Origin of the sequence: Cylindrospermopsis curvispora GIHE-G1 (assembly GCF_014489415.1) — a bacterium.
Taxonomy (GTDB): domain Bacteria; phylum Cyanobacteriota; class Cyanobacteriia; order Cyanobacteriales; family Nostocaceae; genus Raphidiopsis; species Raphidiopsis curvispora_A.
Window position 1 is genome coordinate 2,945,586 of sequence record NZ_CP060822.1, and the last position, 57,671, is coordinate 3,003,256.

General features: G+C 39.4%; 46 protein-coding genes, 4 pseudogenes and 1 CRISPR repeat array (2 of these 51 cut by a window edge). Of the genes and pseudogenes, 30 read left to right on the forward strand and 20 right to left on the reverse strand.

The annotated features are described in order from the left end of the window. The 4 genes in view from IAR63_RS13110 to IAR63_RS13125 are tightly spaced (at most 43 nt apart) and all read left to right on the forward strand, a layout consistent with a single transcriptional unit that may run on beyond the window. Nucleotides 1-68 carry the final stretch of a DUF1788 domain-containing protein gene (locus IAR63_RS13110; protein ID WP_006277879.1) on the forward strand. The gene continues 544 nt to the left of window position 1, outside the view, so 68 of the gene's 612 nt are visible here — the last part of the coding sequence; the start codon falls outside the window, past its left edge; its stop codon occupies nt 66-68. Between the two features lie 9 nt (nt 69-77). Further along, entirely contained in the window at nt 78-3,578 is a 3,501-nt protein-coding gene (gene brxC / locus IAR63_RS13115; protein ID WP_187705577.1) for a BREX system P-loop protein BrxC, read from the forward strand. Nucleotides 3,579-3,621: 43 nt separating this feature from the next. Then, nucleotides 3,622-3,996 (forward strand): DUF433 domain-containing protein, encoded by a 375-nt coding sequence (locus IAR63_RS13120; protein WP_006277877.1) that lies wholly within the window; start codon nt 3,622-3,624, stop codon nt 3,994-3,996. Then, nucleotides 3,993-4,388 carry an ACP S-malonyltransferase gene (locus tag IAR63_RS13125; protein ID WP_096546037.1) on the forward strand — a complete coding sequence of 132 codons (396 nt, stop codon included), beginning with the start codon at nt 3,993-3,995 and terminating at the stop codon, nt 4,386-4,388. Before IAR63_RS13120 ends, IAR63_RS13125 begins: the two co-directional genes overlap by 4 nt. Nucleotides 4,389-4,437: 49 nt before the next feature. Here IAR63_RS13125 and IAR63_RS18800 read toward each other — a convergent pair. Then, nucleotides 4,438-4,531: pseudogene (locus tag IAR63_RS18800) on the reverse strand (IS200/IS605 family transposase); the annotation flags it as partial. A gap of 274 nt (nt 4,532-4,805) precedes the next feature. Here IAR63_RS18800 and IAR63_RS13130 point away from each other — a divergent pair. Genes IAR63_RS13130 through brxL form a run of 6 tightly spaced genes read left to right on the forward strand, consistent with a single transcriptional unit; the run spans nt 4,806 to nt 14,967 of the window. Then, the gene (locus tag IAR63_RS13130; RefSeq protein WP_096546035.1) at nt 4,806-5,888 is read left to right on the forward strand and encodes an AAA family ATPase; all 1,083 of its coding nucleotides are present in this window, start codon (nt 4,806-4,808) and stop codon (nt 5,886-5,888) included. A gap of 17 nt (nt 5,889-5,905) precedes the next feature. Further along, entirely contained in the window at nt 5,906-6,421 is a 516-nt protein-coding gene (locus tag IAR63_RS13135; RefSeq protein ID WP_218140785.1) for a hypothetical protein, read from the forward strand. Between the two features lie 5 nt (nt 6,422-6,426). Continuing rightward, entirely contained in the window at nt 6,427-9,969 is a 3,543-nt protein-coding gene (gene pglX / locus IAR63_RS13140; RefSeq protein ID WP_187705578.1) for a BREX-1 system adenine-specific DNA-methyltransferase PglX, read from the forward strand. Continuing rightward, nucleotides 9,969-10,415, forward strand: a complete 447-nt coding sequence (locus IAR63_RS13145; protein ID WP_187705579.1) for a DUF1016 N-terminal domain-containing protein — start codon at nt 9,969-9,971, stop codon at nt 10,413-10,415. Before pglX ends, IAR63_RS13145 begins: the two co-directional genes overlap by 1 nt. Next, nucleotides 10,408-12,930, forward strand: coding sequence for a BREX-1 system phosphatase PglZ type A (gene pglZ, locus IAR63_RS13150; protein WP_187705580.1), 2,523 nt, complete (start codon nt 10,408-10,410; stop codon nt 12,928-12,930). Before IAR63_RS13145 ends, pglZ begins: the two co-directional genes overlap by 8 nt. 15 nt (nt 12,931-12,945) lie before the next feature. Then, a complete protein-coding gene (gene brxL, locus IAR63_RS13155) occupies nt 12,946-14,967 on the forward strand; it encodes a BREX system Lon protease-like protein BrxL (RefSeq protein ID WP_096547722.1) in 2,022 nt (673 codons plus the stop codon). A gap of 124 nt (nt 14,968-15,091) precedes the next feature. Here brxL and IAR63_RS13160 read toward each other — a convergent pair whose 3' ends face one another. Continuing rightward, nucleotides 15,092-15,352 (reverse strand): hypothetical protein, encoded by a 261-nt coding sequence (locus IAR63_RS13160; RefSeq protein ID WP_115538496.1) that lies wholly within the window; start codon nt 15,350-15,352, stop codon nt 15,092-15,094. Nucleotides 15,353-15,463: 111 nt separating this feature from the next. On the opposite strand from IAR63_RS13160, the gene IAR63_RS13165 reads away from it, so the two are divergent. Continuing rightward, nucleotides 15,464-15,571 carry a DUF29 domain-containing protein gene (locus IAR63_RS13165; protein ID WP_235678265.1) on the forward strand — a complete coding sequence of 36 codons (108 nt, stop codon included), beginning with the start codon at nt 15,464-15,466 and terminating at the stop codon, nt 15,569-15,571. A 186-nt stretch (nt 15,572-15,757) separates the two neighbouring features. On the opposite strand, the gene IAR63_RS13170 is transcribed toward IAR63_RS13165, so the two are convergent. The 3 genes and pseudogenes from IAR63_RS13170 to IAR63_RS13180 form a co-directional block, all read right to left on the reverse strand. After that, complete coding sequence (locus tag IAR63_RS13170) at nt 15,758-16,468, reverse strand: DarT1-associated NADAR antitoxin family protein (RefSeq protein ID WP_187705581.1); 711 nt, start codon at nt 16,466-16,468, stop codon at nt 15,758-15,760. A 34-nt stretch (nt 16,469-16,502) separates the two neighbouring features. Continuing rightward, complete coding sequence (locus IAR63_RS13175; protein WP_187705582.1) at nt 16,503-17,591, reverse strand: DarT ssDNA thymidine ADP-ribosyltransferase family protein; 1,089 nt, start codon at nt 17,589-17,591, stop codon at nt 16,503-16,505. A 346-nt stretch (nt 17,592-17,937) separates the two neighbouring features. Next, nucleotides 17,938-18,955 (reverse strand): annotated as a pseudogene (locus IAR63_RS13180) (IS4 family transposase). 157 nt (nt 18,956-19,112) lie between these two features. On the opposite strand from IAR63_RS13180, the gene IAR63_RS13185 reads away from it, so the two are divergent. The 4 genes from IAR63_RS13185 (at nt 19,113) to IAR63_RS13200 (ending at nt 24,042) form a co-directional block, all read left to right on the forward strand. Continuing rightward, on the forward strand, nt 19,113-19,997 hold the full coding sequence (locus IAR63_RS13185; RefSeq protein ID WP_187705583.1) for a cupin-like domain-containing protein: 885 nt from the start codon (nt 19,113-19,115) through the stop codon (nt 19,995-19,997). Nucleotides 19,998-20,039: 42 nt separating this feature from the next. Then, nucleotides 20,040-21,371: a citrate/2-methylcitrate synthase gene (locus IAR63_RS13190; RefSeq protein ID WP_187705584.1), complete on the forward strand. Its 1,332-nt coding sequence runs from the start codon at nt 20,040-20,042 to the stop codon at nt 21,369-21,371. 32 nt (nt 21,372-21,403) lie between these two features. Next, a complete protein-coding gene (locus IAR63_RS13195) occupies nt 21,404-22,885 on the forward strand; it encodes an MFS transporter (RefSeq protein ID WP_235678266.1) in 1,482 nt (493 codons plus the stop codon). Nucleotides 22,886-22,977: 92 nt separating this feature from the next. Next, nucleotides 22,978-24,042 carry an acyltransferase family protein gene (locus IAR63_RS13200; protein WP_187705585.1) on the forward strand — a complete coding sequence of 355 codons (1,065 nt, stop codon included), beginning with the start codon at nt 22,978-22,980 and terminating at the stop codon, nt 24,040-24,042. Between the two features lie 65 nt (nt 24,043-24,107). On the opposite strand, the gene IAR63_RS13205 is transcribed toward IAR63_RS13200, so the two are convergent. Next, entirely contained in the window at nt 24,108-24,362 is a 255-nt protein-coding gene (locus IAR63_RS13205) for a pentapeptide repeat-containing protein (protein WP_187705586.1), read from the reverse strand. A 507-nt stretch (nt 24,363-24,869) separates the two neighbouring features. Between IAR63_RS13205 and IAR63_RS13210 the strand changes: the two genes are divergently transcribed. The 9 genes from IAR63_RS13210 (at nt 24,870) to IAR63_RS13255 (ending at nt 32,044) form a co-directional block, all read left to right on the forward strand. Then, the gene (locus tag IAR63_RS13210; RefSeq protein WP_141302940.1) at nt 24,870-25,658 is read left to right on the forward strand and encodes a Uma2 family endonuclease; all 789 of its coding nucleotides are present in this window, start codon (nt 24,870-24,872) and stop codon (nt 25,656-25,658) included. 173 nt (nt 25,659-25,831) lie between these two features. Then, nucleotides 25,832-26,599 (forward strand): Uma2 family endonuclease, encoded by a 768-nt coding sequence (locus IAR63_RS13215; RefSeq protein WP_187707465.1) that lies wholly within the window; start codon nt 25,832-25,834, stop codon nt 26,597-26,599. Nucleotides 26,600-26,772: 173 nt separating this feature from the next. Then, the gene (locus tag IAR63_RS13220; RefSeq protein ID WP_141302940.1) at nt 26,773-27,561 is read left to right on the forward strand and encodes a Uma2 family endonuclease; all 789 of its coding nucleotides are present in this window, start codon (nt 26,773-26,775) and stop codon (nt 27,559-27,561) included. A gap of 173 nt (nt 27,562-27,734) precedes the next feature. After that, a complete protein-coding gene (locus tag IAR63_RS13225) occupies nt 27,735-28,502 on the forward strand; it encodes a Uma2 family endonuclease (protein WP_187707466.1) in 768 nt (255 codons plus the stop codon). A gap of 173 nt (nt 28,503-28,675) precedes the next feature. Continuing rightward, nucleotides 28,676-29,443, forward strand: a complete 768-nt coding sequence (locus IAR63_RS13230) for a Uma2 family endonuclease (RefSeq protein WP_187707467.1) — start codon at nt 28,676-28,678, stop codon at nt 29,441-29,443. Between the two features lie 173 nt (nt 29,444-29,616). Next, the gene (locus IAR63_RS13235; RefSeq protein WP_187707468.1) at nt 29,617-30,342 is read left to right on the forward strand and encodes a Uma2 family endonuclease; all 726 of its coding nucleotides are present in this window, start codon (nt 29,617-29,619) and stop codon (nt 30,340-30,342) included. 157 nt (nt 30,343-30,499) lie between these two features. Then, nucleotides 30,500-30,772, forward strand: a complete 273-nt coding sequence (locus tag IAR63_RS18485; protein ID WP_235678267.1) for a hypothetical protein — start codon at nt 30,500-30,502, stop codon at nt 30,770-30,772. A 14-nt stretch (nt 30,773-30,786) separates the two neighbouring features. Beyond that, on the forward strand, nt 30,787-31,863 hold the full coding sequence (locus tag IAR63_RS13250) for a hypothetical protein (protein WP_187705587.1): 1,077 nt from the start codon (nt 30,787-30,789) through the stop codon (nt 31,861-31,863). Continuing rightward, entirely contained in the window at nt 31,850-32,044 is a 195-nt protein-coding gene (locus IAR63_RS13255; RefSeq protein WP_187705588.1) for a WD40 repeat domain-containing protein, read from the forward strand. Before IAR63_RS13250 ends, IAR63_RS13255 begins: the two co-directional genes overlap by 14 nt. A gap of 18 nt (nt 32,045-32,062) precedes the next feature. Here IAR63_RS13255 and IAR63_RS18250 read toward each other — a convergent pair whose 3' ends face one another. Then, nucleotides 32,063-32,269, reverse strand: coding sequence for a D-Ala-D-Ala carboxypeptidase family metallohydrolase (locus tag IAR63_RS18250; RefSeq protein ID WP_235678268.1), 207 nt, complete (start codon nt 32,267-32,269; stop codon nt 32,063-32,065). A 152-nt stretch (nt 32,270-32,421) separates the two neighbouring features. Between IAR63_RS18250 and IAR63_RS13265 the strand changes: the two genes are divergently transcribed. Both IAR63_RS13265 and IAR63_RS18490 read left to right on the forward strand, forming a co-directional pair. After that, nucleotides 32,422-33,000, forward strand: coding sequence for a Uma2 family endonuclease (locus IAR63_RS13265; RefSeq protein ID WP_187705589.1), 579 nt, complete (start codon nt 32,422-32,424; stop codon nt 32,998-33,000). A gap of 241 nt (nt 33,001-33,241) precedes the next feature. After that, entirely contained in the window at nt 33,242-33,562 is a 321-nt protein-coding gene (locus IAR63_RS18490; RefSeq protein WP_082604668.1) for a DUF29 domain-containing protein, read from the forward strand. A 155-nt stretch (nt 33,563-33,717) separates the two neighbouring features. Here the strand turns inward: IAR63_RS18490 and IAR63_RS13275 are convergent, their stop codons facing one another. The 4 genes and pseudogenes from IAR63_RS13275 to IAR63_RS13285 form a co-directional block, all read right to left on the reverse strand. Then, nucleotides 33,718-34,440, reverse strand: a complete 723-nt coding sequence (locus IAR63_RS13275; RefSeq protein ID WP_187705590.1) for a DarT1-associated NADAR antitoxin family protein — start codon at nt 34,438-34,440, stop codon at nt 33,718-33,720. Between the two features lie 34 nt (nt 34,441-34,474). Next, nucleotides 34,475-35,281: a DarT ssDNA thymidine ADP-ribosyltransferase family protein gene (locus tag IAR63_RS13280; RefSeq protein ID WP_187705591.1), complete on the reverse strand. Its 807-nt coding sequence runs from the start codon at nt 35,279-35,281 to the stop codon at nt 34,475-34,477. A gap of 158 nt (nt 35,282-35,439) precedes the next feature. Continuing rightward, nucleotides 35,440-35,562, reverse strand: coding sequence for a hypothetical protein (locus IAR63_RS18655; RefSeq protein WP_268905661.1), 123 nt, complete (start codon nt 35,560-35,562; stop codon nt 35,440-35,442). Nucleotides 35,563-35,908: 346 nt separating this feature from the next. After that, nucleotides 35,909-36,184: pseudogene (locus tag IAR63_RS13285) on the reverse strand (transposase); the annotation flags it as partial. Between the two features lie 196 nt (nt 36,185-36,380). On the opposite strand from IAR63_RS13285, the gene IAR63_RS13290 reads away from it, so the two are divergent. The 4 genes and pseudogenes from IAR63_RS13290 (at nt 36,381) to IAR63_RS18495 (ending at nt 39,814) form a co-directional block, all read left to right on the forward strand. After that, nucleotides 36,381-36,716: an ATP-binding protein gene (locus IAR63_RS13290; protein WP_187705592.1), complete on the forward strand. Its 336-nt coding sequence runs from the start codon at nt 36,381-36,383 to the stop codon at nt 36,714-36,716. Next, nucleotides 36,628-37,134 (forward strand): DUF4435 domain-containing protein, encoded by a 507-nt coding sequence (locus IAR63_RS13295; protein ID WP_187705593.1) that lies wholly within the window; start codon nt 36,628-36,630, stop codon nt 37,132-37,134. Before IAR63_RS13290 ends, IAR63_RS13295 begins: the two co-directional genes overlap by 89 nt. 276 nt (nt 37,135-37,410) lie before the next feature. Then, on the forward strand, nt 37,411-38,493 hold the full coding sequence (psbA, locus tag IAR63_RS13300; RefSeq protein WP_006277031.1) for a photosystem II q(b) protein: 1,083 nt from the start codon (nt 37,411-37,413) through the stop codon (nt 38,491-38,493). A 6-nt stretch (nt 38,494-38,499) separates the two neighbouring features. After that, nucleotides 38,500-39,814: pseudogene (locus IAR63_RS18495) on the forward strand (ATP-binding protein). A 2,052-nt stretch (nt 39,815-41,866) separates the two neighbouring features. Here IAR63_RS18495 and IAR63_RS13310 read toward each other — a convergent pair. From IAR63_RS13310 to IAR63_RS13350, 9 genes are all read right to left on the reverse strand, one after another. Continuing rightward, nucleotides 41,867-42,769: a restriction endonuclease gene (locus IAR63_RS13310; protein ID WP_187705594.1), complete on the reverse strand. Its 903-nt coding sequence runs from the start codon at nt 42,767-42,769 to the stop codon at nt 41,867-41,869. 758 nt (nt 42,770-43,527) lie between these two features. Then, nucleotides 43,528-45,038: a CRISPR direct-repeat array (repeat unit 36 nt; unit sequence GTTTCCATTAATTCCACTTCCCAGAGGGAAGCGCAC). A 4-nt stretch (nt 45,039-45,042) separates the two neighbouring features. Further along, entirely contained in the window at nt 45,043-45,234 is a 192-nt protein-coding gene (locus tag IAR63_RS13315) for a hypothetical protein (protein ID WP_187705595.1), read from the reverse strand. A gap of 383 nt (nt 45,235-45,617) precedes the next feature. Continuing rightward, nucleotides 45,618-45,779, reverse strand: a complete 162-nt coding sequence (locus IAR63_RS13320; RefSeq protein ID WP_187705596.1) for a hypothetical protein — start codon at nt 45,777-45,779, stop codon at nt 45,618-45,620. A 140-nt stretch (nt 45,780-45,919) separates the two neighbouring features. Further along, nucleotides 45,920-46,171, reverse strand: a complete 252-nt coding sequence (locus IAR63_RS13325) for a hypothetical protein (RefSeq protein WP_057177701.1) — start codon at nt 46,169-46,171, stop codon at nt 45,920-45,922. A 262-nt stretch (nt 46,172-46,433) separates the two neighbouring features. After that, on the reverse strand, nt 46,434-46,862 hold the full coding sequence (locus IAR63_RS13330; RefSeq protein ID WP_057176928.1) for a DUF7680 family protein: 429 nt from the start codon (nt 46,860-46,862) through the stop codon (nt 46,434-46,436). A gap of 10 nt (nt 46,863-46,872) precedes the next feature. Beyond that, nucleotides 46,873-50,151: an ATP-binding protein gene (locus IAR63_RS13335; RefSeq protein WP_187705597.1), complete on the reverse strand. Its 3,279-nt coding sequence runs from the start codon at nt 50,149-50,151 to the stop codon at nt 46,873-46,875. A gap of 109 nt (nt 50,152-50,260) precedes the next feature. Next, nucleotides 50,261-53,449, reverse strand: a complete 3,189-nt coding sequence (locus IAR63_RS13340) for a helicase-related protein (RefSeq protein WP_187705598.1) — start codon at nt 53,447-53,449, stop codon at nt 50,261-50,263. A gap of 190 nt (nt 53,450-53,639) precedes the next feature. Then, the gene (locus tag IAR63_RS13345; RefSeq protein ID WP_187705599.1) at nt 53,640-56,513 is read right to left on the reverse strand and encodes a DUF1156 domain-containing protein; all 2,874 of its coding nucleotides are present in this window, start codon (nt 56,511-56,513) and stop codon (nt 53,640-53,642) included. A gap of 855 nt (nt 56,514-57,368) precedes the next feature. Then, nucleotides 57,369-57,671, reverse strand: partial view of a Tab2/Atab2 family RNA-binding protein gene (locus tag IAR63_RS13350; protein WP_187705600.1) — the end only. It continues 567 nt past the right edge of the window; the window shows 303 of its 870 coding nt (coding positions 568-870); its start codon lies off the right edge, out of view — the gene reads right to left on this strand; its stop codon occupies nt 57,369-57,371.

Consider the following 57,671-nt stretch of genomic DNA (forward strand, 5'->3'; position numbering starts at 1 on the left):
ATCTCTTTGGGCGATTGCGGGATGACAAATACTACCGAGCATTTAATATCTTTCATTACGAACCATAGGACCACACCATGACCTTAAAGACTATTTTTCAGAAGCCAATTGACCGCCCCATTGAAGGAGTCATCAAAGCAGATGACGAAGCAAGCCTACGGATTGAAATTGAAGAATATGTACTCACTAACGAGATAGAGAAGCGACTGGAGGAATTTCTTCATGCTTACAACAATTACCAGGGTGCCAATGGGGTGTGGGTGTCAGGTTTCTTTGGTTCTGGTAAATCTCACCTGCTCAAGATGTTAGCACTGCTACTGGAAAATAGATCTGTGGATGGGATACCGGTACTACATTCCTTCCTACCCAAGTGCGGTGAAAATGAAATGCTCCGGGGTGACCTCAAAAAGGCTGTCTCCATCCCATCAAAAAGTATTCTCTTTAACATTGACCAAAAGGCTGATGTAATTAGCAAGACTGAAATAGATGCCCTCCTAGCTGTCTTTGTCAAAGTATTTGACGAGATGTGCGGCTATTATGGTAAACATGGCTACATTGCCCAATTTGAGCGGGACTTAGATAGCCGTGGTCAATATGAAAGCTTTAAATCAGCATACAAAGAAGTGGCCCATCGACCCTGGGAAGAAGGTCGGGAGCAGGCCCTGTTAGAGTCCAAAAACATTGCCATCGCCTATGGCCAAACCGTAGGTGGCGATGCGATCGCAGGTCAAGGAATTCTCGACAAGTATCGCAGTCAATACAAGGTTTCTATTGAGGACTTTGCTAAAGCGGTTTTTGACTATGTGGAGCAACAAGGGAAAAACTTCCGCTTAAACTTCTTCGTAGATGAGGTAGGGCAATACATCGCCGACAATGTAAAATTAATGACCAACCTGCAAACCGTTGCAGAAAGCCTGGCTACCAAGTGTAGGGGACGCGCTTGGGTTATGGTTACCGCCCAAGAAGATATGGACTCAGTATTAGGAGAAGATAGTCGTCAACAAACCAACGATTTTTCCAAGATTCAAGCTCGGTTTGCCAACCGGATGAAACTTACCAGCCAAGATGTTGCTGAAGTCATTCAAAAGCGACTGCTCATGAAAAATGAAGTTGGCAAGAATGTGCTCTCAAAATTATATGATGACCAAGCGAATAACTTTAAGACCCTTTTTGATTTCGTTGATGGATCCCAGACCTACCGTAATTTTCAGGATCGGGATCACTTTATCCAGAGCTATCCTTTTATACCTTACCAGTTTCCCCTTTTCCAAGCTGCCATTCAAAATCTATCAGCTCACAATGCGTTTGAAGGCAAGCACAGCTCTGTTGGAGAGCGTTCCATGTTAGGTGTTTTTCAGCAAGTTGCTATACAGATTAGTGAATATGAGGAAGGTCAACTTGCCACCTTCGACCTCATGTTTGAAGGTATCCGTTCAGCACTAAAATCCAGCATCCAGCAAGCCATTTTACAGGCGGAGCGACACCTGCGTAACACTTTTGCTATCCAGCTGTTAAAAGCCCTGTTCCTGGTCAAATATGTAAGAGAATTTAAGGCAACACAGCGCAACCTCTGTGTGTTGATGTTTGATCGGTTCAATTGCCATATCACGGACTTGCGTAAGAGAGTAGAGGAAGGACTAAACCTATTAGAGCAAGAAACCTACATCCAGCGCCACGGGGAACTCTACGAGTATCTAACGGATGAAGAAAAAGACGTGGAACAGGAGATTAAGAATACGGAGGTAGACAAAAGAGCTGTTGCTGAAGAGTTAGAAAAGCTAGTCTTCGATCACACCCTCAAGCTGAAAAAGATTCGCTCCAACTCACAGGATTATCCCTTTTGTAAAAAGATAGATGATCGTCTCTATAGTCGGGAATGTGAATTGACAATACACATCATCTCCCCGTTCAATGAAAATGCTGAGAATGAAGATAACCTGCGCGCCCAGTCCATGGGACGTGATGAACTGGTAGTGATTATACCACCAGAGGAAAGACTCATGCGCGACCTTATCATGTACAAACAGACAGATAAATATATCAGCCAGAATGTGTCCATTACCCAAAAGGATTCAGTTAAAAGCATACTCACCGATAAGAATTCCCAGAATAGGCAACGCTACACAGATCTCCAGCAACGGGTACACACATTATTGAGTAAATCAAAACTCATCCTTAATGGCAGCTATATTGAAGTAGGGGGAGATGACCCCCAGAATCGCATCCTCAAGGGATTTGAGGATCTGATCCTCAAAACCTATCCCAATTTACAAATGCTGCGCGGTATGGTTTATACGGAAAAAGATCTGTCCGAGGCACTAAACAAACCTGAACAGCTTCGTGAAGACACCGAACCAGAGCAGGAGGTGCTTGCTTCCATTCAGCACAATAAAGATCTTGGAGTAAGGACAACCCTAAAAACGCTAATAGACAAATTTGAACGTAAACCTTATGGCTGGCATCATGCAGCCCTATTGCACAATGTAGCGAGTCTTTGTGCCCGAGGTAAGCTGGAAGTACGCTGGGACAGCAATCTATTGGATGGTAATGAGCTACTCAAAGCACTAACCAACACCCGTGACCACATGAACATCATTCTTGAACCGCAAATAGATTTCACTGCTTCCCAGGTACGGGCATTAAAGAAACTATATACTGACTTTTTTAACGAACCAGCTCCCAGCGGAGATGCCAAACTACTGGGACAAAAAACCGCAACCGCCATTTCCGACTTAATTGATAGGCTTGAAGCCCTTTCTACTTCACACTATCCCTTTAAAGAAAAACTTAGTAGTGCGATCGCCAGACTGAGAACCATAAATGGCAAACCTTATGCCTGGTATCTTACAGACCTTATCAAACAAGAAGATGAACTGCTTGACCTGAAAGAACAAACCATTGATCCGATTTGTACATTTATGAACGGTTTACAGCGAAAGATATTCGATTGTGCCCAGGCGTTTGTTAAAGAGCAGGAAGCGAACTTCTGGAGAGTGAATGCTCCTCAAGAGAAAAAGGTGCAGGAAATACTCGCCGATCCCGACTGTTTCCGAGGCGATCGCATGCAGCAGTTAAAGGAATTGGTGACTAAACTGAGGGAAGAGATTACTACTCGGTTAAATAGAGAAATTGAGGATGCTGTAGCTATAATAGAATCACTACGAAGCAAACTGTTTGCTACGGCTGAGTTTCATGTCCTTAGCTCTGGTCAGCAAACTGAGATTGCTAGCTCATTTGATGAATATATAAAGGTTATCAAGAACCAGAAGCTCATCGCTGTAATCCGTGACAGAAAGAGCTACTTTGAGCAAGAGGAATACGAAAGGTTACGGCAAATAGTTTTTTGTACCCAGCCTGGTGTGGTAGCAGAGAAGGCGAATCAATACCATACTAATCAAGAAAAAAGATTAGTGGGGAATTGGCAAGAGACACAAAGTCTGTATGTAAGTCATCGTTCCATCCAGTTTAGTTTCGACAAAGAGTGGCTGGCAGATGAAACGGATGTAGAGCAGTATGTAGCTGTTATGCGGGAGGCATTATTGGCAGAAGTTCGCAGTGGGAGAAGAGTACAACTATGATAAAATACAAGTTAGTAAACACACATATTAAGAGGCTTTGACCATGACCCCAGCATCTAATAGAAAAACTGATATCATTCGTACAGAGCGAGGATTAACGATCGCAGGTACTCGCATTACCCTGTACGATGTGATGGATTACGTAACGGAAAACTATCCACCAAAGTTTATCCGTGCTATGCTCGATCTTACCCATGGACAGGTAAATGCTGCACTATCTTATATTGAAACATACCGTGAAGAAGTTGATGCAGAGTATCAGCTTGTCCTGAAGGAAGGCGAAGAACTGAGACAGTATTACGAAGAACAAAATCGTGAGCGAGTTGCCCGTATTGCGGCTAAGCCCCCAAAACCAGGTACAGAAGCCATTCGGGCAAAACTCCAAGCAGAAAAAGCCAAGTTTGCATCACGAGTATGAATTTTTTAGTTGATCATAACCTACGAGGGCATTCTGTTTTCCTCGCTGGGAGCTTTACTGCGAGTGGTTGGCTTGACTTGATATCGATTCGTTTTATTCTCTTTGAAGAAGTCGGTTTAGCTGTCACGAGCGATGATCGCGTTGTTTGGCGGTATGCTCAAGCCAATCAGATGATCCTGATCACCGGTAACCGAAGCATGAAAGGCAAAGATTCCCTGGAGCAAGTGATGTGGGAGGAAAATACCCCCACATCATTACCCGTCGTTACAATCGGTAATATTGATCGACTACTTTCCGAGCCAGATTATCGCAATCGCTGCGTTAATCGTTTGGTTGATATTGTAGTTGATATTGAAGAGTATCAAGGCGCAAGACGCATTTTCATCCCGTAATGCGCCGAATGCTAGAGCAATCCATTATAACGCTATAAGACAAGCACAACTAATGTTCAAGGGAATCTTGATTCTCTACATATTTTTTAAGTTGGTCTGACACCTCCACAACTAGCTACAAAATAAGCCCCGGTCCATAATACTAGTCTTTCCAATAAATCTTTCCTAGCATTTCATAATCTTTTTTGGGCTGAGGTATTGACAAGAAGTACCAATTCTCCATTTAATTACTTATAGACAACAGTAAAAGGGACTATACACAGTTTCATAGCCTACACAATAAGGCTGAATCTGGAACCATCGAACTAGATAGTGTAGACAAATACATAAGTGTATTCCAAGTGGTACATCACATGCCTAAATCAAAGCACTGAGTCGAGAAAAAACTAAGAGATATGGGTACAAAATAACATAAATATGATAACACATTTAGAACTGAAAAACTTCATGGCCTTCACCGAAGTGAAAATTGATTTTTCTCCTAAGATCAACGTGATCATCGGGAAAAATGGCACAGGAAAAACCCATCTGCTCAAAGCTGCTTATTTCCTCAGTGGTGTGGCTCCCCTATTCAAAAACAATTCCCATATTAGTGACAAAGAACTTGTTAAGGAACTTGCTTCCGCCCTTACTCCTGAGCTTTTACGCCTATTTTTGCCTTTAGATGCTAAGTTAAACAAAATGCGTCACCACGGTGGAGGTGCAAAAGCCACATTAGAAGCCCACTTTGCCCATGATCAACAGATAGCTGTTAGCTTTAGCACCAGATCTAAATCCTTGGAAATCAAGATCAAGGATAGAAATAGCTGGGAACAATACCAATCCAAACCAGTTTTCTTTCCCACCAAAGAAGTCCTCTCCTTTATGGAAGGATTTAACAGTTTGTACCAGATGTACCAAGTCTCCTTTGACCAGACCTATCAAGATATTTGCCTGTTGTTAGACCTTCCCCAAATTCGTCCAGAAAACCTGCACGAAAAATCCAAATGGGCCATGGAAGAGCTGAAAGCCATCTGCGGTGGTCGATTCATTTTTTATGGAGGAGGCAAAGTCACCTTCAGAACCGAGGATTCTGAATACTCCGCTAACTCTATAGCTGAGGGTATTTGCAAAGTTGGAATGCTTTACCGTCTGTTAGAAACGGGAGCGCTTCAACCCGGTGTTAGTGGTTTGCTGTTGTGGGATGAGCCCGAATCAAACATGAATCCTAAACTAATGAAAAGTCTCGTTACCATTTTGCTAGAGCTATCACGCAATGGACAGCAAATTATTCTGGCAACCCATGATTACGTCCTACTTAAGTGGTTTGACTTACTTATGGACAAGAGTAAAGGGGATCATATTCTGTTTCATACTCTTTACCGTGACGATGAATCTGGAACCATCAAACTAGATAGTGTAGATAACTACATAGGCATGTCACCAAATGCCATTGCCGACACCTTTAGCGACCTTATCAAACAACAGGCAAACCTAAAAATGGGGGATTTAGGCAAATGAAAGTGAGAGAGGGAGATTTGGAAATTGACTTTACTGATGCAATAGAGGCACTAATTTTTGATCAAATGAAGGATAAAACACTCCCAGACTATCATGGTGTAGCCGAAATGTACCGTGTTGATTTCGTGGTTGAGTTTGAAACGCGCATCGTGTTTGTCGAGATTAAAGATCCTGGCAACCCAAAAGCACAGGTAAAGGGGTTGGAAAAGTTTTGGGAAGAATTGAAAAATGGGAGTCTCAGCAGGACTTTTGCAAACAAATTTGTTGATTCATTCTTGTATCGCTGGGCGGAAGAAAAGATTCACAAACCAGTGGACTACCTCAATATTATAACATTGGATGATGCAGTATTACTGGATAATTTTTCAGATGAAATAAGAAAGGTGATCCCTCCTATGGGTAAGACTGTGCCGCGATGGAGACGACAATTAGTAGAAAATTGTCAAGTGTTCAATTTGGAGACATGGAACGAAACTTTCCCCGGGTGGCCCGTCACACGCCTAAATCAAAGCACTGAAAGGAGAGAAAATTAACATATATGGATACAACTAGACTCAAAAGATTTGCCCAATTTGCCCGTCGCAGCCTAATTGAACAGGTTTCTAGTAAATTAAATCATATAATAGCTGAAGACAGTGTAGCTCGTCGCGAAAGCGCAGAAGCAGTAAATAAGCTAGAACAGCAAATTAAAGAACAGGGAAAACAACAGGTCATTGAGCAGGTGGCTTATATCTGGTTTAACCGATTCTGTGCCCTGCGGTTTATGGATTTAAATGGCTATACCACCACCGCCATTATATCCCCTTTAGAGGGACAGTTCCAACCAGAGGTTTTGGCTGAAGCTAAGATGGGGCATATTGATGAGGATATGATGCCCATAGCTAAAACTAGAAATCATGTCTTGACCTTACTAAACGGAACTTCTACCAGCCGAGACCCACAAACGGAAGCCTATCGCCTCCTACTGGTAGCTGCTTGTAACTACTGGCATGGAGCTATGCCTTTTCTTTTTCAGCGCATTCAAGATTACACTGAGCTGTTGTTACCCGATGATTTACTATCAGGAAAATCAATTCTCGCCTATACCCGCGAGGCCATGACTCCTGATGTTGGTCAGGATGTGGAGGTGATTGGGTGGTTGTATCAGTATTATATCTCAGAGAAGAAGGATGAGGTATTTGAGGGATTAAAAAAGAATAAGAAGATTACGCCAGAGAATATTCCCGCAGCGACCCAGCTTTTTACCCCCCACTGGATTGTTAGATATTTGGTGGAAAATTCCTTGGGTCGGTTGTGGATGCTGAATCGTCCCCATTCTCCATTGGTGGAGCGCATGGAATATTATATCAAACCAGAAGTACCTGAATCTGATTTTCTCCCCATTGAAAATCCGGAGGAGATTAAGATATGTGATCCGGCCTGCGGTAGCGGACATATATTGGTATATGCCTTTGAGCTGCTGTATGCCATTTATGAAGAGGAAGGTTATGAACCATCTGAGATTCCTGGTAAGATTCTCACCCATAACCTTTATGGTGTGGAAATTGATGAACGAGCAGGGGAGTTGGCAGCGTTTGCATTGGTGATGAAGGCCCGGGAGAAATATCGGCGGTTCTTGCGTAAGCCTTTCCAACCGAATATTTGCGTATTGCAAAAGGTGATATTTGAGAAGGATGAGCTAAAGAGGTACATGGATTTTATAGGGCGGGATCTGTTTACATATAAGGTGCAAAGCACCCTACATGAGTTTGAAGAGGCTGATAATTTTGGCTCTCTCATTCGTCCCACAGCGACAGATGTGGGAGGGATAGTGGCCATGTTGAAAGGGAAGAATGTTTCTGGGCAACTGCTTTTTTACCAGACCCATCAGAAGGTTTTGCAAGTGTTAAAGCAGGCAGATTATTTGAGTTCTAAGTATCATGTAGTGGTGGCTAATCCCCCCTATATGGGTGGGAAGGGGATGAATAGCAGGTTGGGGGCGTGGGTTAAAGATAATTATCCTGACAGCAAGGGGGATTTATTTGCTGTGTTTATTGAGCGAGGACTACAGCTACTGCCAAGACTAGGTTACAGTGCAATGGTTACTATGCAGAGTTGGATGTTTCTCTCGTCTTATGAAAAATTACGACAGCACCTAATGGAAGAAACCTCGGTAGAATGTATGGTTCACATGGGAAACATGGTGATGGGTATTGCCTTTGGAACAGCAGCAACAATCTGGAAAGTTGGGGGAACACCGTCTTCAAAAGGTGCGTTCTGTTATGTGGAGTACGAAGACATAGGAGATGAAAATAAGCCATTAGAATTTCCTCCCAAAAACTCTCGCAATCGTGAAGCCATTAAAAATCCCAATTGCGGTTGGTTTTTCCGTGCTTCTGCTGCTGATTTTAAGAAGATTCCGGGGAGTCCGGTAGCATATTGGGTGAGTGAACAGATGCGCCAAGTTTTTTATTCCGGAACGGTTCTTAAAGAAATCGGCGATACTCGCCAAGGTATGGCAACGAGTGATAACAACCGATTCTTGAGGTTTTGGTCAGAAGTTAGCATTAATAAGTCCTGCTTAGATGCAAATAGCTGCAATGATGCATCACAATTACCCAAGAAGTGGTTTCCATACAACAAAGGTGGTGATTTCAGAAAATGGTATGGCAATTCGGAGTTTTTTGTTAACTGGGAAAATAATGGGCAAGAACTGCTAAGTTATGCTACCTCTCTATATGGAAGCCCGACGCGGACAATAAAAAGTATATCTCAATATTTTAAATCGTGTATAAGTTGGTCTAAGATATCCAGCGGTAATTTAGCCATGCGATTTTATCCTAATGGATATCTTTTCGATGTCGCTGGATGCTGTATCTTCTCCGAAAAACATACAGATCTAATGTTTTTACTGGGATACTCCAATACCATAATGGTCAGAAGGTTATTAGCAAGTATTTCGCCAACTCTAAACTTTGAAGCAGGTCAAATAGCTATATTGCCCATATTGGAGTTGGATAGAACTAAATTTGACAATCTCCCGAGAGAGTTGATTAGTAGAGCAAAATTAGACTGGGACTCCTATGAAACCTCCTGGAACTTCACCAAACTCCCCCTCCTCGACCCCAGCTACCGCCAAACCACCCTCCAAACCACCTACCAAAAACTCCGCGATCAATGGCAGCAAACAACCCTAGAAATGCAACGCCTAGAAGAAGAAAATAACCGCATATTTATCTTGGCGTACGGACTCCAAGACGAACTCACCCCCGAAGTTCCCCTGAACGAAATCACCCTCACCTGTAACCCCCACTACCGCTACGACCACACCAAACCCCAAACCGAACTAGAAACCCTTCTCCTCGCGGACACCATCAAAGAATACATCTCCTACGCAGTAGGGTGCATGTTTGGACGCTACTCCCTCGACCAACCAGGACTCATCCTCGCCAACCAAGGAGAAACCCTCCCAGACTACCTCCAACAAATCCCCAATCCCACCTTTACCCCCACAAAAAACAACGTTATCCCCATTCTCGATGGCCAATGGTTCACCGACGATATGAGCGATCGCTTCCGCCAATTCCTGCGCCTTACCTTTGGTGAAGAACACTACGAAGAAAACCTAAAATTCATCGAAAAAGCCCTAGGCAAAGATATCCGCAAATACTTCCTCAAAGACTTCTACAACGACCACATCAAACGCTACAAAAAACGCCCCATCTACTGGCTTTTCTCCTCCCCCAAAAGCAACTTCAACGCCCTCATCTACCTACACCGCTATCGCCCAGATACAGTCAGTATAGTGCTAAACGATTACCTGCGGGAATTCCGAGCCAAACTAGAAGCCCGTCAAAATCACCTCAAACGAGTTGAAGTAAGTGCTGATGCCTCCCAGTCAGAGAAAACCAAAGCAGTCAAAGAAATCAACAAACTTGCTACCATAATCGAAGAGCTCGATGACTACGAACGAGAGATCCTCTATCCCCTGGCCATAGAGCAAATCCACATTGACCTGGATGACGGTGTCAAGGCAAATTACCCAAAATTTGGGTTAGCTTTAAAGAAAATCCCGGGATTGGAGACAAAGGAGGAGGACTAATGGCTGAGAAATCTAAGAAAGATATCCAATCAACTCTATCTCCAGTCGAGTATTCCCAACTCCTACTAGAGGTCAAAGAACGAGTTCGCACAGCCCAGTATGCAGCCCTCAAAGCCGTAAATACTGAGCTGGTAGGATTATATTGGGACATGGGCAAAATGATCGTGGAGCGACAAAAAGATAGTGGATGGGGGAAATCCGTGGTAGAAAGGCTATCTGCTGATCTCCAGGAAAAATTCCCCGGTATCAGAGGGTTTTCCGTACAAAATCTCTGGTATATGCGCCAATATTACCTGGAGTTTAGTGGGGATGAAAAACTCCAACCACTGGTTGGAGAAATTGCATGGGAACTAGAAAAAGCCATTATCCCCCGAATAAAGGAACTAAAAGGTCAATTACCTTCCTCAGAAGCGATTTCTAACCTGCTGGAGGGCATTTATGATTAACCGAATTAACCAGTCCCTCACCAAACTCTTTGAAAAACACCGCATTGTGTTCTGGTATGATGCCAAACCGGAACTTGTCCGGGAATTTTTGGGTGGTGTAGAGAAAATAGAACTCACCAATAACCAGTTCGCCGTTAAGTACCGTATCCTGCACCAGGAACCGAAAAGTAAGTTCCTACTCTATCAAGAAACACCTCAACCTCCTGACCTAGAAAACTGGTTGCTGGATGTTCAACTGGCCCACACAGAGTTTCGTGCTGACCAGACTTCTCTATGGCTCGCCGAACTGGAACTAAGTAGGGAGTTTACCCATTTGGTGCAAGGTCACATTGCCTTTTTCCAATCCTCTGAGCGGAGGGAGTTGCTTAAACGATTGATTACATCCCACGATACTATCACTCAAATCCAATTAAAGATGTTAGCTGTCTGCACCGGCTGTGGGTCGGACTCACGATTGGAAGCGATTCTGGAACAACTTTTAGGGGAGCTTTCTAGTGACTGTGCCCAGTATGAGAAAGGTCAAATTGGGGATAAATATCGCCTGATGGTACGGTGCGAGCTAGAGCAGTATTTTTGGGAGCAGATGAAGAACTGCTATGGTTACAGCTGTGCCAAACCAAGTATGAAGGATTTTGCTCTCCAACTCTTCAGCTACTGCTATTTTGAAAACTTTGCCTCCATCCCCAAAGGAACTCAAAACCTCTCCTCCGACGCTGTGGTATTTCTCAAACGATGGAAGGATAGCATTAAATGTCAACATTCCTTCGAGACTTTATCCAGCTGGTGTGCTAAAGACCTTGGCATTGAACATGACCTAGGAGAAAGAGAGATTGGGGAACTGCTCGATGTGGACTACTTCCGCCTAATTGACCAAAGAATATTGAGCGAACTGGTGCGCGGTGTGGAGCAGAGAACTTTACTTGGTAGTGATGTTGCTCAGTGGATATGGCGGCGCAAGCAAAGCCATTGGTATGAAGAGTTTCAACACTACTACGAATGTGTTGGGGCCGCAGCTAAGTTTATACAGGAGTTAGATAGGGCATGCTTTACCATAGAATCCCTAGCTGAAGGGGTGGAAAAATACGCTAAATCATGGTTTCGCATCGACCAGCTTTACCGCAAAACTATCTACCATCTAGGCCGAGTCCCAGACTGTTCATTTATGGGAGGATTAGTTGATTTGATAGAAAACCTTTACGCTAACAATTACCTCTTAAAGCTGAATGATCACTGGCAATCATGGGTTGATCAGACTACGAGTTGGTCTGCACCATATATCTATCTCCAAAATAAATTTTTTCACCACTGGGTACTGCCCTTTCTCAACACAGATAAGAAAATATTTGTGATTATCTCCGACGCTTTGCGCTTTGAAATTGGTGATGAACTGATCAGCTTAATCCGCCAAGAAGATCGTTACGAAGCCACCCTAGAATCAGCCATGGCCATGCTCCCAAGCTATACCCAGCTTGGTATGGCTGCCTTGCTCCCCCATAGCACTCTCGCCATAGCTAATGATGGTTCGGTTTTAGTAGATTCTCAAAGTTCCATGGGAACCGAAAATCGTAAAAAACAAATCAAACGCGGACATTACAAACGTGCCACCGCCATAACCGCAGAAGATCTAAGAGAACTAAGCTCAGACGATCGTCGCACACTCTTCCGTGACCATGATTTGGTCTATGTGTATCATAACCACATTGATGCCATAGGTGATAAACGAGAATCAGAGTCCCGAGTTTTTGATGCGGTTGAAGAAACCCTAGATGAACTCATCAAGCTGATTAAGAAACTAACCAGTGCAAATGCTAGTAATATATTGGTAACAGCAGACCACGGATTTATCTACCAGAACCGGGCGATCGAAGAGAGTGATTTTGCCAGTGATGAACCTCAGGGGGAACAGATCCTGTTTAAAAACCGCCGCTTCGTCCTGGGTAAGGGACTAAAAGAGACCCCCAGCCTACGTAAATTTACTTCCAATCAGCTTGGTCTACAAGGGGAACTAGAAGTGCAGATCCCCAAATCAATCAACCGTCTCCGTCTTAAAGGTTCGGGAAGTCGTTACGTCCATGGTGGCGCCTCCCTGCAAGAAGTGGTGATTCCTATTGTGAAGATCCACAAGAAGCGAACCAGTGATATCACTATGGTGGAAGTGGAAATTCTCCGGGGAGCTAGTTCTATTATCACAGCCACCCAACTGACTGTAGTTATATACCAGACACAAGCAGTTACAGAAAAAGTACACCCCCGGTTTCTGCAAGCTGGAATCTATACTCAGACAGAGGAACTGATCTCCGACTCCCATGACCTCACCTTTGACCTAGAATCAGAAAATCCCAGAGATAGGGAAATTTCCGTCACCTTCACCCTAACACGCAAAGCGGATGAAGCCAATGGACAAGAGGTCTACTTGCGCCTTAACGAAAAACTACCCGGCACATCTCAACATAAGAAGTATAAACACCTTTCTTATACCATGCGCCGCTCGTTCACCAGTGACTTTGATTTTTAAGTGGGAGGAACTGCTTTGAACAACCTGGATCAAAAGATAAATGCCCATTTTCCTGGACTTGTGGTGCGAAAAGACCTGGTTAAGACGGTCAAAGGTAACGCCATCGTTCCTTCCTATGTACTCGAATACCTTCTCGGTCAGTATTGTGCCACCAATGACGAAGCCACTATTAACACAGGGATTGAAACAGTTAAGGAAATATTGCGGAAACATTATGTCCATCGCAACGAAGCAGGGCTGATTCGCTCTAATATTAGGGAAAAGGGACGTTATAAGGTCATAGATAAGATCAGCGTCGAGTTGAACGAAAAGGCGGATGTGTATGAAGCCGAGTTTGGCAATCTGGGCATTAAGAAGGTGTTAGTTGATTCTAGCACAGTCAAGAGCCACCCCAAACTCCTAGTGAGTGGAGTGTGGTGCATTGCAGACCTGGAATACGAATTTAGCGAAGATAAGAATTCTAGTCCCTGGATTCTGGCCTCCCTAAAACCCATTCAACTATCTTACTTTGATTTTGATACTTACGTGCAGGCCCGCCAAGCATTCACCACGGAAGAATGGATTGACTTACTAGTCCAGAGTATTGGTTTTAACCCCGAGATGTTTGGTAGGCGAAGCAAGCTACTTCAGCTCATCCGTCTGATTCCATTTTGTGAGCGCAACTATAACCTAATTGAGCTTGGACCCAAGGGGACTGGCAAATCCCACATTTTTTCCGAATTCTCCCCCCATGGCATCCTCATCTCCGGTGGCGAAGTAACCGTAGCCAAATTGTTTGTCAATAATTCCACTGGTAGGATTGGTTTAGTTGGTTATTGGGATGTGGTGGCCTTTGATGAGTTTGCTGGTAAGCAAAAGAGTGTGAATAAATCTCTTGTAGACATCATGAAGAACTACATGGCCAACAAATCCTTTTCACGAGGTATAGAAACCCTTGGAGCCGAAGCCTCCATGGTATTTGTAGGTAACACCAAGCATACAGTCCCCTATATGCTCAAGCACTCCGATCTTTTTGAAGAACTTCCCGACAAATTCCACGATTCCGCCTTCCTGGATCGCATTCATTTTTACATTCCCGGATGGGAAGTGGACATCATCCGGGGGGAAATGTTCTGCAATGGCTATGGTTTTGTCGTAGACTACCTAGCGGAAATTCTCCGAGCCATGCGTAACCTTGATTACTCAGATTACTATCATACTTACTTTTCCCTTTCTCCTGATATTTCCACCCGCGATCGCGATGGTATTCAAAAGACCTTTTCCGGTTTAATGAAACTCCTTTTTCCCCAGGGTAGTGGGACAGAGTCCGAGGTAGAGGAAATGTTACAAATTGCCATAGAGGGGCGCAAGCGGGTTAAAGATCAGCTATTGCGCATAGATTCTACCTATAGGAAAGTTAACTTTGCCTACGAAAATAGAAAGGGCACCTGTAAAACTGTCACCACCCTGGAAGAAGAAGAGTATGCCAGCTTCTACCACCAGATCCTGACCGAAGAGAAAGAGAGACCATCATTATGGGAAGAGGAGAGAGAAGTTTTTCCACAGGAAGCGCACCTGACCTTTAAAGAGAATCAGCGAGGGGTTTCATTTGACACCCTGTTAGGTCCCTATTTAGAGGGTGCAAAGGAGATTACCATTACCGATCCCTACATCCGAGTTTTTCACCAGGCCTGCAACTTAATGGACTTGATAGAAACCGTAATCAAGTTAAAGCCCAACAGAGACGAAGTAAAGATTAATTTAATTACAACCCTAGATGAATTAAAAGGGGAGCAACAGGTTGAGTATTTAGTGAAGATACAAGATTCCTGTAGTATTGCTGGGATTGATTTCAAGTGGGAATTTGATGGTACTTCTACCATTCACGCTCGACACATAGTGACAGATACAGGCTGGAAGATATTATTAGACAGGGGATTAGACATATTTCAGCACTACGACCTAAAAGATGTGTTCTCGATTCCAAACCGATTGCAGGAGTTCCGGGGGTGTAAAGCTTTTGAGGTCACATTTCTCCGTTGTGACCCTGTCGATTAATCTGATGTAAGTAGGTGAGTTGTAACCATAGGTTTACTGACACGCATCACCAGATTTTTATAAATTTGATGTTGCGGTTGTGTGTAATCTACTAAACAAAGCAAAACTCCCGCATCACACAGAATCATAAATCTAAACTCTGCTGACGATATTTTTGGAGCAAACGTTGTTGATACTCATTCTGCGGTTCATGATTTAGTATAGGTAATTGATCAACCTTTTCAAACCACCGCTTCCACCTATCTGTTAAAGATTCTGAAGATTGAACATTAACTACTTGATTTTGCTTTTGTGCAATTAAGAAATTAATAAACTCATCCACTCTTGATATCAGAGGATCTGGTAATTGTTGTAACTTATTAACCACAACTTCACGAGTATTCATAGATTTATTCCTTTACTTTTTACTTAATAATAACCTAACTGGAAAATTGTGCCTCCCTACTTATCACTGGGCGATCGCTTGTTAAAATAGTAAAACCAGCATTTTAAAACTATGACAACTTTGTATGAACAAGATTTTGCTCTCTGGTCAGAAAAGATGGCTGATCTAATTCCTAACGGGCGTTTTAAGGATGTGCGATCGCACTCTCAAATTATATAATCGATAAATGCAATAAATGCGATCGCTTATTGTTCCTGTTTGTGCTAAGTGGGTGAGAGTTGGTTTTTAAAAATATCTATGGTCTTATTTAGGAGTATATAAAAACCACAGGCGATCGCGAAGCACTCCATACAGGCGATCGCTCCTCTCTTCAATCTAGACTCCAGTTAGTTAGATAGAGATAATTCAAGTTGTAAAGATTAAAGATTGCTGAGTTCCCGTTGTCTCAACCAAGCTTTTCATTTTGTTCACCTTTTTGGATCCTATTAAATTAAGGTAATAAGATTTATCTTCAATGACATTTTGAATCTCATTTTTACGGTATAATGCTACAAATAGTGCAGCTGCTCTTGCTTGACAATTCAGGGATTTTTTTGGATTAAAAGCGATATCAGAGAAACCTTCATAATGCAATAATTCATTTGCAAGTGATTTGTTTTGATGTAATGCTTTCAAATACAACCAATCATAGAATGCTGTTACTGGCTTTGAAGGAAAGTCCTCTTCAAAAAATTTATATCCTACAAAGTCACCAGAATTATGTATTCTTTCATCTTTTTTTGCTTCTCTACTGGAAACATGATAGAGGTCTAAAAAAGGACCACCCTTGGTGAAAAATTTACTTCCCTGATATGCGCACTCAACTGAAAGAGTATACTGATCCTTTGAAAACTTCAGGTTAAACGCACTCAAGTTAATACCTAAAGACTTTAAAGACTTTGAAGATATTTCCAAAACTGGATATATGTTACACTTAGCTGCCGCATCGTGAAGTGAAGTGATTGACCTTTGATATTGTACTTTTGCAAAGCCAGGGTGCCACTCAAATTCTATCAACTTTTCTTCTACAAAAGGAAAAGTTTCAGGACTAGGAATAAAAATAGGACGCTTAGCCATGTTCAACCTTCTTGTTTGAATTGTCTTAAATTTATCATACATCAGTCTTCTTAGCTTGCCAAATTTTATAATCATTTCTAGGTTTAAAATAATACAGATTGACAGAAAATCTTTGTGGATAATTACTAGTATCTAAATTATCCCATTGTTTCATATCTTGTACACTATTAAAACAAACTTTGTCAATGAAGCATGGATCAATTTTATCAAAAACAAGAACTTCCGCTTGAGGGTTAGTTGTAAAGTTATTTAGAATGTTTAAACTATTCCGTTCAATCCCTTCATAATCTTCAAACATTTCGATCAATGCTGAAGTTTCAGATCTGCTTCCCATTAAATCGGCAACTCTTGCATTGTTTGATGCTGCATTTTCCCTATAAAATTTACAGTTCAATTCCCATAATACTGAACGATTTAAAAGTAAAACGACCCATTTACTATCACTAGATTTTTGTCTATATTTGAAAAACATTCTATAATTAGGAAAACTAATACTTAAACAAATTGCTTCTCTTTGAAAATCTATCCGGCGGTCATCATTATATATAAAGTTAAAACCCATTTCGTCGAGTTGCGATCTTCCAATAAGACCAAACTCTAGAATGTTTTCTAAATTTTCAAGACGAGTAAAATGAACTAGACTTTCGATTCCAATTCTATTGCATATATTCCTAATTTCATTTCTGCGCTGTTCATTTTGTTGATGTAATTTTTTACGTTCTTCTTCTTGTTCCCGTTGAATCCGTAACTGTCCCAATTTTTCATCTCCAAAAACCTCCTTAGTTACACACTCAAGCCAACTAGGTTTTGAAGAATTTATATCTTTCCAAATTTCTTCCACTCTACAACTTAACTCATGTATGTAGTTTTCTGAAATATCTCTTCCACTTAACCAAAACCTACTAACTTGCTCACCCTTTTCAGTTAGTTCAATTTCATACCATAAAGTAACAGTTTTATAACCTTTACCGTTGTCTAAAAATTGAGCTAACTCAGGATCTATTGTCCTAATTTTTGTAATATGAAAGAAAATTTTTCCATCAACATTTGAAAAAGTACGACCTATAAATCCAAATCCTTTATCACTGTTGTAGTATTTGACAGTACCAAACTCTATTGTCATAAAATTAATTCCGTAAATTCGTCTTAAATTTTAACCAGATGTCTTCGATTTATTCCGATTATAATATGGATACTTAAATTGAACCACGATAAGTAAATATTTCTGCAGCAATTCATTAGTTAATACACAAAAATTAACATAAATTTATGATCAATACATTTCATTTAAGTAGGCTAAATCTATGATAATGTAGGGGGGTAAATTATTACGTGCACTAAAATGTCCCCCCGGGAGAAAGGTTTTTAAAAACCCTCCTCCTGGTAGGGTCAGCTGTCAACATTACAGTATCACTGGGCGATCGCTCTCAAGATAGTTAGATATAGTACTCTTATCAAAGGTGAAAATGTCAACATCTCATCATATTTTCCATCCAATGAACATAACTGATTTGTTGACACATACAAGCTTGAAGATAGCGGAACTTATCTAACATTTTTTCACCCCATTCATTAGGAACGGATACAAGTTCTAAAATTAGATAAGCGATGAGACTGGCATAAATTTGTATGCCAATACCATTAACGTTTTTCGTAATTAATTTATCCAATTTTAGGTGCATTTTTAAAAACTTCCATAACAGTTCAACTCCCCACCGTAAACGATAAATATCTCTGATTTCATCATCTGTAACTGCTGCTTCTCCATCTGCAGGTAAATTCGTGACTAAGCGAAATTCTGTTTTCGTTTCTAAATCACAAAAGTTAACTACCCTGTAAGCAGAAGCATCACTCGCCGAACCAATTTTTACTAATCCAGTTTCTACTTTAAATTCTAGTTTACAATTATTCTTAATTCGTACCACAAAGTATTTGTCTTTTTGTACTAACTCCCGTATAAAATTTAGTCCTGCAAAACCTCTATCCATTACCCCAACTGCATCTTGAGGTAAATTAGACATCATTGATGAGCCAAATTTGTAATCATGGTCCAAAATTTATCAAATTATCTTCTGGACTTCCCGTAGAAAGATTCAGGGAGCTAAACAATTTTACTTGATGATAACCTAAAACCCATAACAACTTACTTGTTAAAGTAATTATTGTTGAATCGATTGGACAAATTGCGTATTTATCATGTAGCTTTTTATAAGCTTTTTTTTGTACCAATTTATTCAATTGATGATAAATATTTTGGAATATCTCTTGATTCCTGTGTTTGTTAGCTTTGGAAAATGTCGAAATTCTTACATCAATACCTGTATGGTTTAATCTTGTAAATAAGTCCCGCATACTTGTTAAACTATTATCCAAGGCATAAGCCAACCAACACTCAACATAAAGACGGCTGTTCAAAACTGGATAATCATTTTTTGGTAACGGTCTGAGGATGTCCTTGACAATCTTGGGGAATGAATTTATGGTCATTATCAAATTAATATTCGGAAAATTTTGTGATATGATTGTGGTAACATTTTGTTGTTTTGGGGATCCCTTGCCCATATTTTTTTACCCCCTTATTTTCTCAAATTATTGCCACATCTCATCTTCAACCCCCTTGTCACTGTTAAACTCACGTTAAAATATGATTCAAACAATTAGCCGTGTAGACCTATCATCTCTAACGCCCGATATATTTAGAGACCAATATCGCAAAGAAGTAAAACCTGTTGTTATTACAGGATTACTAGACGAAGACGGCGAATGGAACCTCCCATTTCTCGCTGAAAAACTGGGGGATCACGAATTTAATTTCCGCGACTACGGTAAGCAAAGGAATGACTCACAGAACAAACAAGCGATAGGGGTAGGAAGTGGAACTATTACCCGAAGAATGCGATTCTCCGACTATGAACAGATGCTGCGTAGTGGGGAAGCTCGCGAACAGGATATTTACATGGCAAAATGTTCCTTGAAAGACACTCCCTTGGGGAACCCAAAATTCTCAACCAAAATGAGAGAGCAGTTAGGGTTAACAGAAGAGATGAGCGACTTGAGCATGTACACAGGACCATTAGGTCACACCACAACACTGCATTATGATCCATTCGACAATATCTTGATGCAGTTGTCTGGTGTAAAAAAAATCATCCTTTTTCCACCTTCTCAACTCTATAACCTTTACCCAAATCCGGTGATCGGTCATTTACTACATGGTCGAAAATTAGGTTGCTGGTATAGTCAAGTTAACCTTGCTGCTCCTGATTTTAAAAGATTTCCTAAGTTACAGGAAGCACTTCAGCATCAATATGAAGTCATTCTCCGTCCAGGTGATTCAATTTACATGCCTGCAGGATGGTGGCATGAAATAACTATTATCGGTGATAGAATGGCTTCTTCAGTCAGACAACTCTGGAAGACTTGTCCTAGAATGCGTGGGTTTTTATCTTTAAGTAAATGGCGGGTTACTCTGGGATTTTTATTAGAATCGCCCCATACAGGTCGTCTAAATCTTTTCCTCAAAGACTGATTAGGAAATTTTTAACTAGAATTATATTCATAGAGGACTAAAGTGGAAACCAGGTATCTATCTATAACTTTACCAGATGCTTCATCTTATAGTATTGCTGTTAACTTTACACAAGAAGGACAAGGAATAATCTCTAGTGAAACTCTTGCCAAAGAAACAGGATTACTCACATACGACCGCTATCTCAAGCATACCATCACTGAATTGGTAACTATTACTCATGTCGATCCCAAGAATTTAGAATTATACTACCGGGGCTTTCCTATCAGCACAGTTTCCCACAAGTGCGATTTCTTGGATACGGTAATTTTATTGCATAAAGGCACTTTACCAAACCAACAAGAAAAACAATGGTTAAAAAAGCAATTAGCCGAAAATTCTATTTTAGATAGAAAAATCCAAAAAGGATTAAGGCAGGTCATATCTTCATTTTCTCATGACACCAATGCCATTGCCATCTTAAGTGCTGGGTTATCTTATCTGGCTGCGGAATGTCCCTTACCTTTAAGAAATGAAACAGAACAACTACAAGCAGTCATCAAAGCCCTGGCTCTTAGTCCGATTATTGCAGCTATGATTATACAACATTGTCGGCAAGAATCATTTGAATTTCCCGAAAACTTTGGTGCGGATGGGGAGGATTATGATTATGCCCACAACTTACTAGCAATGATACATGGTGCTAATCAAGTTAGTAGTGAACAACAGACTTTGATGGATAAATTACTAGTTATTCATGCGGATGCTGGTCTAGCTCCATCAACGTTTGCAGGGGTACAAAATATTTCTCATGGTACTAGTATGTGGAACGCTTTAGTATCTATGGTCAATGCTTTATGTGGCGATAGACATGGTGGAGCAAACATCAGAGTTTTACTAATGTTTGACGAAATTGCTAGGCTTGATGGTGATCTAGAACAAAGTCTGAAAACTTATATAGATAAAACCATTGAACAAAAAAATAGAATCCCTGGGTTAGGACACATTGATTTCAAAGGACTCGATCCAAGAGCCAAAATTCTTGCCCAAATATGTGACAAGTTGATTAACGACTCCCAGGGAGATACTTTTATGCATATTGCCAGAAAAATGCATCACCTCGTTGATAGTATGGCTCAGTTTGATACAGTAAAACCTAACATTGATTTTTATTCTGGTCTTTTGTGGAGAACACTCGGAATACCTGATATGTTAATGACAGTTATGTTTTATTGCAGCCGTGTTGCTGGTTGCACAGCCCACTTTTGTATGGCTACCCACAACAAGAAAATAGTGTTTCCTAATAATTTTGTTGCAGGAAGTACAGGTTTATCTTTTGATAATAACAGTCAAGTTGTTTCCTATATGAGTCCATTATTTAACGCAGACTTGTAACTTAACACCATTGAACCAGTCCACTCTTCAAGATGAAAACTATTTTTATGCGGAGCATTGAACAACAATCATCGCAGCCTCTTTTAGAATCTGCATCAGATCCATTGCAAAAATGGTGGGTAATGCTGGGTATTAGTATCGGAATGTTCCTGTTTTCCTTAGATATCCACATTGTCAACCTATCTTTGCCCACATTGGTGCGAGAACTCCATACCAACTTTGCAACCATTGAATGGGTGCCCTTAAGTTACTTACTAATGCTCACAGTTTTGGTGCTAAGTGTAGGTCAATTGGGGGATATGTGGGGTAAGAAATGGTTGTACTTCGGTGGACTAATTCTTTTTACCTTCAGTTCACTGCTGTGTGGATTGGCTCCAACAGTAGAATATTTAATTGGGTTTCGAGTAATTCAGGGATTCAGTGCAGCCTTTATCTGTGCGCTTGCACCAGCGATTATTACAGAAGTCTTTCCCAAAGAGCAACGGGGACTGGCGCTGGGGATTTCCACAGGTATTGCTTGGCTGGGAACTGCATTAGGACCAACACTGGGAGGATTGCTGATTGGTTTTGGGAGCTGGCGGTTAATTTTTTTGGTAAATCTGCCGTTTTGTATAATTGCTAGCTTACTTGTCCTCTTCTTTGTCCCTGATTCTAGCAAAAGTGAAGCCAAACAAAGCTTTGATAGTCTAGGAACGCTGTTGATGGTAGTCACCTTGACTTGCTTTGTACTTGGAATCACAAAATTACAGAGCCAAGAATTTGGTGATACAAAGACAATCGTTTTTCTGACTGTTGCAGTCCTGGGCTTGGGGAGCTTTTTAGTATCGCAATCCCAGATTGCCAAACCGATGCTCAATTTAGAGATGTTTCGTTCTTTAGAACTCAGCCTCGGCTTATTACTGAGTGCGATCGCTTATGGATTTACAATAGGTGTTCTCTTCATTTTACCTTTTTTTCTAGAGTTAGTCAAACATTATCCCGAACAGCAGGTAGGGCTAATGCTAGCGGTGCTACCAGTTGCATCTATAATGATGACTCCGGTTGCAGGCTATTTATCTGATCGCATTGGAGAGCGAATTGTCAGCATCATCGGACTGGTGTTATTGGTATTCGGGTGTTTAGCTATCAGTACCTTTGAGGCTGAACTAACCGTGTGGGGGTATATTTTGCGAGTTACACCTCTGGCGTTGGGAGTAGGAATATTCCAACCCTCCAACCAAAGTGCTGTGATGGGAGGCATATCCCCAGAGCGATTGGGTATTGCTTCGGGGTTGTTGTTTTTGTCACGCACATTAGGACAGATCACAGGTTTATCGCTGATAGGTATTCTATTTTCTATTTTGACTTATACTCACACCCAAGCTAAATCTCCTATTGATGTTACAGATGCACCTGTTGAAGCATTAGTGTTTGCCGTGCAGATGAGTTTTCGCTTGATTGCGCCAATTCTCATAGCTGCAACAATTATGGCAGTTGTGTTGTGGTGGCTAGAAGGAAGGAAACAGAGAAGTTAATTGATTATTCTTTATCATTCCCCACTGAGTCAGATATTTCAGCATTTTTACTTAGCATTTCAGTTAAATATCGAGCTAAAATATAGAACCTTATGTCAACAATTTCCCGAAAATTATATGGATTTGACTATTTGCGAGTTATCTGCTCTTTAATAGTTGTTCTCTTGCATGTTCAACATGAATTTTCAAATCATTTCCATTTCACGCCAATCGAAGAAGTCCTGATAAATTCATTCATTTATAATTTTGGCTTTCTCGCAGTTCCTGTATTTTTACAGATTTCTTTATTTCTTTTTTATTTGAACCTTAATCTCAAAGAAAAATATTTCAAAAAAAGGATAATTGATATAACAAAAATTTATGTTCTATGGTTTCTTATATATCCAATTTTTATCAAATTAGTTATCGAACATGGAGAATTACCCTCATTAAATTTTCTATCTATTAACACCTTCATTGCTTCTGGGGGACATACATTAATATATTTTTTATCCGACCTGATATTATTAACTGCCATCTCAGGATTATTAATGAAAATAGGTTTGTTGAAAAATAAATATCTTGTGGTTTCATTTTTATTAATTAGCAGTCTAATTGTGTTTTTATTGCCATTTATTAGAATTTTCCCCCTGGCTTTATTAAATATCGATATGACTCAACATTGGAATCCTTTAAATTTTATCCCCTACATATTTTCTTCTTACCTCTTATATATGCAGCTAGATAATGAAACTAATTCATTAAATAAAATGTCTGTAGCAGCGTGGTGTGTCATCTTGCTAATCCTATGTTGTACAGTAGTAATCGAGTGGAGATATCTACAAGGTTATGACTTCTGGGAACATCGACTACTTTTGCCAATTTACTCGAGACTATCTCTAATTATTTCTGCCTATATCGTTAGTTATTTGGCTATTAATTATTTGTCATATCCACCACCTGTCTTCATACAATTAATTTCTAATTGTTCTCTAGGTATCTATTGTATTCATCATATTTTAATAGATATAGCTGTTTGGGTTTATCCCCAAAATTTAGAATTTTCTCCATTACCAGATTCAATTATTTTTTTGATGATATTTGCTTTGATTGCTATTATCACAATATCCTTGACAAACTTCACGAAAAAAATTAAATTTCTTGAGAAGTATTTATAATCCTGATTTGTTGACACATACAAGCTTGAAGATAGCGGAACTTATCTAACATTTTTTCACCCCATTCATTTGAGGTTAGCACCTTTTAGGTCAGCACCAGGGAGGTTAGCACGAGAGAGGTTAGCACCTCTGAGGTCAGTATCTTTGAGGTCAGCATAAAAGAGGTCAACATAAGAGAGGTCACATTGTGGACACTGACGAATTGCTAAAAGTCTGTCTAGGTCAGACTGGCTATAAGCATAACTAGGACTAGTGCCAAGGCTAAAAGAGGAAACAAGAAACAAAGTCAATGTCAGCGCTAATGTGAGAAATTTTTTCATTGTCTTAAATCCGTAACCAAATTATCGAGGTAAATTATACATGACTGTTCTTATCCATAAAAGAGCAACTAATAGAAATAAGGGCAGGGTAATGAGTAAGATATTTAACGTCAACAAGTTTTATCTTTACTCAAGTTCCATTCATAAGTTAGTAGTGAGATCTTGCTACGGGCGATTACATTGCACTCCCAATGGGCGATCGCTCCTCTCTTCAATCTAAACTCCAGTTAGTTAGATAGAGATAATTCAATATCTAAGCTGAAAGAAAAGGGAGTGGTTATAAGAATCACCAAATAAGTAGGCTAAATGTATGATAATGTAGGGGGTGTCGCAAACTATTACGTGCACCAAAATGTCCCCCCGCGAGAAAGGTTTTTAAAAACCTTCCTCCTGCTAAAGTCAACCCAATTAATTTTAAGTGAAGGTATGCAATACATCCCTACAGAAGCCATGTTATAGTAAATTAAACCGATTGAGTCAGTACCAAAGTGAATGGGAGGTATAGATATGGTGAGGCAAGTTCCACCAAAAACTCAACTGGGGGTGATAAAATCCAATAAAAATCAGCTTGGGGAGACAATCGCGCCTGAAATTGTCTACCCAGAAAGTGATGGTCAACCGATGGCGGATAACACTAAACAATTCACATGGATTGTCAAAATCAAAGAGAATCTGGAAATACTATTTAAGTCTAATCCAGATGTGTTTGTGGCTGGGGACTTATTTTGGTATCCAGTAGAGGGTAATAACAAAATTAAACTGGCTCCTGACACCATGGTGGTGTTTGGGAGACCCAAGGCGCACCGAGGGTCTTATCGACAGTGGGAGGAGGATAATATTCCTCCCCAGGTGGTGTTTGAAATTTTATCTCCCGGTAATACTCAAGATGAAATGGACAAAAAAAAGCTGTTTTATCTGAAACATGGGGTAGAGGAGTATTATGTATATGATCCAGATAGAATTAGTCTAAAAGTATCTATTAGGGAAAATAATTCATTTAAAGAGATTAAGGATTTTAGTGTTTGGACTAGTCCAAGATTGAATGTACGGTTTGATATGACTGGGGATGAATTAGTCATCTATTATCCAGATGGTGGTAGGTTTCTTAGTTCTGTAGAGTTGAGTAATTATGCAGAACAAGAAAGACTTCTTCGAGAACAAGCAAATCAACGTGCAGAACGGGAAAGACTGCTTAAAGAACGGGAAAGATTTCTTAAAGAGCAGGAACAACTAAAGTATCAAAATTTACTATCACAATTAAAAGCTAAGGGTATTGATATTAGTACACTGGAATAAACTATTACCTACACCAAAATGTCCCCCCGGGAGAAAGGTTTTTAAAAACCCTCCTCTTGCTAAAGTCAACCCAATTAATTTTAAGTGAGGGTATGCAATACATCCCTAAAGAAGCCATGTTATAGTAAATTAAACCGATTGAGTCAGTACCAAAGTGAATGGGAGGTATAGATATGGTGAGGCAAATTCCACCAAAAACTCAACTGGGGGTGATAAAATCCAATAAAAATCAGCTTGGGGAGACAATCGCGCCTGAAATTGTCTACCCAGAAAGTGATGGTCAACCGATGGCGGATAACACTAAACAATTCACATGGATTGTGAAAATCAAAGAGAATCTGGAAATACTATTTAAGTCTAATCCAGATGTGTTTGTGGCTGGGGACTTATTTTGGTATCCAGTAGAGGGTAATAACAAAATTAAACTGGCTCCTGACACCATGGTGGTGTTTGGGAGACCCAAGGCGCACCGAGGGTCTTATCGACAGTGGGAGGAGGATAATATTCCTCCCCAGGTAGTTTTTGAAATTTTATCTCCCGGTAATACTCAAGATGAAATGGACAAAAAAAAGCTTTTCTATCTGAAACATGGGGTAGAGGAGTATTATGTATATGATCCAGATAGAATTAGTCTAAAAGTATCTATTAGGGAAAACAATTCATTTAAAGAGATTAAGGATTTTAGTGTTTGGACTAGTCCAAGATTGAATGTACGGTTTGATATGACTGGGGATGAATTAGTCATCTATTATCCAGATGGTGGTAGGTTTCTTAGTCCTGTAGAGTTGAGCAATTATGCAGAACAGGCAAATCAACGTGCAGAACGGGAAAGACTGCTTAAAGAACAAGAAAGATTTCTGAAAGAGCAGGAACAACTAAAGTATCAAAATTTACTATCACAATTAAAAGCTAAGGGTATTGATATTAGTACACTGGAATAAACTATTACCTACACTAAAATGTCCCCCCGGGAGAAAGGTTTTTAAAAACCCTCCTCCTGCTAAAGTCAACCCAATTAATTTTAAGTGAGGGTATGGAACACATCCCTACAGAAGCCATGTTATAGTAAATTAAACCGATTGAGTCAGTACCAAAGTGAATGGGAGGTATAGATATGGTGAGGCAAGTTCCACCAAAAACTCAACTGGGGGTGATAAAATCCAATAAAAATCAGCTTGGGGAGACAATCGCGCCTGAAATTGTCTACCCAGAAAGTGATGGTCAACCGATGGCGGATAACACTAAACAATTCACATGGATTGTGAAAATCAAAGAGAATCTGGAAATACTATTTAAGTCTAATCCAGATGTGTTTGTGGCTGGGGACTTATTTTGGTATCCAGTAGAGGGTAATAACAAAATTAAACTAGCTCCCGATACCATGGTGGTGTTTGGGAGACCCAAGGCGCACCGAGGGTCTTATCGACAGTGGGAGGAGGATAATATTCCTCCCCAGGTGGTGTTTGAAATTTTATCTCCCGGTAATACTCAAGATGAAATGGACAAAAAAAAGCTGTTTTATCTGAAACATGGGGTAGAGGAGTATTATGTATATGATCCAGATAGAATTAGTCTAAAAGTATCTATTAGGGAAAATAATTCATTTAAAGAAATTAAGGATTTTAGTGTTTGGACTAGTCCAAGATTGAATGTACGGTTTGATATGACTGGGGATGAATTAGTCATCTATTATCCAGATGGTGGTAGGTTTCTTAGTTCTGTAGAGTTGAGTAATTATGCAGAACAAGAAAGACTTCTTCGAGAACAAGCAAATCAACGTGCAGAACGGGAAAGACTGCTTAAAGAACGGGAAAGATTTCTTAAAGAGCAGGAACAACTAAAGTATCAAAATTTACTATCACAATTAAAAGCTAAGGGTATTGATATTAGTACACTGGAATAAACTATTACCTACACTAAAATGTCCCCCCGGGAGAAAGGTTTTTAAAAACCCTCCTCCTGCTAAAGTCAACCCAATTAATTTTAAGTGAGGGTATGGAACACATCCCTACAGAAGCCATGTTATAGTAAATTAAACCGATTGAGTCAGTACCAAAGTGAATGGGAGGTATAGATATGGTGAGGCAAGTTCCACCAAAAACTCAACTGGGGGTAGTAAAATCCAATAAAAATCAGCTTGGGGAGACAATCGCGCCTGAAATTGTCTACCCAGAAAGTGATGGTCAACCGATGGCGGATAACACTAAACAATTCACATGGATTGTGAAAATCAAAGAGAATCTGGAAATACTATTTAAGTCTAATCCAGATGTGTTTGTGGCTGGGGACTTATTTTGGTATCCAGTAGAGGGTAATAACAAAATTAAACTAGCTCCCGATACCATGGTGGTGTTTGGGAGACCCAAGGGACACCGGGGGTCTTATCGACAGTGGGAGGAGGATAATATTCCTCCCCAGGTAGTTTTTGAAATTTTATCTCCCGGTAATACTCAAGATGAAATGGACAAAAAAAAGCTTTTTTATCTGAAACATGGAGTAGAGGAGTATTATGTATATGATCCAGATAGAATTAGTCTAGAAGTATCTATTAGGGAAAATAATTCATTCAAAGAGATTAAGGATTTTAGTGTTTGGACTAGTCCAAGATTGAATGTACGGTTTGATATGACTGGGGATGAATTAGTCATCTACTATCCAGATGGTGGTAGGTTTCTTAGTTCTGTAGAGTTGAGCAATTATGCAGAACAAGAAAGACTTCTTCGAGAACAAGCAAATCAACTTGCAGAACGGGAAAGACTGCTTAAAGAGCAGGAACAACTAAAGTATCAAAATTTACTATCACAATTAAAAGCTAAGGGTATTGATATTAGTACACTGGAATAAACTATTACCTATACTACAATGTCCCCCCGGGAGAAAGGTTTTTAAAAACCCTCCTCCTGCTAAAGTCAACCCAATTAATTTTAAGTGAGGGTATGGAACACATCCCTACAGAAGCCATGTTATAGTAAATTAAACCGATTGAGTCAGTACCAAAGTGAATGGGAGGTATAGATATGGTGAGGCAAGTTCCACCAAAAACTCAACTGGGGGTAGTAAAATCCAATAAAAATCAGCTTGGGGAGACAATCGCGCCTGAAATTGTCTACCCAGAAAGTGATGGTCAACCGATGGCGGATAACACTAAACAATTCACATGGATTGTGAAAATCAAAGAGAATCTGGAAATACTATTTAAGTCTAATCCAAATGTGTTTGTGGCTGGGGACTTATTTTGGTATCCAGTAGAGGGTAATAACAAAATTAAACTGGCTCCTGACACCATGGTGGTGTTTGGGAGACCCAAGGGACACCGGGGGTCTTATCGACAGTGGGAGGAGGATAATATTCCTCCCCAGGTAGTTTTTGAAATTTTATCTCCCGGTAATACTCAAGATGAAATGGACAAAAAAAAGCTTTTCTATCTGAAACATGGAGTAGAGGAGTATTATGTATATGATCCAGATAGAATTAGTCTAAAAGTATCTACTAGGGAAAATAATTCATTTAAAGAGATTAAGGATTTTAGTGTTTGGACTAGTCCAAGATTGAATGTACGGTTTGATATGACTGGGGATGAATTAGTCATCTATTATCCAGATGGTGGTAGGTTTCTTAGTTCTGTAGAGTTGAGTAATTATGCAGAACAAGAAAGACTTCTTCGAGAACAAGCAAATCAACGTGCAGAACGGGAAAGACTGCTTAAAGAACGGGAACAACTAAAGTATCAAAATTTACTATCACAATTAAAAGCTAAGGGTATTGATATTAGTACACTGGAATAAACTATTACCTACACTAAAATGTCCCCCCGGGAGAAAGGTTTTTAAAAACCCTCCTCCTGCTAAAGTCAACCCAATTAATTTTAAGTGAGGGTATGGAACACATCCCTACAGAAGCCATGTTATAGTAAATTAAACCGATTGAGTCAGTACCAAAGTGAATGGGAGGTATAGATATGGTGAGGCAAGTTCCACCAAAAACTCAACTGGGGGTAGTAAAATCCAATAAAAATCAGCTTGGGGAGACAATCGCGCCTGAAATTGTCTACCCAGAAAGTGATGGTCAACCGATGGCGGATAACACTAAACAATTCACATGGATTGTGAAAATCAAAGAGAATCTGGAAATACTATTTAAGTCTAATCCAAATGTGTTTGTGGCTGGGGACTTATTTTGGTATCCAGTAGAGGGTAATAACAAAATTAAACTGGCTCCTGACACCATGGTGGTGTTTGGGAGACCCAAGGGACACCGGGGGTCTTATCGACAGTGGGAGGAGGATAATATTCCTCCCCAGGTAGTTTTTGAAATTTTATCTCCCGGTAATACTCAAGATGAAATGGACAAAAAAAAGCTTTTCTATCTGAAACATGGAGTAGAGGAGTATTATGTATATGATCCAGATAGAATTAGTCTAGAAGTATCTATTAGGGAAAATAATTCATTCAAAGAGATTAAGGATTTTAGTGTTTGGACTAGTCCAAGATTGAATGTACGGTTTGATATGACTGAGGATGAATTAGTCATCTATTATCCAGATGGTGGTAGGTTTCTTAGTTCTGTAGAGTTGAGCAATTATGCAGAACGGGAAAGATTTCTTAAAGAGCAGGAACAACTAAAGTATCAAAATTTACTATCACAATTAAAAGCTAAGGGTATTGATATTAGTACACTGGAATAAACTATTACGTGCACCAAAATGTCCCCCGGGAGAAAGGTTTTTAAAAACCCTCCCCCTGCTAAAGTCAACCCAATTAATTTTAAGTGAGGGTATGCAATACATCCCTAAAGAAGCCATGTTATAGTAAATTAAACCGATTGAGTCAGTACCAAAGTGAATGGGAGGTATAGATATGGTGAGGCAAATTCCACCAAAAACTCAACTGGGGGTGATAAAATCCAATAAAAATCAGCTTGGGGAGACAATCGCGCCTGAAATTGTCTACCCAGAAAGTGATGCTCAAACCAACCTTCCGATGGCGCAAAAGGTGACTGTTTTGGAGTGGGTGGAAGGTTTATATGAGGAGCAGGTTTTTACGGGTGATGAGGTGATTTGTTCCCCTTTATTTTCTGAGGTGAAGTTAACTGTAAATGAGATCCTAAAAAAATAAATCAGTAGATAAATATGAGTAAAATTCCAGAAATCCAAGCTAGGGAATATATTGGTTTAAGTCTTCTGTCTTTGGGTGTGATCGCATTCTTGGCTACCAAAGACATACTATATATGATTATACCTATCCTATTAGATATATTGCTATTGCACTTAGGAAATTATGTTAGGTATAATCATGCTTGGTCATCATCACAAATTCCACAAATTACAACACTACAAATAAATATGACAAATCTGACAAATCAAGTTGATGAAATTAAACAAACAATTAAACAAACTATGAACCAATCTAATGAAAGAATCAAAAAAATTGAAATTTGGAAACAACAACTAAACGAAATAATTGATCAGAAAATTCAAATTTCTATACAAAAACTGCTAGTATCAACCGAAGAAATTCCTCAACAAATTAGTGATATATATAATCGCCTAAATACAATAGACAGTGAAATTAAAAACTTACGAGAGCAAACAGAAAATAAATTAGAATTAACCCAAATTAGTCAACAAATTGACCAGATTGAGTCTCGCTGTGAAAATCTGGATGATTCAATCCAGAAACTACATGAAGCTTGTCATCAAAACTTCGTCACAATTGGTGAATTTAATCAACTCAAACAGAATCAAAATCATGAAAATTCTAGATTCAATGAACTTTTTGAATCCGTGAATAACTCTTTGACAGAATTAGATAGGTGCTTTGATGATTTAATCACAGTAAGCAATTTAGAAGAAACCGAAGAACCTAATTTCAATACTCCCAAAACATCATGTATTGAAAATATAGAAACTTCACCAATCATAGGAAAATTTAATCAGGTAATTCTTGCCACATCTAAATCGGAAGCAAGTGTAGATGAAAATCTCAACCAATTATTATTTGTACAAAATTTAAAAGGTCATGAGTCTAAAGTTTCCGCAGTAGCTTTTAGTCCTGATGGTAGAAATTTAGTTAGTGGTAGTGATGATAAAACAATCAAAATTTGGGATTTAATAACTCAGACTCATCGCACCCTACCAGCACATCAAGATTCTCCCTGGAATGGAGGTATTAACTCAGTAGCAGTTAGTCCCGATGGGAACAGCTAGTGGGAGTAAAGATAAAACTGCAAAGTTGTGGAACCTAGAGAGCGGTGAAGAAATCTCCACAGTCAAATGTGCCGAAGATGCCATTTATACAATTACTTTTAGTCCTAATGGCAAACTTCTAGCCACTGGGAGTGGAGATAAAACTATTACAGTCTTTCCCTATAATTACCCCGAAACATAACATTAAACTTAGCCAAACTTAGGCGCGAAAGTAAAGATGCTGACTGTTACGCGCACCACCTAGGGAACTATTGACTGCGGGTGGACGATACCCGGATGTGATTCTAATGGGTGAGCCAAATTTCTCTCTTACTGGTTCCCAGGTTAAGGGTATCCCCACAGACAATCTCCAGGCGTGGATTAATTTAATGGTTAATTTCGTGGCGATCTCGCGATAAATTTGCATTATTGGCAAGGAGTTAACTAAAATACAGTTAGGTGACATACTCCTACAAACTGAACAAATGGGTTGGGTTCCCCTGTCGCTACAAAAAATAGGCAAGGTATTGTTGATAAAAGCGATTTTAATTTGGTCAACCATAGATGAGGTAACAAAAAATGATTGCTGTAAAAGACAAGTTTCCTAAGTTAACACCCGAAGAATATTTTGTCTGGGAAGAAAAACAACTGCTTCGCCATGAGTATATTAATGGTGAAGTTTACGCTATGACTGGGGGAACTCAAAATCATGGACGAATTGCTAGTAATATTATTTTCATTGTTAAAGGTCATTTACGGGGTAGTGGTTGTCAGGTTGGTAATTCCGATTGTCGTGTAAATATTTTGGAAACAAAAGATTATGTTTATCCTGATGTGAGTGTTACTTGTGACGAGCGCGATCGCACTGCAATCCAAGCAATTCAATATCCCTGTCTAATTGTTGAGGTTTTATCTCCCAGTACGGCCAGTTATGACCGAGGGGATAAATTTAGATTGTATCGTCGCAATCCTAGTTTGCAAGATTATCTTTTAGTTGATGCTGAGAAAATAGCGATTGATTTATACCGCAAAAATGATCGGGGTAATTGGGAGATTTTTAATTATCAGTCGGGGGATAATATCGAGCTACAAAGTATTGATTTAAGTTTTCCCATTCAGTCGGTTTATGAGGATATTGTTTTTGAGGAATTAGCTTGATAACAGTTACAAATTAAAATCATCGACTCAGTTTTAGCACTTTGGTGTTGGTTTTTAAAAATATCTGTGGTCTTATTTAGGAGTATATAGAAATCACAGGCGATCGCTTGTTAAAATAGTAAAACCAGCATTTTATAGGAGTCATGGTCATGATAATTGCAACTGGTAAAAAAATGACTTTTGAGGAATTTCTTAATTATGATGACGGGACAGATAATTTCTATGAACAGATATACAAACTATGACAAATTTGTATGAACAAGATTTTGCTCTCTGGTCAGAAAAGATGGCTGATCTAATTGCTAACGGGCGTTTTGATGAGCTAGATATTATAAACTTAGTGGAAGAAATTAGGGACTTGTCGAAACGAGAACGAGATCGGTTATTAAGTAGTATGGGACTAATATTGCATCACTTACTCAAGTGGGACTATCAACTTCTTTTGCTCAAGATTGTTTTTGATATTCTACTGCTATTTGACCAAAGATGTGCGATCGCACTCTCAAATTATATAATCCATAAATGCGATCGCTTATTGTTCCTGTTTGTGCTGAGTGGGTGAGTGGAATTAAATATAAGATTTTATATTTTCACCAAGAGAGGTGAGAGTTGGTTTTTAAAAATATCCATGGTCTTATTTAGGAGTATATAAAAACCACAGGCGATCGCGAAGCACTCCCTATGGGCGATCGCTCCTCTCTTCAATCTAGACTCCAGTTAGTTAGATACAGATAATTCAAGTTGTAAAGATTGCTGAGTTCCCGTTGTCTCAACCAAGCTTTTCATTTTGTTCACCTTTTTGGATCCTATTAAATTAAGGTAATAAGATTTATCTTCAATGACATTTTGAATCTCATTTTTACGGTATAATGCTACAAATAGTGCAGCTGCTCTTGCTTGACAATTCAGGGATTTTTTTGGATTAAAAGCGATATCAGAGAAACCTTCATAATGCAATAATTCATTTGCAAGTGATTTGTTTTGATGTAATGCTTTTAAATACAACCAATCATAGAATGCTGTTACTGGCTTTGAAGGAAAGTCCTCTTCAAAAAATTTATATCCTACAAAGTCACCAGAATTATGTATTCTTTCATCTTTTTTTGCTTCTCTACTGGAAACATGATAGAGGTCTAAAAAAGGACCACCCTTGGTGAAAAATTTACTTCCCTGATATGCGCACTCAACTGAAAGAGTATACTGATCCTTTGAAAACTTCAGGTTAAACGCACTCAAGTTAATACCTAAAGACTTTAAAGACTTTGAAGATATTTCCAAAACTGGATATATGTTACACTTAGCTGCCGCATCGTGAAGTGAAGTGATTGACCTTTGATATTGTACTTTTGCAAAGCCAGGGTGCCACTCAAATTCTATCAACTTTTCTTCTACAAAAGGAAAAGTTTCAGGACTAGGAATAAAAATAGGACGCTTAGCCATGTTCAACCTTCTTGTTTGAATTGTCTTAAATTTATCATACATCAGTCTTCTTAGCTTGCCAAATTTTATAATCATTTCTAGGTTTAAAATAATACAGATTGACAGAAAATCTTTGTGGATAATTACTAGTATCTAAATTATCCCATTGTTTCATATCTTGTACACTATTAAAACAAACTTCGTCAATGAAGCATGGATCAATTTTATCAAAAACAAGAACTTCCGCTTGAGGGTTAGTTGTAAAGTTATTTAGAATGTTTAAACTATTCCGTTCAATCCCTTCATAATCTTCAAACATTTCGATCAATGCTGAAGTTTCAGATCTGCTTCCCATTAAATCGGCAACTCTTGCATTGTTTGATGCTGCATTTTCCCTATAAAATTTACAGTTCAATTCCCATAATACTGAACGATTTAAAAGTAAAACGACCCATTTACTATCACTAGATTTTTGTCTATATTTGAAAAACATTCTATAATTAGGAAAACTAATACTTAAACAAATTGCTTCTCTTTGAAAATCTATCCGGCGGTCATCATTATATATAAAGTTAAAACCCATTTCGTCGAGTTGCGATCTTCCAATAAGACCAAACTCTAGAATGTTTTCTAAATTTTCAAGACGAGTAAAATGAACTAGACTTTCGATTCCAATTCTATTGCATATATTCCTAATTTCATTTCTGCGCTGTTCATTTTGTTGATGTAATTTTTTACGTTCTTCTTCTTGTTCCCGTTGAATCCGTAACTGTCCCAATTTTTCATCTCCAAAAACCTCCTTAGTTACACACTCAAGCCAACTAGGTTTTGAAGAATTTATATCTTTCCAAATTTCTTCCACTCTACAACTTAACTCATGTATGTAGTTTTCTGAAATATCTCTTCCACTTAACCAAAACCTACTAACTTGCTCACCCTTTTCAGTTAGTTCAATTTCATACCATAAAGTAACAGTTTTATAACCTTTACCGTTGTCTAAAAATTGAGCTAACTCAGGATCTATTGTCCTAATTTTTGTAATATGAAAGAAAATTTTTCCATCAACATTTGAAAAGTACGACCTATAAATCCAAATCCTTTATCACTGTTGTAGTATTTGACAGTACCAAACTCTATTGTCATAAAATTAATTCCGTAAATTCGTCTTAAATTTTAACCAGATGTCTTCGATTTATTCCGATTATAATATGGATACTTAAATTGAACCACGATAAGTAAATATTTCTGCAGCAATTCATTAGTTAATACACAAAAATTAACATAAATTTATGATCAATACATTTCATTTAAGTAGGCTAAATCTATGATAATGTAGGGGGGTAAATTATTACGTGCACTAAAATGTCCCCCCGGGAGAAAGGTTTTTAAAAACCCTCCTCCTGGTAGGGTCAGCTGTCAACATTACAGTATCACTGGGCGATCGCTCTCAAGATAGTTAGATATAGTACTCTTATCAAAGGTGAAAATGTCAACATCTCATCATATCTTCCATCCAATGAACATAACTGATTTGTTGACACATACAAGCTTGAAGATAGCGGAACTTATCTAACATTTTTTCACCCCATTCATTAGGAACGGATACAAGTTCTAAAATTAGATAAGCGATGAGACTGGCATAAATTTGTATGCCAATACCATTAACGTTTTTCGTAATTAATTTATCCAATTTTAGGTGCATTTTTAAAAACTTCCATAACAGTTCAACTCCCCACTGTAAACGATAAATATCTCTGATTTCATCTGTTCAAAACTGGATAATCATTTTTTGGTAACGGTCTGAGAATGTCCTTGACAATCTTGGGGAATGAATTTATGATCATTATCAAATCAATATTTTGATGTGGGTTGCCCAAATTTTAATATATTTTGGGCAATTTTTATCACAAATTTCTTAACATTCAACACTTCTGGATCAATTGGTCTACTTTTTATCAAAATTGGTTGATTTGTATGAGTACCAAAAAGAAAAAGATGATTCTATTAATCAATTTGCCACAATATGCAATAATTACTTGAATGAAAAACAGATTGTTTATGATGAAGCTAATGTAGATATATCAATTCAAAATACCGCAAATGATAGTACCATTGATTTTAGAAACTTATCATCTGGTGAGAAACAGATAATATCACTTTTTTCAAAAATATATCTAGAACCTCATGAGGATTTTATTGTCTTATTTGATGAACCGGAATTATCACTTTCTATTGAATGGCAAAGAGGGGGTTTTGGGGATTTACAGAATGATCTCATCGCGCAAGTATTACTCTAATGTCAGAGCTATTTATTTTGTAGATAGAGACTTTGATGAATCAATTAATCAAGGTGGTGCAAGTGCAATATATGAAACTCCATGCCACTCAGTTGAAAATTTTTATACTTCAGTTCAATGCTTTTCCAGAATTATCCGAGACGAATTTCAACTACAAGGGTTAGATGAAAACTTCAACCGCTGTATTGACTTATATACCAAACTACAGAAAGAATTTCACAACGCGGTGGAGCTATTAAATGTGTGGATAGCCTGTCATACAGACAAATCCAGTAAACTAAATCTTTCAAAACATAAACTTTCAGAGTTTGTTAGTATTGATCTAGATCAAGTTATAGCCCAATATACCCTTAGTGACCTTCGTGATAAGTTTCCTGATGTGCCAATAATCCTAGAGAGTGACTGTGTATTGGTTTAAGTCTTGACCTTCATAAGAAGGAATAAATATTACGAGGGAGAGAAAGAAAATTTATTGACCTTTGCAATAGAAAAAATCTGATTTATACACATATAAAATACCTCCAGGAGGCGAAAACCCCCACCATATATAGGAAAATCCCTAATTGGCAAAATTATTAAAAATTTTGTAAAAACCCCTTTACAAAACTAAACATTTGTCTTAATATAAGTTCATAAGGTAGAAACACCTACCTGAACATACATAAACCTCCGGTTAAACCGCATTTATAAAAACATGACCACTGCCATTCAACAGCGCCAAAGCGCCAACGTATGGGATCGTTTTTGTGAATTCATCACCAGCACCAACAACCGCCTCTATATTGGCTGGTTCGGCGTGCTAATGATCCCCACCCTTCTCGCAGCTACCACTTGCTTCATCATCGCTTTTATTGCTGCTCCCCCCGTAGACATCGACGGTATCCGTGAACCCGTAGCTGGTTCCTTAATGTACGGTAACAACATCATCTCCGGTGCTGTAGTTCCCTCCTCCAACGCTATTGGTTTGCACTTCTACCCCATTTGGGAAGCTGCATCCTTAGATGAATGGTTATACAACGGTGGTCCTTACCAACTAGTAATTTTCCACTTCTTGATTGGTGTAGCCTGCTACCTAGGTCGTGAATGGGAATTATCCTTCCGTTTAGGCATGCGTCCTTGGATTTGCGTAGCATTCTCCGCTCCTTTGGCAGCTGCTACCGCAGTATTTTTAATCTACCCCATCGGACAAGGTTCATTCTCTGATGGTATGCCTTTAGGTATCTCTGGAACCTTCAACTTCATGATTGTGTTCCAAGCAGAGCATAACATCCTCATGCACCCCTTCCACATGTTAGGAGTAGCAGGTGTATTCGGTGGTAGCTTGTTCAGCGCTATGCACGGTTCCTTGGTAACATCTTCCTTAGTAAGAGAAACAACTGAAACCGAGTCTCAGAACTATGGTTACAAGTTCGGACAGGAGGAAGAAACCTACAACATCGTAGCAGCACACGGTTACTTTGGTCGCTTGATATTCCAATATGCTTCATTCAACAACAGCCGTTCACTACACTTCTTCTTGGCAGCATGGCCAGTAGTAGGAATATGGTTTACAGCACTGGGTGTAAGCACCATGGCATTCAACCTGAATGGATTCAACTTCAACCAATCCATCATTGATTCTCAAGGTCGTGTAATAGGTACATGGGCTGACGTAATCAACCGCGCTAACCTAGGTATGGAAGTAATGCACGAGCGTAACGCCCACAACTTCCCCTTAGACCTAGCTGCTGGTGAAGTAGCTCCTGTAGCATTGACTGCTCCTGCAATCAACGGTTAATAACCAATACTGGTAAATGAAAAGCTCCTCACCTGGTGGGGGCTTTTTTTATGGAAACAGGCAATTAAGTTTTACTTACCCAAAGAACTACAACCATCCTATTGGCCAGAGGGTGAAACAGACTCAGGAATAGGCAAAACTTTAAGTGAGTGGTCTGGCCAATCTCCAAGACCTCTTGTAATCTTTTTAGATGAAATAGATTCCCTAACAGATGAAGCTTTAATCTTTATTTTAAGACAATTACGTTCAGGTTTTCCCCGTCGTCCCCGGGCGTTTCCCCATTCGGTGGGCTTGATTGGTATGCGGGATGTGCGGGACTATAAGGTTAAATCCGGTGGAAGTGAAAGACTTAATACTTCCAGTCCTTTCAATATCAAGGCTGAGTCTTTAACCCTCAGTAATTTTACTTTATCAGAAGTAGAAGAACTTTACTTACAACATACACAAGCTACGGGACAGGTGTTTACTCCGGAAGCCATCCATCAGGCATTTTATTTAACTGATGGACAACCGTGGTTAGTTAACGCCCTAGCTCGTCAAGCTACTCAGGTTTTAGTGAAAGACATTACCCAACCCATTACTGGTGAAGTGATTAACCAGGCTAAGGAAATTCTGATTCGACGCCAGGATACCCATTTAGATAGCTTGGCAGAAAGATTACGGGAAGAGAGGGTCAGGGACATTATTCAACCTATGTTAGCTGGTGAAGACTTAGCTGATACGCCAGAAGATAACTTACGATACGTGTTAGATCTGGGTTTATGCCGTCGCGATCGCGGGGGTGGACTGGAAATTGCTAACCCTATTTATCGAGAGATTTTACCTAAAGCTTTAGCCTCCGTGGCGATCGCCTCTTTAACTTCGGTGGAACCCAACTGGTTAAACCCTGATGGCACACTCAACCCTCAAATCCTATTAGACTCTTTTTTGGAATTTTGGCGACAACATGGGGAACCACTGCTCAAAAGTGCGCCCTACCATGAGATTGCTCCTCACTTGGTGTTAATGGCATTTTGCATCGGGTAGTGATAGTGGTGGTACGTTAGAGCGAGAATATGCCATTGGTTCTGGGAGGATGGATATTTGTTTGCGCTATGGCAAAGTGGTGATGGGCATAGAGTTAAAGGTGCGGAAAGAAAAGTTAGATCCGCTAACCCAGGGTTTGATCCAATTGGATAAATATCTGGATGGTTTAGGATTGGATACAGGTTGGTTAGTGATTTTCGATCGCCGTGCGGGGTTACCACCCATGGGAGAGAGAATTAGTACGGAGCAAGCTATTAGTCCAGGGGGACGCACTATTACCATTATTCGCAGTTAGGGCGATTGCGAAGCACTCCCTATGGGAGATCGCGAAGCACTCCCTAGGGGAGATCGCCAGAGGACTCGTAGGTTGGGTTGAGCAACGAAACCCAACAAACCCACGGGATATAAACACTCCCCATGGCAGCAATTACCCGTTATTGTTTGAATTAACTCCTACCTGGAGACTGTCCGTGGGGGAGACCGGGAATCAATTCCCGGTCTCAAAGCTCAAGTCGGTTAAAACCAACTAGTTTTGTTATGTTGTATATTTTATTAATAAAATATAACTTATACTGTATTAAAATACGCTTAAAAATGTCTATATACCCGCGCGCCGATTTTTTTCAATATGGGGGGTTGATTATTTACCTTTGGATGTGATACTTTGATAATGGAAATCTGTGCAATTTTTTTAAAAATGCCACTACTCCATTTTTACACTACCATACTACCATATTTCCAGCCCTTAAATCATAAAAAAACTTATCTTGCTTGCCGCGAAACATAATTTTTTCTTATTGTTTATCAGGCGATTGCGAAGCACTCCCTAGGGGAGATCGCCAGAGGACTCGTAGGTTGGGTTGAGCAACGAAACCCAACAAACCCACGGGATATAAACACTCCCCATGGCAGCAATTACCCGTTATTGTTTGAATTAACTCCTACCTGGAGACTGTCCGTGGGGGAGACCGGGAATCAATTCCCGGTCTCAAAGCTCAAGTCGGTTAAAACCAACTAGTTTTGTTATGTTATATGTTTTATTGAAAAAATATAACTTATACTGTATTAAAATACGCTTAAAAATATCTATATACCCGTGCGCCGATTTTTTTCAATATGGGGGGTTGATTATTTACCTTTGGATGTGATACTTTGATAATGGAAATCTGTGCAATTTTTTTAAAAATGCCACTACTCCATTTTTACACTACCATACTACCATATTTCCAGCCCTTAAATCATAAAAAAACTTATCTTGCTTGCCGCGAAACATAATTTTTTCTTATTGTTTATCAGGCGATTGCGAAGCACTCCCTAGGGGAGATCGCCAGAGGACTCGTAGGTTGGGTTGAGCAACGAAACCCAACAAACCCACGGGATATAAACACTCCCCATGGCAGCAATTACCCGTTATTGTTTGAATTAACTCCTACCTGGAGACTGTCCGTGGGGGAGACCGGGAATCAATTCCCGGTCTCAAAGCTCAAGTCGGTTAAAACCAACTAGTTTTGTCATGTTGTATATTTTATTAATAAAATATAACTTATACTGCATTAGAATACGCTTAAAAATGTCTATATACCCGCGCGCCGATTTTTTTTCAATATGGGGGGTTGATTATTTACCTTTGGATGTGATACTTTGATAATGGAAATCTGTGCAATTTTTTTAAAAATGCCACTACTCCATTCTTACACTACCATACTACCATATTTCCAGCCCTTAAATCATAAAAAAACTTATCTTGCTTGCCGCGAAACATAATTTTTTCTTATTGTTTATCAGGCGATTGCGAAGCACTCCCTATGGGAGATTGCTAGAGGACTTGTAGGTTGGGTTGAGCAACGAAACCCAACAAACCCACGGGATATAAACACTCCCCATGGCAGCAATTACCCGTTATTGTTTGAATTAACTCCTACCTGGAGACTGTCCGTGGGGGAGACCGGGAATCAATTCCCGGTCTCAAAGCTCAAGTCGGTTAAAACCGACTAGTTTTGTTATATTGTATGTTTTATTGATAAAATACAACTTATACTGTATTGGAATACGCTTAAAAATATCTATGTACCCGCGCGCCGATTTTTTTTCAATATGGGGGGTTGATTATTTACCTTTGGATGTGATACCTTGATAATGGAAATCTGTACTCTCAACTATCAGGGAGGGAAATTACTGAGATAAAAAATCAAAGTTAGCATAAAAATAAACATAGAGAGTGAAAAAAGCATTCGAGAAGAGGATCGCAGTTTAGGTAACAAGCTCCTGGGTGTCCCAATACATATCTGGTGCGTAGGGCGATCGCATGAGTGACAAACAAAGACATATTATAGAAAGGATGGTGAGTTTATTCAAAAAATTCCTCATCTATTTTCTTGATATAGAGTGTTTCTTCTATTCGACATCCCACATTAAAGCTAATCATCAGCTTGGCTAATTGATTTCCATCAATAAGGACTATTCTTTTACTTAAAAACTCTATAGTTTCTTTTGCAGAGGAAGAAAAGCTAGACGTGGTAACAAAAAGTCCCTTATTAGCTTTGTGTCGGTCAAGACTACCAAAAAAATCACGAATAGCCCCGGATCCAATACTATTACCGGGGCTATATCGTTTTGCCTGAATATATACCCGATCCAAGCCTAGCGCATCCTGGTCTATTACACCATCAATTCCATCATCTCCACTTTTTCCCAGTGCACGTCCAGAATTTTGTACTGAACCTCCATATCCCATACTCATAAGTAGATTAATAATGAGGCGCTCAAAAAAATCCGGAGGTGCTGCGAGAATAGGATCCAATAATTCCTGGATTAAAGCAGATTGAATTTGCTTATGAGCAGATGCTATTAATTCATGAGGTGTCTGTGTTACATCATTAGTTAGAATTATAGATGATTCTTCATCTTCAGTTACTTTTTTAAATTGTCTGAAATCCTCAAATTCCATCAGATAAGCACTGTTAATTTCAGATGGGTTTGATTCTAATACATCCTTGCCCAGCTGTGTAATCGAAAAGTATCCCCGTTTAGTATATTCTATTAGTTTAGCTTTTTTGAGATAGGTTTTTGCCCATCCTACTCGATTAGCAAGAACCGTCTGCTTTCCAGATGGAACCAGTTCGCTAATATCCTCCTGGGAAAGTCCCAATGATTTTGCAAGCAATGAGATAACAGCTGAAAATTTTACTTCACCTTGAGCTGCAGTTTTAAGGACTGGTAACATGAGGGATTGAAAATTTGGAACTGGCATATCCTTATCAGTATATTCTATCGCTGGTCTCCCCACTTAGTATGTGGGGTTTGTTTTTCAATTAGGCGACCCTGTTAGTCCAAAAAACTTAGGGGATGCGATCGCAAAAGCGCTACCTAGAAAGCTATCCGAACTACTGTCCTCAGATATCCAATGGATGTCTAATTTCTAAAGAACAGACTGAATATAAGAGCGATCGCAAAAGCGCTACCTAGAAAGCTATCCGAACTACTGTCCTCAGATATCCAATAAGGATGTCTAATTTCTAAAGAACAGACTGAATATAAGAGCGATCGCAAAAGCGCTACCTAGAAAGCTATCCGAACTACTGTCCTCAGATATCCAATGGATGTCTAATTTCTAAAGAACAGACTGAATATAAGAGCGATCGCAAAAGCGCTACCTAGAAAGCTATCCGAACTACTGTCCTCAGATATCCAATGGATGTCTAATTTCTAAAGAACAGACTGAATATAAGAGCGATCGCAAAAGCGCTACCTAGAAAGCTATCCGAACTACTGTCCTCAGATATCCAATAAGGATGTCTAATTTCTAAAGAACAGACTGAATATAAGAGCGATCGCAAAAGCGCTACCTAGAAAGCTATCCGAACTACTGTCCTCAGATATCCAATAAGGATGTCTAATTTCTAAAGAACAGACTGAATATAAGAGCGATCGCCCATCCGAGAAAAACTACTGTTATGAAATCAGTATTACCTATATCTCTAACTCATGAGAAGACCCCCGAGTTAGGTCGTTTCTATTGATTCCACTTCCGAGAGGGAAGCGCACCCCAGTGTTTAACGAAAAACCAACTTTAGACAAATCTTTGTTTCCATTGATTCCACTTCCCAGAGGGAAGCGCACTCGCCTTTTACGATGGCTCAGATAACCTTGCCTGGTTAGTTTCCATTAATTCCACTTCCCAGAGGGAAGCGCACTCGACGAATGGTGGAACGAGTTTTTTGAAGACCAAGAAGTTTCCATTAATTCCACTTCCCAGAGGGAAGCGCACTGGAACCGCGTTAAACGCAAAGACCCAAATCCGCGAGTTTCCATTAATTCCACTTCCCAGAGGGAAGCGCACAAGACAAGCAAGAGATTATTTTCCGCGAAACGGGCGTTTCCATTAATTCCACTTCCCAGAGGGAAGCGCACGAAGCAATGCAGTTATGCACAATAAACAACATCAGTGAGTTTCCATTAATTCCACTTCCCAGAGGGAAGCGCACCACCAGAGTTGGGTTGCAGAGACTGGGAACCCAAACGTTTCCATTAATTCCACTTCCCAGAGGGAAGCGCACCCGCATAGACTACATCCCAACGGTGGATGAGATTGAGGTTTCCATTAATTCCACTTCCCAGAGGGAAGCGCACGTAAGATATTGCAATATTTCCGCAAACAGCCACCCCATGTTTCCATTAATTCCACTTCCCAGAGGGAAGCGCACATAAATACGAAACCTGGACGCCCCAGGAAGTAGTACATTGTTTCCATTAATTCCACTTCCCAGAGGGAAGCGCACCAGTGCTAGAGCCTCCAACTATCTTGAATAAATCTGCTGTTTCCATTAATTCCACTTCCCAGAGGGAAGCGCACATGATGATATTCCATTAGCGATTCAGCTGTATTAGGTTTCCATTAATTCCACTTCCCAGAGGGAAGCGCACCGTGCGAGGGTGTAATCAGTGGTATAAAAATGTTAGATTGTTTCCATTAATTCCACTTCCCAGAGGGAAGCGCACTTAACAATCCATCATCAATCATCCTCTGTCTTAGTGTTTCCATTAATTCCACTTCCCAGAGGGAAGCGCACGACTTGATTGACCTTCAGTACCTCGACCATCTAAGTATGTTTCCATTAATTCCACTTCCCAGAGGGAAGCGCACAATATCATTAGATGATTTCTTGGTTTTTTCTTCCATTGGTTTCCATTAATTCCACTTCCCAGAGGGAAGCGCACGCATCCAACTCCTGTATCTCTGTGGCATCTCCATTAACTCTGTTTCCATTAATTCCACTTCCCAGAGGGAAGCGCACTTATAATAAGGATGGGTTTTATAAACCCACAAAATTTGTTTCCATTAATTCCACTTCCCAGAGGGAAGCGCACTTGTTGTCAATATCTAGGGCAACTAGCAATGAAGTGATATGTTTCCATTAATTCCACTTCCCAGAGGGAAGCGCACATGAAGAGGCCATTCAAGATGCCGAAGCCTACATAGGCATGTTTCCATTAATTCCACTTCCCAGAGGGAAGCGCACCCCTCTATTTTAAGCCCTTGCCCTGACTGGTGTCCAGACCCACTTTGCGAAGGTCAGCAAAATTTCTCTGTTTTTCACCTCCACCACCCTGAAAATAATGGCTGAAACCCTTACACCACAAGGGTGCGAGGTTCCCGACGAAATAATAGGCATTCCAGCGTTTTTTCCTGACCTTCGCATCTCTTTCGTTAATCACTTAATTTACTGTCTTTAATATCACTTTTACTTTTCATAAATACTGGACTAATTATCTCATCTTAATAATGAGAAAATCCCTTAAATTCCCAATCTATAATAACTTTACACCAAAAAACTAATAATTTACATATAATATAAATATTGTAATATTTATTTATTCGCCACCTGTAGAGAAAATCTTAACTATAAAACTTTTGGAACTAATTCTACTTCCCAGAGAGAATCAGCACTAATCATATATGATAAACTTATGACTGTTTATTATTATCTTCCTCCAATATAGATAACAGATAGTTATTTACTAATTGGGATAAGCCTATGTGATCTCCCCCCACTAACTATATGGAGTTTATTTTTTCTTCAGTGATATAAAAGTTATAATCACAACTTACAAGGTGCGATCGCCTGTCTGATAAAACTGAAAAACACAATTTTTCCCGTTTTGCATCTACCCCAGGGTAGATTGTTAGCAAGAGTAATAAAAGCCAGCTCCCTATGGGAGTGCTTCGCGATCGCCCATCTGAGAAAAACTACGGTTATCAAATCAGTTTGCTAATATTCCAGGTTGAGTTTCCGAAAGGAAACTCAACATGAGATATAAATGCGATTGCCAAGCACCCACTACACAAGATGACTCTGATATATCTCTAACTCATGGGAAGACCCACGAGTTAAGTAGAAAACTAATTAATCACAATATGTCTTACCAGAATACTCATCACTTCCCCAGAATTACCAGTTGGCGTCAGATCACTCCAATCAGTCGCATTGGCATAACCAAGCACGTGTAGATAGTGAATCGTACTAATTACCGTCTTTTTCGACCCGATCAACAGATGTTTTAGTGGTTCCCGGTGACCACCTGCTGAAACTACTCTAGAGTTAACCACTCCAGTGTCATCCACATTGCTGATAAAATTTCTAGTCTGTGCCATAATCTATTTGCCTCCATGTTGGGGTGTAAGGTGATCAGGACTTTCCTCCAAGAAATGTAGATCACCTTACTTTTTTCTAATTATAAAACTATTTGAACAGACATGCAATAGGTTTACAGAAAATAACTAATAATTTTTGTAAAATCTTTCGACTTGTCAAGCATAAATGCAAAATGCAAGAATCTCGCACTCACTCAGTTGCAGTAAAAGTAATGCGATTCCAAGGTACTCGCCCTAGGAGAGCGCTCGATTTACTTGTAATCTAGTCACCCAACAAAACCCTAATAGCTCTTAAAGCTTGGCTACGTTTCCCATTACTAACTTTAGCAAACCAATAATGAGATTCTTCATAACTCATAGCTTGTATTCCCTGAGCAATATTACTTATTCTTTCTACTTTTGAAAGGGGTTGTATAGTCTGAAATAATAAAGCTAGGTTCACTCCCGTTTCCTCGTTTAATACATAATGAGCTTGCCTATTATGCGTTAAAGTCTTTGGATCGTAGTTATTCGCTTTCAAACAATCATAAACCATCTCCCGAACCTGTACTAATATACTACTTTTTAACCTGCCAATTCGTTTAGCAGCAGGACGTTTCTTTTCTCCTGCTTTTTTATAGGCACATTGATATAACTCAACAGCAAAGTTATTATTATCCGTGGGCACTATTCGCAACTGAAATTCCTGCATGTGAAAACTCTTAATAGGTAACTTTGGCAACTAAGTTCAAATTGTCTACTGGATTCCGTTCCAGCGCTTTTTTAAGATCTCTTATTTCTCCCCCTTCTACCATAATTGGTGACAAAAATTTAAACTCCAATTTCAATAGTAGATCTGCTTTCACCTGGGGATTATTTAAAAAACTATTAAGCACTCCCTGAAAAACTTTAAATCCTTTCTCTGGTCCTTGGTACTCCAATCTCAAAAACTGCTCCTCTAAGCTAATTGTGGCTATATGGTTGATATACATAGGTAATTTGGCTACTAGGGGAATAGCTGTAAATAACTTCCTATAGTCCATGGGTTCTGTCACAGAAATTTCTATTTCCTGAATTCCCGCTGGTTTATTGTCCTTAATAAAATCACTCAGTTTCACAAAGCTACTATTTACCGTTCCTGCATAGCTAAATATTAATGGTTTGACCGCAAAAATACTTCCTGATTCTGCTGCACTAAATCCTCCAACTGTAGTCTTTCTCGTGCTATCACCATACCTCTCACCTTCATTACCACCCCTCCCTATAAACGCTGTGGTTTCCTTCTCCAAAATTTCCCCATTCCCATAATCCACAACTATTTTAAAAATTGTGGTTTCCCCAATCTCAGTGCTATATTCATCCCGGGGTCGAAACTCCTTATCAATAATCTTTCCATTTTCATACATTTGTACCTTCAACCCTCCCGATGCTCTCCACCCCACTCGAACAGGTTTTTTCATATCCTTACTAAACATCACCTGCGCACTTATTTCAATCTCTCTTGGTTTTGGCAGTTCCAAAATCCCCGGACGATACAACTCCACTCCCTCCGAAAACTCTATAGAATCAGGAACTTTCAAGTTTTCAGCTTTAATAAACACCTTCTCTCCAATTTTCATATCCCAGGAACCATCCAAAATCCCATTGCGAATGGTTTCCCTCAACTTACTTATTTCTCCGTCTAAAAACATCTTCAAACTCACATCCTTGAAAAACGCTTCTTTCATTTCCTTAGTTTTCCAATGATCAATCCCCGCTGGCCACACTTTTTGTACTATATAACTAGGTGCATAAGCAGCTGCATCCTCCATTCTAATCTTTCCACAATCTCTTAATTTCTTCAGCAACACTTCCTGCTGCTTCTTTTTAGCATCACCTGAATCCTGCGCAGGCAAAGTATAGTGCATTAATCCCTTTGGTGCTTTCACCCGATCGCTCTCAGGGTAAAATAGGTGACGGTAGGTATTGCCAATTGACACCCTTACATTTAACTTAAAATTGCCTTCCCTTTCCTTGAGCTTTTTCCGTTGACCCTCGGATAAATCCTGTAACTTATCAGCAGACCTCATTATATTTTCTATAGCAATATATTCCCTCATGTTATCCAAACTACGTTCTAACTCCTGCTTATTAGCCACCAGGAACAATAATCGATTTTTATAAATCCGGAATTTTCCCGATTCTCCCGTGTTTTCAAAAACTCTTTCCACTAAAGTGGGCGCAACTTGGGTAGTATCAGAAATAGTTGCTTCATCAAAATCTATTACACATAAAGCTATAGAATCCGCCACATCATCCACATCACTGGGATTCACCGGACCAGAAACCAGTTTAAAACAATGATCTGCAAAAATTGTATCCCGTTCCCTTCTTAAACGTTCCTTCGTTTCTGTAGTAGTTACTTGCTCCTTTTCTTGAGCAATCACCTTATTGAGTGATGGTTCTTCTTTAAACCTAGCAGTAGATGTAAATTGGTCATAATCTAAATACCAAGCAACCTCTCCTAATCTCTCTAAAACCGTTTCTACAAAACCAATATCCATACCAGGTGTGAGCAAACATAAATTCAGTTCCGAAACCCGAATACCTGCTGCAGTCCCTTGGTTGATAGAATTAAGAAAAATAGTTCTGGTAACCCAGCTAGTAAAAGGTGGTTTGTCTGCTGCACTCCATTCCTTATCCTGTATTTGACTATGTGCTTCCCGACCATCTGGATTGTAAATATCTGCTTGGATAGGTATTCGCATCAGTGGTCTATCCAAACGAGAAGTTAAATCACTGGTGATTTCTTCCTCCATACCCAGGGGAATATGATGGGGATGGATCATAGGAATCCAAAAAGGTGAATTTTCACCCATTATAGCTGAATTCTCAGCTAAATCTTCCAATTCTTGCCAAAGATAGCGAATAACTATAGCCAATAACCGTAATGCTCCCCTCGTGCGCTGGAAATTAGGAATGGATGCTATCTTCTTAGTCAGTAGATTAAATAGTTCAGGATGAAATGGATAGCTCTGTTCAATACTTTCAGCATAACTACTATCCTTACATCCACTAGGTAGATCTAATCGACTGTTCTTATAAACTTGCATATATTCCCTCCCAGCATCCCTTGCCGCATTAGAACATATACTACTAAACATTCTTTGCTTAACTATATTATATATCTCCACATCCGTACTAGGTTTGATAATTCTTTCCTGTCTAGCAGAAATAGAAAGAGCTTCCCTCACCTCCCTCGTTTCCTCTCCAAAACTGTCATTAGCGGAAGCCAGAGTATATACCAACACGATATTATTAGTAGAAGCAGCTAAATCCATCATCGCAAACAAAAAAGCTACAACCTGTTTAGCCAAATCACTCTCACCTACAGTTATTGCTTTTGCCCTTCTCAAATACATTGCTATTTCATCCAGAATAATCACCGTAGGAGCATCCTGAATAATTCTTCTCAACACATCCGTTCCAGGACTAACTCTTAGTTCATCCGCACCCTTGAGCAAGCTATAACCTTCTACTCCCCCCAATTGGTAAGCAATTTCTCCCCACAGAGTATAAGTCCTAATTCCCGTATCCCCATGAAACACCCCATCCGCAGGTTCTAAGTCTTGACAGGCAATAGCCCCAGCCTTAACCGCATAACTTGGTATAATTTCAATATTATCAGTAAATCTTTCTATACCGGGAATCTTTCTACCATGTTTAGCAATGTGCCATAAAGCTATTTCATCATGGGTTTTACCACCACCAAAGCTAGTCTCTAATCGAATGATAGGTGAACCTACCATAGTTCCACTGAGTCTACCAAATACTTCAGTAATTAAATTTTTTAAGCCATCCGTAGCAAAAGTATTTTCAAAAAAGGTTTTCGGGTCATTATATACTTTAGGTGCTGTACCTTTTACTACCGATTCCAACTTAGCAGCGAATAGATCTAACGACAGTTCCCCTGCTAAAATTTCCTCCCGAGGAGCGCAGGTTTTAAATATGGTACTTAACATAGATAACCTCTTAGATTACGCATTAGATTTTTTTGTCCTACCACTTATGTTTAATTAAATCATATTTAGACTAAGTAGAGAAGCACAATTATTTGTAAGATGGGTTTCCTTACTCCACCCAACCTACATTCTGAGATAACAAAAGGGTAAAAAGCGGTTCCCCAAAATTCAGTAATTTTAGGCAAGGATTTTCTCCAAAAATTTCTGGATAAAAGGTGACCTCATATTCTTCACCCTCATATTTTAACAACCATATTTTTTCACATATCTTTTCAAAATCTATCCCCTTTGTTTTTAAAAACTCCGACCTAGTTACCACATTCTCTATTTTCTCTGGTGTTATACCGGTGGGGAAAATGGGTTGATTAATCACTCCTAAATCACCCTCTATATCCATAGTTACCATGGCTTCAAACTCCACCCCTAAAGGACTATCTAAAGTAGAATCCAACTCCGACATTAACACATCTTCCTCCTCGGGATCCGCACTCATAGCAGCTTTCTCTATGAACGTAGGAGTCTGAGCTAGAATTGGTTGCAAATTACCCACCACATTAGAAAAAGCATTAATGCGATCGCGCAGTTTTTTATAAACCTTAGCTTCCACCGTCCCATCATAATAAAGATTATGGATCCGAACCGTATCATACCTTTGTCCAATTCTATCAATTCTGCCAATTCTTTGTTCAACCCGCATAGGATTCCAAGGCATATCATAATTAATTAATACACCACAATTTTGTAAATTTAGTCCTTCAGCAGCTGACTCCGTACACAAAAGAATTTTGATTTTACCTTCCCGAAAAAGAGAGACAATCTGATTTTTATACACCACCGACCAATCTCCCCCCTTTAACAATTCTCCCCCCCTTCCTGAAAAACACGCTATTTGACTACCATATAATTGTTTAAGATTATCTCTTAAATAGTCCATAGTATCTGTATATTGGGTAAAAACCAGAACACTTTCCCTTTCTAAAAGTTCGTCACGCAAAATTTGGAAAAAATAAGAGAGTTTACTATCCTTACCCATATTTTCAAACTGTTGCAACAAATTTTGTAAATAATCAATTTCCTGGGGGTCAACATCCTCAAACAAAGACTCCATCCCAGAAATCACCTCATCTCCAGCATCATCAACATCCACATAATCATCATCCGTAATAAAACTTCCCTGCTTTGCCAACAGGCAATTTAACCCCCGTTGTAAAGACTCCCTCACTGCATAAAATGAACTGGTTAAACGTTTACGATATAGAGTCATTAAAAAACCTCGACAACTGCGCCTATCCTTTTGAGCTAACTTATAAAAATGACGAGCGTAATCACTAACAGCTATATACAGCGGAATTTCACTGAATGGTTCCAGGGCAATAGCATTATCTTGCACAATTCTTTTAGGTATATCCCGTTTTAATAAACCCCTCTTATAATATTGCCTTAAAGTCTCACGAGTATGGCGAAACATTAAATCCTTTAAAGGAGTATTAGTAGTTAAAAATTGCCGAGAACCATTCAAAAACGACTCATCCCCCAGGATTTTTTTATAATTCAATATTTTCTGGGATTTGTGCCAAGTATCCTGAACTCTATAAGCTAACAGTTTATCTTGTTGTAAAAGTAATTGCTGTAAATTAGGGCAAGGTTTTCCCCCTTTTTGAAAATAGTCCCCACACATGAGCTGCCAAAAATCTATTAACTCTGGTTTAATCCCCAGCGCAGAACATTGATTTAGACTTTCAAAATAATAACAAAAATTATCACTGTAACCCCAATGACCCTCTAATCCTAAAAGATTCAGTAAATCAAAAATCTCTATCACATCAATTTGCATAGGAGTAGCAGACAGCAATATTAAGGCTTGAGTCTTTTCTCTTAACCTTTGCATCAATTTTAAAAGCAGATTAGGAGTTTCCTTTCTATTTTGGGGACTTTTTCTTCTAGCATGATGAGCTTCATCCAGAATCACCAGATCCCAACAATCCGCTGCCAAAAGTTGCTCCATTCGGTCAGTTCTTCTCACTAAATGAGAAGAAGCAAGAATTAAATTCTCAGCATTCCAAGGATTGCCACAAACCCCCTGTTTACCCCTCTCACTCCTTCTCATTAAAAATTCACTGTCAACAGTTAAGGAACTTTGGGTGTAACTCCAAAAATGTAGATTAAAATTCTCCCTCAATGCTTTTTGCCATTGTGACTGTACACTAGCAGGACTCAAAATTAGGACACGTTCTATTTTCTTTGTCAACAATAGATAACGTATAATCAACCCTGTTTCAATAGTTTTACCCAACCCCACCTCATCCGCAATTAAATAACTTGTAGGAAAGGTTTCTCCCACCCGGCGTAATATTTTAATTTGATGTGGCCAGGGAGAAATAGGTATAGATTTGAGACAGTAATCTAAACACCCTGCATTTTGGTCTATATTTGTTAACTCCCTGAAACACTGTTTTTCCTCTTCCGTAATAAATGGAGTTTGTTCAACGGGTGCTTGACTGACACCTACCATATCTTTTTGGTAGTGTAGCATCTGTGAAAAGTCATCCTCTGGAACAGAATCAAAATCTAAGTGACTATTACTAGTAGGTTGGCAAGTAGGTGTATAACGCAGTAATTTCTCTCGCACTGCATCAGGAATATCAAATATCCGCACGTTAGGGGAAATATCAAACCAAAGTTGCTCAAAACGAGAAACCTCTTCTTCTACCCTATCTAACTCTCTTCCCCCCTCCCAAGAACAATACACATGAAAGGACTCAACATTTTTTTCCCATCCCCCAATAGATTCATTATTCGACCCATTAAATACCAATTTATCACCATTAATATCAGTAAAAATCCCCACCTTCTCATGAAAGATATGTTTAGAATCTAACTGTTCCACATCAGGTAAACCATTTTGTTTGAGAGGAACAGCTATTTTTATATCTAGACATTCATTAGCAATTAACCAACTGAGAATTTCCAGGTGTTTTAACTGAGCGAAATTTTCTGGGGGAGTAAAACTAGCATCCAAACGCTCCCATAAAGCGTCACGCAGGGAATATCCTTTTTGGATAGCTTCCAAATCTTGTGGAGTAAACTCACATCCCATAATCAGACGCATTTTACCCCCATTATCAACCATTGTTCCCAAACCCCTAGCCACCCTACTCAGTATGTAACTACTAAAAAAACCTGACTTTCTATCATATTGAACCGCAGCAGATAGAGCAGGAATATAGAAATCAGCAATTGTATTGTCACCATTGCTAGAATAACTGATTTTCCAAGACTTATTCCGTAGACTTTTCACAAATCCTAACCCCTTTTATAAATAGATCTCCCCCCAAAAAATAACCCATAGCTCCAACCAGCGACCAAAACAGTTTTTAAAAACCTCTAAGAGGGTGGGTGTAATTAAATATAAGATAAACGTACAACCTAGGTTGGGTTGAAGTATGAAACCCATCCTACAAATAATTGTCCCTCCCTACTTATCACACCTAAAACAGGGATATTTGAGTTGGCTCATCATTTGTTCCTGATAGATTAAATGGCAACTCCATTTGTTCATAAGACACCTTGGCCTTTATCTCATCCATAGCCAACCATAAATCCAATAACACCTTCTCCTCTATAATTCGTTTTCTTTCATCCTTTATCTGAGGAATCACCTTCAAAACCAACTCAAAAGTTTTCATAAAAGCATCCTTACTTACCAATTCTGTATTTTTTAAGAACCTTCTGACAAACTCTATTTTTTGTTCTATTTGATAAATGCAAATTATAGCATGAATTCCATCTACCAAATTCACACCAGAAAACTCCCTATCTACTACAGAAAAAGCCCGTTTCTTCAACCTTTGTTCTGGAGTTAACAGCTTACAAAAACCACTAGCAGAATCCAACAACTTATATTTTTTCACCAAATCAGAAACATCAAAACCCCCCACAGCCAAAGCCAATTGTCTAGCTTCATCAAAAGGAAATTCTCGCGCTTCAAAAGTATCCCAAGCCAGAATATACCATTGAGTCAAAGTATCCACCCCATGAAAATCCTTCCCCGCCAACAACCTTTCTAATCGGTATGATACTATAGCTTGACGCACTTCTTCAAAAGCTGCTTTAGGCTCTACTTTAATTCCTGTACTATCCAATATAGAACTATAACGGGTAAACACACTTAAAGCACTACCATAAGCTGTCAAACATAAATCAATACCCGGAGGCTTAATTCTTTGACGGGGGTCTTCCACCCTATCCGGTGCAGGTCTAGAATCTGCAGTTAGGGAGCGTTCAATTTCTGGAGCTTTACTCAAGATAGTATTACGTAATTCCAGACGCACATCATCCCACCAACCTTGTTCAGCATGGGGATAACGTTTACGACACACTAATAGAACGGTGCTAGAAACCGCATTTTTTTGAGCCTGGTGGAGATTTTGAGGATTTTCTGTACTAACCGCCCAGGAAGCTGTAATTTCAAAACCAGCATCCATCAGAGACTTGGCTAAAATATCCCAAGCACCAGAATCTTTATGATTGAATTGAACAGTCATCACTCCATCATCACGCAAAACCCGGTGGTATTCAGCAAAAGCCATGGACATTTTTGCCTCATAGTCTTGATTCGCTAGGATTTCTGGGGATATTCCCATATTCCTAAACCGGGAAGGATTAGCGACAGCTTCTCTTTCTTTATCTGTTAGTTCCAGATAGAAAAGTTCGGGGAATATATCTCCTAGACTGCGTTTTAGCCATACATAGAAAAAGTCTGCTAGTTCCGCATATTGAATGGTTGAATAATAAGGAGGGTCGGTAATTATTGCATGTACTGATTTATCAGCAATATGTGTTAAGTTATCCGCTGATGCTGACTCTATTTGAATTGATTTCTTATCTATGGGAATATCATACTTTTCTGTCTTTCCCACATTTTTTCCTAATAATGAACAAAGACTTTTATAGTCTGAGGCAAAAACATCAGCAAATGATTGCCATAAATCTCTTGTTCCTATAGTTTCTGGGTAGTTCCACATCAAATTAAGAGAATGTTGTGCCGTAGCTCTACGAGAACCACCTCTTGCTGAATTCCAATGAGCCAATCTGCAGTTTTCATCAACACATCTATCCAAAACCAAAGCCAAATAAGTTGATATAGCTTGTGATTTCTCCCATTCATATTCAGATTGAATCAGATTTTTCGCTTCATTTATAATTTCTAAATATGTTACTAGCGTCACCAGTTGCCTGGGATTAAAAAACTTACTCCAATCATTAATACCCATGGCAAATAACCTATGAGTTTCTTGACCATCTGTCACTTCTACATCCGGAAAAAATCCTTTAATCTTCCAGTCTTCAATTTCATGTTCTATGTAATTTTCAGCTTTTTTCACCCCCATAATATCTAAATCATTTGGTATTCTAAACTCCAGACTTCCCTTTCCCTTTTTATAAGCTACCGCATATAATTGATAGCCTAAACCTTCACCTTGAGCTTGCCTTTTAATAAAATCATCCTCAATTATATTCCCACAATTAACACACTTACCCACCCCCCTTCCAATAGTAGTTGTAGTATCCGGATCATATTCCCCATCATCTGTTGCAATCGTCGTCCCCTTCCCCTTTTTTCCCCTTATTAATTCAAAATCAACCCGCTTATTCTCACCATTACCAATCGGTTTTACTGCAGTCCATTTATGTAAATTCTGCTTTTCTGGACGTTTATACAACCACCAATTAGGACTTAAAGGAATAACAGACTGACAATGGGGACAAACAACCGTGTGGGCCCATAAATAATTTTGTACTGTTTCCTCTGGTAAGGACGGAAAAAACTCAGCCAATCTTTTTTCTGCTTCCTCTCCCACCCACTTTACCCACCTATCAATATCATCTTGTAAATCTGCTCCAAACTTTATCGGATATTCCATAGCTGCTTTCATCGTCACCACCGCAACCGAATTTAAATCAGAAGCCAAAACATTCAATCCATATCTAACCGCTTCAAAGGGTATACTACCTCCTCCCGCAAAAGCATCTAAAACCGTCGGAGTAGGATTTCCCCACACTTCCACGCAATAACCTTGCACCTTCTTAATTAATTCCCGGGAGGGAGGTGTTTTGTAGAGCTTCACCTCTTCTCCCGGTTTTAAACCCAATAAATCCTCAAATTCCTCCATACTTACATCCGCAGGTAGCAAAGATGCCAACACACTAGCCCGACTAAAAGATAAAGGTTTGCGTGAATACCAGCGATGCAGTCCCTTAAATGGATTTGCTCCATGTTCATAATAAACCTGCTCATTTAACGTTTGCACTGGCAATCTTTTCTCTATCAATAAATCTGGCCTTTGTCTGTCATTCACCATAAGACTAGTATGTGACTAATTTATATTCATAGCAATTGTAACATATTTAAAACTACTCCACTAATTTTTCCCATCTTGTCCCGCGAGCTCCCATAGGGAGTGCTTCGCAATCGCCCGAGGACTCGTAGGTTGGGTTGAGCAACGAAACCCAACAAACCCACGGGATATAAACACTCCCCATGGCAGCAATTACCCGTTATTCTTTCAATTAACTCCTACCTGGAGATTGTCCGTGGGGGAGACCGGGAATCAATTCCCGGTCTCAAAGCTCAAGTCGGTTAAAACCGACTAATTTTGTCATGTTGTATATTTTATTAATAAAATACAAATTACACTGTATTGGAATACGCTTAAAAATATCTATGTACCCGCGCGCCGATTTTTTTTCCATGGTGGGGGTTGACTATTTACCTTTGGATGTGATACCTTGATAATCGAAATTTGTGCAATTTTTTTAAAAATGCCACCACTCCATTATTACAATCCCATATTACCACATTTCCAGCCCTTTAATCATAAAAAAACTTATCTTGCTTGCGGCGAAACATAATTTTTTCTTATTGTTTATCAGGCGATTGCGAAGCACTCCCTATGGGCGATCGCAAAGCACTCCCTAGGGGAGATCGCCAGAGGACTCGTAGGTTGGGTTGAGCAACGAAACCCAACAAACCCACGGGATATAAACACTCCCCATGGCAGCAATTACCCGTTATTGTTTGAATTAACTCCTACCTGGAGACTGTCCGTGGGGGAGACCGGGAATCAATTCCCGGTCTCAAAGCTCAAGTCGGTTTTAACCGACTAGTTTTGTTATGTTGTATGTTTTATTGAAAAAATACAACCTACAAAAGGCGCTCAAAGATTGATTTCTTTTAATAACCAAAAACCAGCAAAGGACTGGGACTGGGGATCAGACTGCACCCCAATAAAATGCACACCGTTGGCTTTTTGTTTAGCCTCTTCAAAACTCCTAGCCTCTGCTAATAATTTGGTAGTTCTCAAATTTGCTAAAATCCAACTTTCCGTACCACCTGTCTCTAAAACCAACCTATCCCCTTGATTATTACGATTACTATCAAATCGTAAATATGCCAACTCCAAACCGGACATCCATCCAGCAATGGGTAAAGCTCTGGGAGAAAAAATCAAAATTCCCGG

Bases quoted from the DNA above. Each gene is read 5' to 3' on its own strand.
- IAR63_RS18490 (WP_082604668.1), top strand. From the start codon at position 33,242: ATGACAAATTTGTATGAACAAGATTTTGCTCTCTGGTCAGAAAAGATG.
- IAR63_RS13195 (WP_235678266.1), top strand. From the start codon at position 21,404: ATGAAAACTATTTTTATGCGGAGCATTGAACAACAATCATCGCAGCCT.
- IAR63_RS13295 (WP_187705593.1), top strand. From the start codon at position 36,628: ATGAACCGGAATTATCACTTTCTATTGAATGGCAAAGAGGGGGTTTTG.
- IAR63_RS13130 (WP_096546035.1), top strand. From the start codon at position 4,806: ATGATAACACATTTAGAACTGAAAAACTTCATGGCCTTCACCGAAGTG.
- IAR63_RS13175 (WP_187705582.1), bottom strand. From the start codon at position 17,591: ATGACAATAGAGTTTGGTACTGTCAAATACTACAACAGTGATAAAGGA.
- IAR63_RS13185 (WP_187705583.1), top strand. From the start codon at position 19,113: ATGATTCAAACAATTAGCCGTGTAGACCTATCATCTCTAACGCCCGAT.
- IAR63_RS13325 (WP_057177701.1), bottom strand. From the start codon at position 46,171: ATGGCACAGACTAGAAATTTTATCAGCAATGTGGATGACACTGGAGTG.
- IAR63_RS13265 (WP_187705589.1), top strand. From the start codon at position 32,422: ATGATTGCTGTAAAAGACAAGTTTCCTAAGTTAACACCCGAAGAATAT.
- IAR63_RS13330 (WP_057176928.1), bottom strand. From the start codon at position 46,862: ATGCAGGAATTTCAGTTGCGAATAGTGCCCACGGATAATAATAACTTT.
- brxC (WP_187705577.1), top strand. From the start codon at position 78: ATGACCTTAAAGACTATTTTTCAGAAGCCAATTGACCGCCCCATTGAA.
- psbA (WP_006277031.1), top strand. From the start codon at position 37,411: ATGACCACTGCCATTCAACAGCGCCAAAGCGCCAACGTATGGGATCGT.
- IAR63_RS13275 (WP_187705590.1), bottom strand. From the start codon at position 34,440: ATGGCTAAGCGTCCTATTTTTATTCCTAGTCCTGAAACTTTTCCTTTT.
- IAR63_RS13170 (WP_187705581.1), bottom strand. From the start codon at position 16,468: ATGGCTAAGCGTCCTATTTTTATTCCTAGTCCTGAAACTTTTCCTTTT.
- IAR63_RS13120 (WP_006277877.1), top strand. From the start codon at position 3,622: ATGACCCCAGCATCTAATAGAAAAACTGATATCATTCGTACAGAGCGA.
- IAR63_RS13235 (WP_187707468.1), top strand. From the start codon at position 29,617: ATGGTGAGGCAAGTTCCACCAAAAACTCAACTGGGGGTAGTAAAATCC.
- IAR63_RS13230 (WP_187707467.1), top strand. From the start codon at position 28,676: ATGGTGAGGCAAGTTCCACCAAAAACTCAACTGGGGGTAGTAAAATCC.
- IAR63_RS13145 (WP_187705579.1), top strand. From the start codon at position 9,969: ATGGCTGAGAAATCTAAGAAAGATATCCAATCAACTCTATCTCCAGTC.
- IAR63_RS13210 (WP_141302940.1), top strand. From the start codon at position 24,870: ATGGTGAGGCAAGTTCCACCAAAAACTCAACTGGGGGTGATAAAATCC.
- pglX (WP_187705578.1), top strand. From the start codon at position 6,427: ATGGATACAACTAGACTCAAAAGATTTGCCCAATTTGCCCGTCGCAGC.
- IAR63_RS13345 (WP_187705599.1), bottom strand. From the start codon at position 56,513: ATGGTGAATGACAGACAAAGGCCAGATTTATTGATAGAGAAAAGATTG.
- IAR63_RS13335 (WP_187705597.1), bottom strand. From the start codon at position 50,151: ATGTTAAGTACCATATTTAAAACCTGCGCTCCTCGGGAGGAAATTTTA.
- IAR63_RS18655 (WP_268905661.1), bottom strand. From the start codon at position 35,562: ATGACAATAGAGTTTGGTACTGTCAAATACTACAACAGTGATAAAGGA.
- IAR63_RS13200 (WP_187705585.1), top strand. From the start codon at position 22,978: ATGTCAACAATTTCCCGAAAATTATATGGATTTGACTATTTGCGAGTT.
- IAR63_RS13165 (WP_235678265.1), top strand. From the start codon at position 15,464: ATGACAACTTTGTATGAACAAGATTTTGCTCTCTGGTCAGAAAAGATG.
- IAR63_RS13215 (WP_187707465.1), top strand. From the start codon at position 25,832: ATGGTGAGGCAAATTCCACCAAAAACTCAACTGGGGGTGATAAAATCC.
- IAR63_RS13205 (WP_187705586.1), bottom strand. From the start codon at position 24,362: ATGAAAAAATTTCTCACATTAGCGCTGACATTGACTTTGTTTCTTGTT.
- IAR63_RS18250 (WP_235678268.1), bottom strand. From the start codon at position 32,269: ATGCAAATTTATCGCGAGATCGCCACGAAATTAACCATTAAATTAATC.
- IAR63_RS18485 (WP_235678267.1), top strand. From the start codon at position 30,500: ATGGGAGGTATAGATATGGTGAGGCAAATTCCACCAAAAACTCAACTG.
- IAR63_RS13255 (WP_187705588.1), top strand. From the start codon at position 31,850: ATGGGAACAGCTAGTGGGAGTAAAGATAAAACTGCAAAGTTGTGGAAC.
- IAR63_RS13220 (WP_141302940.1), top strand. From the start codon at position 26,773: ATGGTGAGGCAAGTTCCACCAAAAACTCAACTGGGGGTGATAAAATCC.
- IAR63_RS13310 (WP_187705594.1), bottom strand. From the start codon at position 42,769: ATGCCAGTTCCAAATTTTCAATCCCTCATGTTACCAGTCCTTAAAACT.
- pglZ (WP_187705580.1), top strand. From the start codon at position 10,408: ATGATTAACCGAATTAACCAGTCCCTCACCAAACTCTTTGAAAAACAC.
- IAR63_RS13160 (WP_115538496.1), bottom strand. From the start codon at position 15,352: ATGAATACTCGTGAAGTTGTGGTTAATAAGTTACAACAATTACCAGAT.
- IAR63_RS13125 (WP_096546037.1), top strand. From the start codon at position 3,993: ATGAATTTTTTAGTTGATCATAACCTACGAGGGCATTCTGTTTTCCTC.
- IAR63_RS13225 (WP_187707466.1), top strand. From the start codon at position 27,735: ATGGTGAGGCAAGTTCCACCAAAAACTCAACTGGGGGTAGTAAAATCC.
- IAR63_RS13250 (WP_187705587.1), top strand. From the start codon at position 30,787: ATGAGTAAAATTCCAGAAATCCAAGCTAGGGAATATATTGGTTTAAGT.